Source organism: Rheinheimera tilapiae (assembly GCF_042432165.1).
GTDB lineage: Bacteria > Pseudomonadota > Gammaproteobacteria > Enterobacterales > Alteromonadaceae > Pararheinheimera > Pararheinheimera tilapiae.
Genome location: NZ_JBHLXP010000003.1, coordinates 733946 through 791616 on the forward strand (window position 1 = coordinate 733946; position 57671 = coordinate 791616).

Consider the following 57671-nt stretch of genomic DNA (forward strand, 5'->3'; position numbering starts at 1 on the left):
CTGGTCGACGTCTGTGCCTTTGATGATGGCGACGTAGTAGCTCAGCAGCTGCAGCGGGATGGTGTAGATGATTGGTGCGATCAGTGGGTGCACGTGTGGCACGTTGACGACACGCTGCGTGGCGTCTGACTTAAAGTGTGCGTCAGCATCGGCGAACACATACAAAATACCGCCACGGGCACGCACTTCTTCAACGTTGGACTGCAGTTTTTCCAACAGTTCGTTGTTCGGTGCGACCACGATGATTGGCATTTGTGCGTCAATCAGTGCCAGTGGGCCGTGCTTCAGTTCACCGGCAGCATAAGCTTCAGCGTGGATGTATGAAATCTCTTTGAGTTTCAGTGCACCTTCCATCGCGATTGGATATTGGTCGCCGCGGCCTAAGAACAACGAATTGTGCTTGTCAGCAAACTCTTCTGCCAGCTTTTCAATGCTGCCAGCCAGTTCCAGCGTTTGTTCTAACTTGACTGGTAATGAGCGCAGCGCTGCAACCATTTCTTGTTGCTGTGCAGCGGTTAAACCATTGTATTTACCAATCGCCAGCGTCAGCATCGCCAGGCCAACTAACTGAGTCGTAAAGGCTTTTGTAGACGCCACGCCAATTTCTGCACCGGCACGGGTCATAAAGGCTAAATCAGATTCGCGCACCAACGAAGAACCGGCCACGTTACAGATAGTTAAACTGCCAACATAACCTGCTTCTTTGGCCAGACGCAGCGCCGCTAAGGTGTCGGCTGTTTCGCCAGATTGAGAAATACTGACTAACAAGCTGTTTGGCTGCACAAAAGATTTGCGGTAACGGAATTCAGAAGCGATTTCGACGTTACAGGAAATGCCACCTAACGATTCCAGCCAATAACGCGCCACCATGCCAGAGTGGTAAGAAGTACCACAGGCAACGATTTGCACGTGTTTTACTTTCTTAAACAACTCAGCCGCGCCGTTACCAAAGGTTTCATCCAGCACCGATTCATTGCTTAAGCGGCCTTCCAGCGTGTTGTTGATGGCATGCGGCTGCTCGTAGATTTCTTTTAGCATAAAATGGCGGTATTGGCCTTTGTCACCGGCGTCATATGTTGCGCTCGATTCAGTGACAGCGCGTTCTACTTTTTCACCATTTTTGTCATAGACCGCGACGCTGAAACGGGTAATTTCCGCCACGTCGCCTTCTTCTAAAAACATAAACCGACGAGTAACAGGCAATAAAGCCAGCTGGTCAGAAGCGATAAAGTTCTCACCGATCCCTAAACCAATCACCAGCGGGCTGCCTGAGCGCGCGACCACTAAATGCGATGGGTCGGTTTTATCCATTAACACAGTGCCATAAGCACCGTTAAATTGTTTTACCGATTTTTGTACCGCCGCCAATAACGAACCAGCGGTTTTGAATTCTTCTTCCACTAAGTGCGCAATGACTTCAGTGTCAGTGTCAGAATTAAACACATAGCCTTTGCTTTTCAGCATTTCGCGCAGCGGGCCATGGTTTTCGATGATGCCGTTGTGCACCACAGAGATTTTGTCGGAAACGTGTGGGTGCGCGTTACGCTCAGAAGGTTCACCGTGGGTGGCCCAGCGCGTATGCGCGATACCGGTGCCGCCAACCGTCGGGTTTAACTTCACTGCGTCGGACAGCTCTTTCACTTTGCCTAAACGGCGGATGCGCTGCAGCTCACCGGTTGGGCTCACGACGGCAACGCCGGCTGAGTCATAACCCCGGTATTCCAGACGACGTAAACCTTCGACCAGAATGTCGACGACGTCACGTTGCGCTACTGCGCCTACTATTCCACACATATTTACTCCGATGTCGTTTGTTCAGTTGAAACAGGGGCACAGATCACCCGGACGCCCTGCTGTTCTATTTGCCTTTTTGCCGTGTCGGGTAACTTGTCGTCTGTTACCAGGATTTTTATCGACGTCCACGGTAGTTCGAGATTATGAATTTTGCGGCCGATCTTATCCGATTCCACCATCACGACCACTTCACGCGCCACTTCCGCCATCACCCGGCTTAAGCTGGTCAGTTCATTAAAGGTCGTGGTGCCGCGTTGTAAATCGATGCCATCGGCACCAATAAACAGCTGGTCAAAATCGTAGGCCCTCAGCACCTGTTCCGCCAGCTGGCCCTGAAAAGACTCAGACTGTGCGTCCCAGCTGCCGCCGGTCATTAATAACTTGGGTTCGTGTTCGAGTTCACGCAGGCTATTGGCGATGTACAGCGAATTAGTCATCACCACCAGGCCTTGTTTGGCCGACAGCTCCGGTAGCAAGGCGGCGGTGGTGCTGCCACTGTCGAGAATAATCCGGTAATGGTCTTTAATCAGCGCAGCTGCTGCTTTTGCCAGCGCCTGTTTGCGGGCAGAAATGGTTGAAGGGCCCGCTTCACTGATCAGCTCATGCGGCAACTGCACGGCACCGCCGTAGCGGCGTAACAACAAGCCATTGTCTTCGAGCGCAGTTAAATCTTTGCGGATAGTCACTTCTGATGTTTCAAACCGCAGTGCCAAATCATCGACACTGACTTCGCCCTGTTCGGCCAGCAAATCGAGGATACTGCGGCGTCTTTGTTGGGTATTGCGTTTATTCATCAGTGTGAGTGCGCTTAAATTTCGTTTTAAGTTTCGATTCGAAAGATATTCTATCCATTCGAAATATTATTGCAAGCTTTTCGCCTTGCAGGCGCTAATCTGGCCGGCGCAGCATTGGCAGCAAGATGCGGTAGCTCAGACCCTGACCGGCTTCACTGCGCGCCTGAATACTGCCGTGCAGTTCGACCGTCACCAGATTGTAAATAATGTGGCTACCCAGCCCACTGTAGCCCTGATGACGCTTGGTCGTAAAGAAGGGTTCAAACAATCTTGGTAACAGCTCTGCAGGCATGCCCTGACCGTTGTCCTGGTATTGAATCAAAATCTGGGATCCCTGCTGGCTGAGCTGTAACCGCACTTGCCGGTCAGACTGCTGTGGTAAAAACGCATGCTGCAGTGAATTCATCAGCAGATGTTCCAGTAACCGCGCCAGGATGCCGGCGTCTGCCACCAACACCAGTCCCGGTTGTGGCTGGTAATCGACGGTACATAAGGCTTTTTTCAACTCTGGTTCCAGCGCCATCAGCACTTCAGCAAAATAGCTGCTGAGTTCCAGCTCACGCACACTGATCGCCGCACGGTCGACCGCAACCTGTTTAAAACTCTGCACTAGTGCTGCAACGCGTTGCGTATTATTCACCAGCATCTGGCAGGTAGCGGTGGCCCCTTCCAGATAGTCGTTAAACGCCTGTACTGTCAGTCGCTTGTCCTGCTGCAGCTGGTTAATCTGCGTCAATTCATGTTGCAAATGGCTGGCTGCGGTGACGCAGATGCCAAGCGGTGTGTTGATTTCATGTGCCACACCAGCCACCAGACCGCCCAACGACGCCATTTTTTCCTGCATCACCAGTTGTTCGCGGGTTTGTTGCAGCCGGTGCACGACATTGGCATTGGCGACCGCAATGGCAATGGTGCTGCATAAGGTGCGCAGCAAATCGGTTTGCTCATTTAAAAACGCATATTGTTGCGGGCTTTGTACGGTCAGACAGCCTATTTGTTCGCCTTTGACACTGAGTGGGAAATACAACACCGACTGCATCGCTGCCCCGACCAGCGGCGTCGGCAGCTCAGGCAGATACAATAAAAAATCTTGCCGCGTACGCGTCTGGACCTCGCGTTGCTGGGCAAAACAGACGGCTGCCAGGTTGGACTGCCCCTGCAACATCAGCTCAAACGGCGGCATCAACTGACCATTCTCCACCCAATGGCCGAATTCCAGCACCTGTTGCTCATCTTTGTACACGCCGATCGCCAGCACATGCACATCCATCAGGTCATTCAGACTTCGGTGCACCAGCAACAATATTTCCTGCAAATCCAAAGACGCGGTAATTTGCCGCGCCACCGTTTGCAGTAATGATAAATCGCGATATGAGTTACTGAGCGCCTGATGCTGACTTTTCAGTTCGCTGGTGCGCTGGTCTACGACTTTCTCCAGCCACATCCGCGTTTTGCGCTCGTGCCGCAGCCGGTATTGCATCACAAACCAGATCAGACTCAATGTCAGTAGTACCATCAGACCTTTAAACCACCAGGTCAGCCACCAGGGCGGCAGAATGTCGATGTTGATCTGATTGGCAGATTGGTCGGCCCAGCTCTGGCCCGGCGAACGCGCCATCACTTCAAATTGGTAACGACCCGGCGCCAGCCGTGTATAGGTGGCCACCGGATTAACCGCATCGGTTTCGATCCAGTCCCGATCAAAACCAAGCAACCGGTAGCGGTATTGCATCGACAACGGATCGACAAAATTCAGTGCCGAAAAATGCAGACTGAACATGTCCTGCTCGTAACGTAGCTGAATTTGCTCGGCAAATCCCGGCGCCCTTTGTAGCATCGTATCAGGACTCCCAACCTGCACCTTACGGTTAAACAGGCTAAATCCGGTTAACCGTACCGGCAAAGCAGTATCTGGCTCCAGCAGTTTTTTGGTTGGGTAAATATCCAGTCCCTGACTACCACCGCGATATTGCCGCTGCTGCGGGTCAATAAACCAGGACCCAATCCAGGTTGTACTTTGAAAGCCATGCATCTCGCCGAATTGCACCAGACCACCCGGTAGCAGTTTATTGCGATACAACATTAAAAACTGCGGCGCTGCTTCCAGGTATTTGTCATGGTCGGCCGGACTCAGATACGCCTTAAAACCTTCAACGCGGTCGGCCTGCTGCGACTGATATAACACGCGGTGGTTAATATTGCCGGCGCGGATCCACAGGTGGCCACCTTCCGGATAAATCAGCTGAATGCCATCAAACCTCAGACCAGAACCGTCAGAAGCCTGCCAGCTCTGCAGCTGGCCGGTATTTTTGTGCAGCCGGACCAGCCCTTGATCCGCCAGGCCAATCCAGAGGAAATCCTGTGCATCGCTGGCCAGAATAGAAACCACGGCATTATTGAGCGCAACGCCGGGTCTGACTGTCTGCTGAAAATGCCGGACCTGCCCCTGCTCCAGCAAAAACAAGCCTTCACCCCGGCTGCCAATCCACAACCGATCAGCGCTGTCCAGATGCAGGTTACCGATATGCGGCTGCGGCCCGTCGCGTAACGACTGCAACTGCCACTGCCGGGTCGCTGGCTGAAAGCTGAACAAACCGGCATCGGTACCGATATAGACCAGACCGTTCTTAGCCTGCACCACTTGCCGCGCCAATGTCGGTTGTTTACTCAGTCCCGGCAACACCGGCAGTGGCCAGCGTTGCACCACATAACGTTGCAGATCAAGTTCAGCCAAACCGGCATCACGATTGGCCAGCCAGATTTGCTGATCAGAGAAATACCAGATGCCAAAGACATCGCCATGTGCCAGCAACTTGTTGTCACCCGGGCCAAGCGGAATGTTGCGCACCTGCTGCGCCTGCGCCGACAAACCAAACACACCCACCGGGGTTTTCAGCCACAGTGTGTGTTGTTGATCAAACAACATACCGGTCAGGTTGTTACTCGGTAACTGATAACTCACCAGCGGATTGGCTTTAAACAACTGCCAGCGGTCACTGCCGGCAGGTGCGTACCACAGCCCTTTGTCATAACTACTGACCCAGCGCCCGCCGGTCCGGTCAAAACCGATATCGGTCAATAAGCCATGTTGCAGCAAAGCTGGCTGATTGCGCTCGGGTCGTAAAATGCCGCTGGCGCTATCGAACTGATACAAACCGCCGCCGTAGCTGGTCAGCCAGATCTGGCCTTGTGCATCGGCGGCAATTGCTGTCACTGCGGCTGTAGTTAATGCGGAACTATGCACACTCAGCAGTTGTTTGTGGCCTTGCTGCGGATGCCAGCGGATCGCACCGCCTTGCAACACACTGCGGTTACGCAGTGGCGCATTGCCGGTGCCAATCCATAAATAGCCGCTGCTGTCGCGAAACAACGCATTGATATACAAGCTATCCAGTTCATTTAACGGCAACGGCAGCGCCACAGTTTCCAAACGGGCATTGTCTGGATCCCAGCGTAATAAACCACCGCCATAGGTACCGACCCATAACTCGCCGGTAGGGTCCTGATACACCACTGAAGTTTCAACTTGTTGTTGCTCGCCGGGTAATGTCGGTAACGGCACCCGGTTGAATTGTTCCGTCGCCGGATTAAAACGATTCAGCCCGCCATAACGAGTGCCAATCCACAGGATCCCCTGCCGGTCGACCAATAGACTGGATACCCAATCTGCTGACATCGTGTTGGTTTTGGCCGGATCGGCCTGATAAGCTTTGATTTGCTGGCCGTCAAACCGATACAACCCATGTTGTGTACCGACCCACAAAAAGCCTTGTTGGTCCTGCGCCAGCGCTGTCGCTTGGGCAAGTTTTGGTGAAACCCGGGTTAGATTCAGAAAACGGCTATACACCTCTGAATGCTCAATGCTGATACTGCCAGTGGTCGGTGCCGCGGCCAATCGCAGTGAAACGCTGCATAACAATATGATCAGGCAGTAAATCCGCCAGTTCAGCATCAGTATCTATCCGGATTAAAAGCAACTTTGACCAGTATTGTTGCTTTTTCCTGCGTGTGCAATCAAAGATGCACCTGACGATGCCTGCGCGCCCCATCCTCACGTGTTGAGCTAGCGCGCAGTCACATTCGGATCGTCGCTACAAACAGCAGCATCAACAGGATCCAACCTGTTACCAACACCAGACTGCGCAGATCCAACCGGCGAAACAACCACCAGTCTAGCCCGCCCAGTAACAACGCAGGCCAAATCACCCATAAACTTAATCCCAGCATTTTGCCCGCTCCTGTGGCTAAATCCTGCGATCAAAATAATTTAAATGAGAATTATTTGCAATTAGAAAAAAGACCAGTTAAGGTATGCAACGTCAGGATGACACACCGATTCTTGCCCGGTGCATGGAGGGATCCACTCCACGGTAGTCCCAGTCTCTGATTGGGTGTTTGCTGTTCTGCAGTGACTTTGCGGGGGACGTTTGCGCCGTCCCCCGTTTTTTTATTCGCTGGTTTTGGTTTCACTTTGCTGCAATAACAACGTCAACAATTGCGCTGTCAGTTCAAATTCTGTTTGCTGACGCTCATCCAGACTTTTGCCGGCGGCGTCGGCATATAACAAGCCAAATAAGCGTTTATCCACGCGCACAGACGCGACAAAACAATCGCCGTCATAAGGCAGAAACTGTTGCAAGGCTCCCAGCGCCGGCGCGCATTGTTGCTTTTTATGCCAACACATCTGGTCTTGCCGCAGCAAGTCGTACAACACTTCGCCTTTGTGCAATTGTTCCAGCGAAATAGCGGCCTGATTGCGCCATAGCTGAGTGTCCCGGCCGGCAACATAACTAGGCGCAAAACTTTTACTCTGATAATCCATCAGTAGCAGCGCTACACGCGGCAAGCCGACGCCTTCCTGCAGACAAATCACGGTGGCATGCAGCAGCCGCGACAAGCTGTCGTTGACCCTTTGTAATTTCAGTAGAGTATTTAGCTGGGTACTGAATTCATAACCGGTACGTGCCGGCTCTTCACTTTGCGCCAGAATTTGCGCCCGGTTTGGTAATAAAGGTACCAGGCTTTCGGCGTTGTATTGATTAGCTGTCAGCGCAGCTTCTTCGGCCATCAGCAACACTTGCTGCTGACTTTCTTCCAGCGTCAGCTGGCAGATCTGCGCCACCTGCGCGCAATTTTCCAGCATTTTGGCACTTTGCAGGCCAGCACTGAGATGTACGCTGATACTGTCGGCCAGATTAACCAATGCCCCCACAGAACCGGTAGGCACACTTTGTTGCACTGCCTCGAGGATGAAGTCACCGAGTTTCCATTCTTTCACCAGTTCCCGGCTCAGATGGTCGATACCAACTCCCAAAAACTTCATTGCAATGGCATGTTCATCGTCAGGATATTCCCGGCATTCGCGAACAAAATTCTCTGCCACCGGTTCGCGTGTGGCCAGCAAGGCCAATTTACCGATATGCCGCAGCAATGCGGCAATAAAGACTAATTCACGCTTCGACGCATCGGCCCGCGGTACCAGCGCACGAGCCTGCACAGCGGCATGAAATGACTGACTGAGTTGTTGCAGTAACAATTGGCGCGGCTTGCCTTGTAAAAAGCTGTCGATCAGGCTGCTGGCCAAAGTGATGTTTTTGATTTCGAGAAAACCGACCTGGATAATGGCGCGGGATACGGTCTGGATCGGCTTGCCCGATCTGTTGTAATGCACGGCATTGGCGACCCGTAACACTTTGGTAGTCAGGCCGGCATCACGCAGCACAATCTTCGCCAGGTCGTCGGCATTGCCTTCGTTGCGTTCGTCCAGCTGACAAATTTGCTGCACCACCAAATCCAATGCCGGCATTTGCTGGTTCAGGATCAATTTCAGCCAGGCTTGCAGCCCTCTGGTTTCACTCATCGCGAACGCCTCTTCTTACGCCGATACTGCAAATATTTCAGTGTAGTTGGTCATAGCGTCCACTAGGTATCGCACCAGACGGATACAACGAAGACAGCAGTTAGTGAATATGTTTGTCTTGCACCAGCACCCAGGGCGATACCACCACGGCCCATAATTCGGCGCTATGCTGATGCCAGTGACTGGCACGGGCATCTTCGACGCGCTGGACCTGACCTGCTTGTAACCAGCCCCCCACCAGCGCTTTGTCATCAATGGCAAAAGCATACGCGACTTCGACTAAATCAAGGCCGGCGACCACTTCAATCACCGCGCCCGCAGCATAAAACTTCTGCAATTCATGCCAATGGATCCGTGCCGTTTCGCCGGTAATTTTGGCCTTGAGGACGGCGGGTTCAGTTTCAAAATTGTCGTGCATCTTTCTGTCTCACCATGTGATTAGTTATCGCTGCGTTATTCAGGATCGTCGCCTTGCTCAGAGACCTGCGCAGCACTTAACTCATGTTTTTTCAGTAACTTGTGGAAATCAGTCCGGTTGCGGCCGGCCAATTCTGCCGCACGGGTGACATTGCCTTCAGCCATCTTTAACACCCGCACCAGATATTGCCGTTCAAACTGATCCCGCGCTTCGCTCAGCGTTGGCCAGAAACTGCGGTTTTGTTCCAGCGCCTGGCTGACCAGCGCCAGACTGACCACCGGATTGCTGGTTAGCGCTACGCATTGTTCCACCACGTTCACCAGCTGACGCACGTTGCCCGGCCACTGTGCAGTGACCAGCGCCTGCATCGCATCTTCGGAAAAACGGTTGACCTGCACGCCATGACGCTCTGCGCTTTGCTGTAATACGTGGCGTGCCAGCAAAGGAATATCTTCGGCCCGCTCACGCAAAGTCGGCAATTGCAGATTCACCACATTGAGCCGGTAATACAAATCTTCGCGGAAGCTTTGCTCCTGCATCGCCTGCTTTAAATCGCGGTGCGTGGCAGAAATCACCCGCACATCAATCGGAATAGACTTGGCACTGCCGACCGGCCGGATCTGGCGCTCTTGCAAAGCTCGCAGTAATTTCACCTGCAGCGGCAATGGCATATCGCCAATTTCGTCAAGGAACAGTGTGCCGCCGTCGGCTTCACGAAATAAGCCGGCATGTTCGGTCACGGCACCGGTAAAGGCGCCTTTGGCGTGACCAAATAATTCAGATTCCAACAAATGTTCTGGCAATGCGCCGCAGTTAATCGCAACAAAATTGCGCCGCGCCCGTGGACTAGCCTGATGGATCGCGTTCGCCAGCAACTCTTTACCAGTACCGCTAGCGCCGGTGATCAGTACGCTGACATCCCGTTGCGCTACCCGATAGGCCTGATCCAGCACCTGTTCCATCGTTTTGCTGCGTGTGACAATGGCCTGGCGCCAACTGTCTTTGCTTGGCACATGAGATTGATTCACCGCTTTTTGCAGAATATCGCGCAGCTCGACGTTATTCAGTGGCTTGGTCAGAAAACCAAACACACCACGCTGTGTTGCGGCGACCGCTTCCGGAATGGAACCGTGCGCCGTCATCAACACCACAGGTAAACCCGGACTGCGTTTGGCAATTTCATCAAACAGAGCCATGCCGTCGAGGCCCGGCATGCGCAGATCGCTGAGCACCACATCAACCGGATGTTTTGCCAGTAACGTCAGTGCGGTTTCGGCGCAGTCGGCGGAAGTGACCTGATAACCTTCACCTTCAAGGCGCAAGGTCATCAATCGCAATAGACTCGGGTCATCATCGACCAGTAATAAACGGGCATTGTTTCCTGTGTTGGTGCCTGTCACGTTAACCTCCGCCTGACTGGTTCAGCTTGGCTTCGATTTGGGTCAAGGCCTCAATTTTCTTCAGTAAATCCGCGTTTTGTTTTTGCAGCTTATCCAGATTGTCTTGCTGTTGACCATTCAACCGGCCGAGTGCCTTGACCGCAGATTCTGACTCCAGCAGTTTCTGGTTAAAAACATAATCCCAGCGCAGTAATGCTGCGAGTCCAGCCGGCAACCGGCTCAGCTGTTCACTGAGCTGAGTTTGCGCCCGAAACCGCACTGCATAAGGGGTGTCGGGATGAATGCGTAACAGCAGGCTCTGTAACTCGCCTACCGGCGTTTTTTCCAGGGTTTTCGCTACCGCGTCGCGCTGCGCACTGTTCATTTGCAACACATCGCCGCGATAACTTTGCCAGGCACTCAGTGTCGCTGAGTCATCTAACAACGCCAGCTGCGGCTTTACCGGTGCTGGTTGTTCTTTTGGCAGTTCCACTACTTTTTCCGGCGCCGGTTTTGGTTTTAAGATCACCGGCAATGGCGCCGGCACACCCTGACAACCAGCCAGTAGCAGACTCACCCCAAACAGGGTCCACTTCTTCATACTTATTCCTCAACCATAGGCAGGCGGACACGAATACAGACGTCGGCATAATTCACATCGACAATCTCAGCCATGCCCCCCAATAATCGCGCGCAATCGGACACAATCGACAACCCCAAACCAGACCCCTGCACCGCGTCAAAACGTGGTGCTTTACCGCGCTGAAATGGTTCAAATAGCTTGGCTCTGAGCTCTGCCGGGATTGGCGTTCCGTTATTCGCCACATCCAATAACATAAATTTTTCGTGCGGCCGCAAGATCACCCACACCGGGCTCCCCTCGCCACCATAGGCCTGCGCGTTATTAATCAGATTATCCAGAATACGCCGAAATAACATCGCGTCGGTATAAATCCGCGGCAGCTGACAGTCCAGCTGGATAAACTGCTGTCGTTGTTGCAGCGACAGAGCATGATCGGCGAAACAACTGTCTAATAATTGCGTACTGTCATGCCAGCTAAATTCAGGTTTTGCTTGCTGTAACAAACGGTTGTAATCAAGCAATTGTTCCGTCAGCTGACTCAACCGGTCCGCACTGCCATTGAGCAGTGTCACCACTTCCATCTGCTGTGCGTTTAGCGGACCAACCAGCTGTTCACTCAGTAAAGCACAGCCTTCTCTGATACTGGATAACGGTGTTTTCAGTTCATGTGAGGCATGACGCAGCAAAATAAGCCGCAACGCTTCCAGCTGCTGTAACCGCGAAGCCAGCCAGCGCAGCTGCTCGCCAAGCTCGGTCAGCTCGCGTGGCCCGACGACTTGTTCATGCGGAAAATGATGACTGGCCTGACCGATAGAGCGGATCATCGTATCCAGTTGTTTGATTGGTGAGGCGATCCGCGCTTGCGCCCACAGCACTAACAACAGGGTCAGCACCACCAGCGTAACGGACTGCCAGGCCAACTGATTTTGCGCATCCACGACAAAGTTTTGCTGCGTTTGCAGCCGTTGCTCCAGCCGCTGCCAGATCTGCTCTGTCAGCTGCTGCTGTTGTTGCCTGAGCGTCAGCAAGGTCGGTGATAATTCTTCATTACTGGCATGCAGAAAATTCTGCAATAACGTAGTGACTTGCGCGGCCTGGGCCTGACACAGCAATGGCGCGTCCAGATCCAGACAAACCTGCTGCAGCATTTGCTGATAATTCATTAAATGTGTGGTTGCCAGCCGGCTTAAAGAATCGGTGCGTAAAATACCGAACTGGCGCACCGCCCGTTCGATATCAATCACCAGGTTCTGCATATTCTCGGCACGTTTCACGCTGTCGACCGAAGACTCCGCCTCTGCCACAGCAAATCGACTGACATCCGACAAAGCGCTGTTACTCTGCCATAGCAATACGGCCAGCGGGATCAACGCCAGGAAAAAGCTTAATAAAATAAATTGCCGCAATGAGGCCGGCTGGATAGGACTTCGCATGCCGAAGGCTCCGCATCAATCAGGCGCAACAGGCGCCGGTTTGGGACTCTGGCGCCTATCATAGCGGATTTGTGTACGACAACTCACGGTCAATTCTGTAGTTTTGCCGGTACAACCTGCCAACGGCTTATTTTAACTGCAGTTCAGCGGCAAATTGCTGTAATGACAGCTGTTGTTGCGGGCTGTTTGCCCTGACTGGCTGGCCTGGAGTTTCCGCCCATTGCAGCTGCAACAAACTGGCATCCGGTTGGGCCGGCAGCACCAGCATAAAATCACCCTCGTCCCGCACGACAAACTGGTGACCTTGTGCCGAACCAGGCAGCATTGGCACCCGAATGATGCGTGGATCATCCATCGACACTTGCTGCAGCACTTTGCCATCGGCATTTTTCAGGCTGACGGTCACGGCGCCGGCTTGGCTGAGTTGTGTGGTCCGGCGCTGCCCATCTGGGATCTGCACCCGCTGAATTTGCTGAATTTCGCTGCCATTGGCATCAAAAGCGACTTTGACGACCCAGAACTCGGCTGCGCTTAAAGGTGCAGCAACGCAGAGACAGAGGCCCAGCACACTGACGAACTTATTGGATTTGAACATTCCATTGAACCTCTTTGCTGACCAGCGCTGGCGCTTTGATTAAACCGCTGATATCGGTGATCACGGCGGTTATCTGATAGTTCTGTTGTTGGTCCTGACAGCAGCTGATGTCGGTTTTGTTCTCAAACTGCGGCATGGCCTGACCATTTAAATACCACTGCACTTTTTGCTGCGCGCTGCCAACCGACAGCGTAAACGAAAACTGCTGATTCTGCCCACGCGCCTGCTCGACTTGTTGCTGTTGCGGTTGACGGCTGTGATACATACCGATGTTCTGGTAAAGCTGATTGACCCAGGCTTCACCGTTCACTTCGCCAATCGGCTGACCCAGCGCCAACATAAAACTGTTGTCTTTGGGCCGGTAAAACCCTTTGCTGCTGTAATAACCGCCTTCAAACAAACCAACACCGGTCTGGCCGGGTTGGGTTGGCACTTTAGCCGGATCGCTGAACCAGTGACGCCATTTCACCTGAGTTAAATCAGTTAGTTGCGTGATATTGGCATAGCAGTTTTCGCAATAGCCCGGTAAATACAAATGCGCAGTGGCGTCGTCGACGTACTCATCGGCGAGACGGGCAAAGGTATGCCCCAGTTCATGGATAGCAACGTCCACAGCGCTGTCATGCAGTGTATAAGTTGAAAGCCGGCCGCCAGCGCCACCATATTTTGTGCTGTTGCCAACCACCAGTACAAAATCAAACTGCGGATAGTGCTGCAAAACGTAGCTGAAAACTTTGCTGTCATTGACACAATACAGCCGGTCTATACCAGCACAGCCAAAGTTGCCGTCAAATAGCGTATCAACACTGGTATTTGTCGACGGATCGTCAGCACCGCTTTGCACAGAGACCGCATCAAGTACATGCAGACTCCAGCCTTCGCGATGCGTGCCGATTTCTTTGCTGGTGAAAAAAATCTGGCTGAATTTAACGGCGGCTTCTCGCAGTTTTTGTTGCTCAGCGGCGGTGAACCCGTCCCCAACAATGACCAGATTCAACCTGTTACTTTGCACCGGCCCGACTAAGGTACGCCCCATGTTATTGCCATTTGGGATCGCGACCAGAACCTTTTGTTTGAATTGCGTCGTGGCACCTTGTGAGTCCGTTGCCTGCAGGAGTAACTCGGTGTCAAGTGCCGTGGTGCGCGCAAGCACCTGTAATGCTGCGCCTGTCGCAGTAGTATTCAGCCGGAATAACTCTGGTTGCGTATTACTCAGTACTACAGCATCTCCATCGACATCTTCGATGCTGTACTGCAGTGGGTAACTACGTCCTGCATCCAAAGGTGTAGGAAGTGCTGTCACCGTTAATGTTGGGGCATCATTGACCGGCGCCAGCGTGATCTCCGCCTGAAATGGCACTGCAGCACCTTTGGCATCAGAGACCTGTATTTGTAGCGCGATTTTGCCGTGGAAATTTGCTGTCGGTTTCAGACTGATGGCACCGGCGGGACTGACAGTGACACCAGAATTGGCTGGCGTTGCAGTTTGTAAAGTGAATATCAGCGGATCTTGGTCCGCATCAGTCGCCTTGAGCTGAAAATTTGCAGCCACATCTTCCTGGCCGGAAAACTGCTGCAGCAGAGCCACTGGCAGATCATTGACGTTTTGGATACTAAGCCGGGCAGTGGCGGCAACCGGCGTATTTTTACCGTCGCTGACGCTGAATGAAAAACTGGCTTCACCGGCAAAATCAGCGGTCGGCTGGTACGAGAAACGGCCATCAGTTTGCAGCGTCACCAGACCTTGCGCCTGACTCTGGCTGGTGAGCTGATAGCTCAACGCGTCATTGTCAGCATCGCTGGCACTGAGCTGCGCCTGCAGACTGCTGTCTTCATTCAGTTGGAAGGTATTTGTCCCCGGTACAGGCGCAACGTTTTGTGGTGTGGGTTGTGGAGTTGGTGCGCTGTCAGCTCCGCCACCGCCACAAGCTGCCAGAATGTTCAGACTTAACAGGCAAAATCCAAATTGCCAGCACGAACGGAACGAAGATCGTTGCATGCAAAACCCTCCTTGGCTGTTTCCAAATTGTTATCAGAACAGCCTATCACAGTTTATTGTCGTCCGAAGACAGGTCTGAGTAGTTCGTGCTCTGTGTTGCTAAGTTTATGTCAGACCTGGCGGGAGCAAACTGCGGACGAAAAAAAACCGGTCAGTTGACCGGTTTTTTCTAAAAGCGTTGGCGCTTATGCGTTTGCTGCCACACCAGCTGTACGTGCTTTACGCACTTTCGCTGCCTGACGGTTGTATGCGTCTGTGAATTGCGCCTTTTCCAGTTTACGTACGGCTTCACCGTTAACGTCGATTTTGCGCAGATAAGTTACAAACACAAAGGCATTAACCACGAAGAAAGCTGCTGCTGCGATTAAAAATGTGTCCATCTTACACCTCATTACATCACCGGATTCTGACCGGTTTTAAGACTGTGATTACCGTTGGTTTCAGGTAAAAAACGGAAGTGGAACTCGCTGTATCACTTGCGTTATTTACCTGCTTGATAATCTATATGCAGACGGCGTGCCAACTTAAAATTAATTATGCATCCAATTGTTTTTAAACGATTTTATTAAAATCAATCACGTAGGATCGCAATAGTAGCTCAGTGGGGATCTGAGGATCTGTTGCTAATTAGCGACAGCAAAAAGCAGCCAAATATTTTTACTATATAATTCAATAAGTTATAGTGTATCTTTTTTGCGACAGTTTTATCGATACAAGCAAATTAATCGTTATTTTCTTTTACTTCAATAACTTAACACTTCACTACATTGCTCGGAAAATACACATTCTGGCATGAACTACTGGTTTCGACTGAACTCGACTGCTGTGGTGCAGCTAGCGAGAAAGCACAAAAGCGCCGGATGGCGCTTTTGTGCTGTGTGAAAAAGCAGGTTTAATTGATAAAACCGTATTTGCGTGACACCACATCAAAGTAATTCAGACACTGCTTGGCATATTCGCGTTTTTCCACATAGCTGCCCGGGAAAAAGCTCTTTTTAAAGCCATATGCCACCATGTCTTTGAGGCGTTTCAACGGGATATCAAAATTATCGACGGCCAACTGATACTCGCGGCTAACCGTGGTATTCGACACCAGCCGGTTGTCGGTGCAAATCACTGTGGCAATGCGGTTTTCCAGCATATCTTTGAACTTATGTTGTTTGATATCGGTGATCGCTGGATTGGTTTGTAGGTTTGACGTCAGGCAGACTTCAATCGCAATGCGTTTATCGGCAATATATGACGCCAACTCTTTGATATATTTTTGTTTATCTAAGATCGCCGGATCTATGATCATTTCCGGAATAAACATGGAATATCCGTGACCTATCCGATCGGCATAACATTCAGTAATAGCTTCAAACACCGATTCTGCGCCATAAGCTTCACCGGCATGCAAAGTTTTCAGCAAGAAATGCTGGTGGGCATATTCATACACTTCTTTGAAATTGTGCGCCGGAAAACCAGACTCCTGTCCGGCCAAATCCAGTGCAACTATCGGAATACCCGCTTCGTCACGTAAACGCACACTGGCACGAACCAGTTCCATCGCCGCCAGTTTGATTACCTGCATCGGCTCAAAATCACGCATCAGCTGAAACAGGTTGGTGTAATAAGGCGAGAAACCTTTACCGCTGAACATCCGCATCGCGCAATTGATAATGCCGTAAGCAAAAGGCGGTCTGTGGCCGTGTTGCACTTGATCATGCGCGTTGTATTCATGCATAGCCCGTTTCAGCCCATTATTGACCGTATGCATGATGCGGTCGAAATCTATCCCGATGGCCGGATCCATCAATAACTGCGGCGCAAACCGGACTTCGATGTAATTAACGCCTTCGGCCTGGTTATCCAGTGCCAGTTCATAGGCCGCTTGCTCCAGATTTTCCAGATCCCGCAACACACCGCAGGTGTATTGGAATCCATGCAGGTATTCACCCAGATTGTTGTAACGATCTTTAAACACCAGCTCTTTCATCCCTTCTACCGTATTCGATGGCAGGATCAGTTTGCTGCGCTGCGCCATATCAATCAGCGACTCCAGACGTAAACTGCCATCCAGATGCAGATGTAAATCAGACTTTGGCATTTCTTTAATAAAATCAGCGGAATAAAAAGGCATGACTGTTCCCGGAGCTAAAAATACGACTGGTTCTCATTATAATAGTTTGAACTGAGGACTTCGCAGAAACAATGAAAAAAGTAGTAACACGGCATAGCCGCAGCTGATGCATCGACCTTTTCCGTTGGCCCTACGACAAGACCGCACTAGATCTGCTTTGCGTGAGTCTGTTTAGTCACCAGGCTTTTGCGCTCAGCGCGGGCCAGAATAATACTGAGGTTTAATATGAAGCTAAGTAACTAATATTTCTGATAAAGTTGGAACTAGTCGCGATCATGCAGGATTTTTTGACAAATGCAGACTTTCTAGCCCAATATTGACTGTTAAGTTCAAAATGACACTTTGAGCATGCTTGTGCGGCGTGTGAAAATTGCTGAGTCAAAAGGATTTTATGCGTCGTAAGGCTGCCTATACCATCAGCATTTTGATATCAGCGATAATGGCTACGGTCAAACCGCTCGCTGCTGATTTGACAGTGGTCTATCCGCAAGTCAAAGCGCCCTACAATGAAATTTTTGAGCAAATCATCCGCGGTATTGAACATCAACAACAAGATGGACTGCAACTCTATCCGCTTGATGGCAAATCACCTTTAGCAAACACTGCAAAAGAATTGTCGCGGGATCCGACCAATCTGGTCATTGCCTTGGGTAAAAGTGGCTACCAAGTCGCACAACAAATTCAACAAACGAATAGTGTTGTCGTCAGTGCTCTGCCGTTACAACCTGCCGGGATCGCTGGCATCAGCTTGTTGACCGATCCGAAAGTTTTGTTCACCTCGTTAAAAATGCTCGCTCCAGCCATTAAAAAAGTCCATGTGGTGTACTCCGATTCCAGTCGCTGGCTGATCCAAATCGCTGTGGCACAAGCCGCTGCTTTTGGCATTGAAGTTATCGCAGAAGAAGTGAAAGACCTGAAAGATGCGGTCAAAACCTATCAGGACCTATTACAAAATATCGATCCGGCCAGCAACGCAGTTTGGTTACCATTCGATGCAATCACCGCGAATGAGCAAGTTATTTTGCCCCAAGTGCTTGAATTAGCATGGGAACGCAACATCGTCTTGTTTTCTAGTAAACCAGAACACGCCAAGCGCGGTGCTCTTTTCTCAACTTTTCCCGATCATTTTGAGTTAGGCCGTGAACTGGTCATCTTGGTGCAACAACTGCAGCAAGGAACAGCTGCAGCAACAGTAGTTCCGCTGCAACAGGTGCAGCTGGCGGTAAATCTGCGCACCGCAGCGCATCTTGGCATGGAGTATAAACAGGAAGTTTTACGACAAATTCCGATTACATTCAGATGACCATTAAGTAGACCATGACACAAACTGTTAAACCCACCCTCAAGCGTCAATTACTGCGCCTGCTGCTGCCAAGCATGCTGGTGTTGGTTGGCACGCTTGGTGTGTTATTTGTGTTGCTGACTTCACGCTTTTCCAATCAGCAGATGCTGTCGAATACTGAACAACTGGCGCGTTCTTTTGCCGAGCAATCGGTATTGGCATTGTTAACCGGCAGTACAGTGAATGCCGAGCCAGTACTGCAACAAATGAAAACATTTCCTGACTTTGTTGGAGCGGGCCTTTGGAGCAAAGAAAACCAATTGCTGGTGTGGCATGGTGACACGCAGACGGCTGAGACTTTCAAGCGTCTACTGGCAGAGCCTGCCACTGATGAGATACGGATTTGGGAACTTGATCAGCACGTATTCCTGGCCGCCGCTGTTAAAGTGCAAGCAAATGACGAACATGCAGAGGCTGAGCTATCACTGGATGCCCCTTCGAGTTTACCATTGGGCTATGCCTTGCTGGTATTCAGCAAGGCGCGCTTGCAACAGCAAATCGGCAATAGCCTGTTGATTAGCCTCGGAGCGGTAGCTCTGGCTGCCATGATTATTTTATGGTTTATCAGCAATTGGGTGCAAAAAACTACTTTGCCACTCATACAGTTATCAGAACGGATGCAAAGTGATGATTTTTTACGCCAGGCCAGCTCTCCGGTCAGCGGCGGTAGCTCTGAGATCCAGCATATAAGCCAGGCCTATCAGCAGATGGCGGCAGCAATTATTGAACGTGATGATGCACTACGACTACATCAGCAAAAACTTGAGACGCTGGTCGATATCCGGACCCGTGAGCTCACCACTGCGCGGGATGCTGCATTGACCGCCAGTCGGCACAAATCTGAATTCCTGGCCAATATTACCCATGAACTGCGCACGCCACTGCAATCGGTTATTGGCTATATTGATTTAGTCAACGAACAGCTTGAATTCACCGACTACGCAGACCTGACTGACGACCTGAATAGGGCGCAACGTAATGCAGAAAACTTATTAAAGATGATCAATGGCTTGCTGGATTTTTCCAAAATTGAAGCAGGTAAAATGGAACTACACCTTAGGCGGGTGCGTGTGTCGCAAGTGATCCAGCAGTGCGTCGATCTGATCAAACCTTTGCTTCAGAGCAATCAGTTGCAGCTGGACATCAGCAACAAAGAGTTGGAATTGTGGACTGATGGGGAAAAACTCCTGCAAGTATTAGTAAACTTGATGAGTAACGCCTGCAAATACACCCAATCGGGGATTATTACTTTACGCGTGCACGAAGAGGGCAATCACTGCGAGTTCAGTATTGCCGACACCGGCTGCGGTATAGATCCGCAGCAGCTTGAACAAATTTTTATGCCCTTTTATCAAGTTGATGGCAGCCAGAGCCGGCGCAGCGGTGGCACAGGTCTGGGATTAGCCATCACCAGGCAATTTGTTGAATTGATGGGCGGCTCAGTCACTGCATTGAGTCAATTGCAGCAGGGTTCCGTTTTCATCGTACGAGTTCCGATATCAAAAACAGAACTCTATATAAATCAATAGATTCTGGACAAATAAATCGATTCACGTCGATACTCAGTTCTGCAGCGCAAGTGGGTTCGGCTTAAAGGAAGCATTTCATGAAGCTTAATTTGTTCGTTCGCGCAATGATTTGGATGGCGGGTAGTTCAGCTTTTGCGGCCACGGCAGTCAACCAGGATATGGCACAAAACGAGCTGGATGATTTTTATGGTGAGATCGACGTAGTCAGCATTGCCACGGGCACGAAGAAGCGTATCGACAAAGCCCCTGCCGTGACGACATTGATCACCGCCGATGATATTGCCCGAATGGGCGCCAGCCATCTCGATGAAGTGCTCGAAATGGTACCAGGTCTGCATATTTCGCCTTCGACCATCAGCCGGTTAGATTCCGTCTATTCGATTCGGGGCATTCAAACTGGTTTTAATCCGCAAGTTTTAGTGCTACTGAACGGCACTGAGTTTAAAAACAGTTTCTCTGGTGGTTTACCTTATACATTCCGCTTTCCTGCCAATGTGATTGAACGGGTTGAAGTGATCCGCGGCCCCGGCACCGCTGTTTATGGTGCTGATGCCTTCTCTGGCGTGATCAATATCGTTACCAAAAACCTAGCTGAAACTGCCACCAATGCTGGGATGCGGGTCGGCAGCTTTGACAGCCGTGATATCTGGCTGCAGACAGGTGGGGAATGGCAAGATATTGAATTAGGCTTTGCCCTCGAACATCAGCAGTCAGATGGCGATCCGGATCGCGTGGCAAAGTCGGATCAACAAACGGTATTTGACCGGATATTCCGTACCGCGGTGTCGAAAGCGCCCGGAACTTTGGCGACCCGCTACGATATTATTGATGCCCATACCAGTGCCAAATTGCATAATTGGAAATGGGAACAATGGTGGTGGCAGCAGCGTGATGGTGGTTTAGGCCCCGGCGGCGCGCAAGCCCTAGACTCCGCCGGTTATCAAAAATTCCGCGACTATCGTAGTAAACTCACGCATTCGCAGGATCTCAGCAGTCATTTAACCTGGACCAATGACCTGTCCTATATGGACGCCCGCAGCGAAACCTACTTTGTCCTGTTCCCTGCCGGTGCCAAATTACCTATTGGGGCTGATGGCAATATCAATTTCGCCAAACCCAATGGCCTCGTGACTTTCACCGATGGTTACATCGGTAGTCCGCACGGCAATCACAAAGACAGTCGCTTTAATAGCATCTTGAATTACAAAGCGGTGAAAGATCATGAAGTACGCTTTGAACTTGGCTGGTTTGAGCAAAAACTGACACCACGTGAATATAAGAATTTTGGGCCTGGTGTCATTGATGGCAAAACCCCAATTGTCGGCGGGACCTTAACAGATTTGACCGGTAGCGATTACATCTATGTGAAGCCAGTCAGTCGCACCAACCGCCACCTGAGTGTGCAGGACATCTGGCAGGTAGCCTCAGATTGGGAACTCACTTATGGTGTGCGTTATGATCATTTCTCTGACTTTGGCTCAACGGTAAACCCACGCGCCGCAGTGGTATGGAATACAGCACATAATTTAACAACCAAGCTTTTATATGGCAGTGCGTTCAGAGCGCCTTCTTTTAATGAATTGTTCCTGCAAAACAATCCAACTGCGCTGGGCAATCCGGCGCTGGATCCGGAAACCATTGATACGACGGAACTGGTGTTTGATTATCAACTGAACTTTGACAATCACTTAGTCCTCAACATGTATCGCTTCAAAGCCAAAGATTTAATTGATAAAGCGCCAGTCCCGGGCACTTCGTTTTTGCAAACCGCCAACGTGTTTGATTTAGATGGCAAAGGTGCAGAATTTGAATGGACCTATCGACCAGCGGCACTGTGGCGCGTCGACTTCAACTTTGCCGTTCAAAACACTGTCAATGCAGCGACAGATCAAAGAGTCGCCAATGCCCCCGGCAAATCGGCATCTTTGCGCCTTTATTATGATGTAAACAGCGACTGGCAAGTGTCAGGCTGGGCACACTGGATTGCTGACCGGCGCAGAGCCACAACCGACACGCGGGTGCCACTGGCTGACTATCAACTGTGGAACTTGTCCCTCAATTACCAACCGAGTGACAGTCCATGGCGGGTGAAAACCACAGTGCGGAATCTGTTCGATAAAATGATATACGAGCCAAGCGGCACCGCTATCAGCAACGATTTCCTGATGGAAGGCCGTAGTCTGCACCTTCAGGTTAGCTATAACTGGCAACTCTGAGATGACTAAAGACTTTGTTTACGCCAAGCAAGCGAGTACACAAATCACGGCGGAATTTGCCTCGGCAGAGAATCCCTATTTAGCCGTACAGCAACACATTTTCGGCTATGAGCTCGTCGAACTGATGCAAAAACGCAGTTTTACCGACGTGTTGTATCTATTGCTGACCGGTGAGCTGCCAACTAGAGCGCAAGCCCAATTGCTGACTGAGTTACAGATCGCCTTGTGTAATGCCGGCCCACGCCATCCGGCAACCCGCGCAGTGATGACTGCAGGTATCAGCAAAGCGCGGCCAGAGCATTTGCTACCTATTGGTTTACAGGTACTGGGGGGCGAACGTCAGGGTGCAGCCGCCGTTGCTGAAGCATGGCAAGCGCTGCAAGACTGCCTAACACAGCACGATTTCCAACCGGCGCAACAGCCATTACCGGCCGGTTTCGGTCAGGTGTATGCCGGTATTGACCCACTGCAGGCGCGCCTGCTGACTCAGCTCAGCAGTTTGCCAGCCGCAGGCCCGGCGCTGCGGCTATGCAATCAACTGCAATCGTATTGGCAGTCGCAGCAGCAAGGCATCTTAGACATTGGTTTATGTGCGGCCTGTTGTTTAGATTTGGGCATCGGTAAACGCGAAAGCATTGGGCTGTTTCAACTTTTGCGCGCTCCGGGTTTATTAGCCCATGGTATGGAACAAACCCACAGACCTATCACAGACTCGCCCTTATTGTCGGATGACGACTATGAATTCCAGCAAGACCAATAAATACGCTTTTTGGGACGCCCGCCGCGGCCGCATCGTCACCAAAATTGGGAAGTGGGTTGGCGGCGAAGATGTACAGATCCGGCAGTACTCGTTATTGCATGATTTGTTTATGCAAAAGAGTTACATGCAAGTCTTGGTGCTGAACGCGACCGGACGCCTGATCAGTGCAGAACTCGCTTGCTGGCTAGAGAATAACTTTATGGTGATGAGTTATCCTGATGCGCGGATTTGGTGTAATCAAGTCGGTGCTTTTGCCGGTCAAATGCAGGCAAGTCCAAGTGCGGCAACAGCGGCAGGTTGTCTGGCCGCCGACTCTCGCGCTTATGGCGGCAGCCTGACTTCCAGGTTGGCCATGCAGTTCATTCAGCGTGCCGTGCAACAAATTCAAGCCGGCATGACTTTAGAAGAGCTGGTGTCCAGTGTGCCACTTCGTCACGGCAAACCTGCCATCATTGGATTTGCCCGCCCTGTATCCCGCCATGATGAGCGGATAGAGCCCCACCGCAACATGACCGCCGCATTGAGATTTGCCGATGGCCCGCATCTGACTCTGGCGAATCAGCTGTCAGACTATTTACTGGCGACCTATGGCATGGGTATCAATATTGGCGGTTACACTGCCGCCTTTATGTCCGATCAGGGTTTTACCCCGGACGATGTTTATCGAATTAAAAATCTTTGCGTGGCGAGTGGCGTCACGGCCTGTTATATCGACCAATTGCAGCAGCCGCAGCATAGTTTCCTGGCACTGCAGTGTCAGGACGTCCGTTACGACGGGATAGCACCGCGCTCTGTGCCTGAGGTAGAACCTTAACCCTGCACTGTTTTACATCACACCATTTGCGCTCCACCGGCCCAACGGCCTGGTGGAGCAATGCGGTGGTGTTGCCCACTTGTTGGCGCTTTTACCCGCCAGGAGTCATCGACACATTTTGCAGACTTTGCACCCGTGACAACATCGGCGGGATCTCCTCCCGGTCAATCCGCACATCCAGCAAAGTTGGCCCATCACTAGTAAAAATACAATTTAGATCAATAACCTGAAGCTGATCGAACGATTCAATCACGAATGCATCTATACCCATAGCCTGGGCCATTTGCGCATAATTCACCTGCCCGAGTTCAAATCCAACTGCTTCGGCGTTGCCCAGCCGCTGACCATGCATCACCATGCCCATCACGCCATCATTGAGCACAATAAACAAAATGGGCAGGCGTTGTTGTTTTGCCACGGTGATTTCCTGCGCGCTCATCAGGTAAGCACCATCGCCGGTTACACAGATATGCGGTGAGCGGCTGGCATCGCCAAGGGCCGAACCGATGACAGCGCCAATAGCCCAAGCCATTGAGCCAAGCCCCATCGCGATGTGAAATTTGCCATTGCTCTCGGGACGTTGATAGTAGTGTATGGCCCATGCCCATGCATTGCCGGCATCTGCAAAAAAGCGGCTATCCACCGGTAGTGAACGGGCCAGCTGACAAAACAGCGTTTGTGGTTTGAATGGGACGGATGTATGTGTCATCGCATCCGCATCGCGCCAGACACTGCGGCCGCCCAGCGCATTCAGTTCGGCAACTCCGCCAAAATCCGGCCAGCATTTCCCCCATTTCTTCTGAGCTTGCTGCACTTCATCGACCAACTTCTTAAAAATGGCTGGCAAAGAGCCGCAGACATGCAACCGGGCCATTGGTGAACGGGTGAAATGTTCAACACTCGAATCAATGTGGATCAGCCGGTGATTGATCAATTCTTCCGACCAGCCACTGGTCCCCAGCTCTCCGAGCGCAGCCCCAATCGCCAATACCAGATCGAGTTTGCCATCGACATCAGACAACAGCTCAGCAGCACTGCTATGGCCGGCAAAACCGAACACGCCCCGGTACAGCGGGTGCGTTTCGTCGACCCAGCGTTTGCCCATCGGACCTGATACAAAGGGCGCGTTGAGTAATGTAGCCAGTTGCATGATGGAGGAAGACGCATCTTTGCAACCGTCGCCGATAAACAAGGCGATATGCTTGGCCTGGGACAATTCCTGGATGAGTTTTTCCAACCCGACCTTATCGGTCAGCTGGAATTGTTGTGTCAGGAGTTCTGGTTTTACTTTTGGTAAATAGCCAGCATCGGAACGCAAAATATCGGAAGGTATTGAGATGTGCACAGGCCCGGCCGGAATGCGGCTACTAGCCATTACCGCAGCGATCAGTTTGTTTTCCAGCTGCTCTTGGTGACTGACCAAAGAGTTATAGCGGGTACAGTGTCGGAAGATACCGACAATGTCGATTGCGGCGCAGGATGAATCCTGCAAAGCGCGCCGGCCAAATTTAGGCAATGGCGTTTGGGCGGTGATCACCAGCATCGGCACATTGTCTGCGTACGCACTGGCAACGCCGGTCAACAAATTGGTGGCGCCTGGACCGGTAGTCGCACAGCAGACGCCCAATTTGCCGGTTTCTCTGGCGTAACCGTCTGCCATAAATGCTGCGCCGGCTTCGTGTCGGGCAACCACTGCGCGCACGCCGCCACGTCGTTCGCTGCGGGCCAATGCATTAAACAGTGGCTCTATCGCGCCACCGGGCACGCCAAACACATATTCAACACCCAATATATTTAAATATTCGACCAATAGATCGGCATAAGTCACTAATTCCTTGTCTATCCGCTGTCCTTGCTCCACTGAAAGATCATGCATTGGATATACCTTATGAATCGTACCGAGGTGCTGTTACCTCAGTTATAGGGTATATCACAGAAGTGGTTAAAATTACAGCAGGCGCACTAAGTAAGGCTATGAATTAAAAAGTCTTTTCCAAAAGCTCGATCGGCATCGGTTTACTAATATGGTAACCCTGCGCATAGTCGACACCGAGTTGTTGTAGCAGAGTTAGAATTTGTTCATTTTCGACAAATTCAGCAACAGATTTGCGGCCCAATGCATGGGCAATTTCGGCCATGGCTTTGACCAGCACAAAATCCATTGTGTCCTGGTGCATGTTTTTGACAAAAGAACCGTCAATTTTGATGCTGCTGGCGGGTAGTTGTTTGATGTAACTGAAGGTACTAAATCCGGTACCAAAATCATCGATAGAAAATTCGCATCCCAACCGATTTAATTGATTAAACATCGCGCAAGTACCGGCAATGTTGTTCAGGCTGGCTGTTTCTGTCAGCTCAAAGACCACTCGGCTTGGTTCAACCTGATACTTCAGCAGCGTTTGTTCGATCCAGGGTACCAGACGTTCGTCACGAAACGCCTGAGCTGACAGGTTTATCGCGACTTTCTTCAACACCGCATGACGGCTCATCATCTCAATGGTTTTACCAATGACCTGATGATCCAACAGATTGATATCTTCGACCTGTTCCAATGCCTGAATAAACTCGCCGGGATAGACAATGTTGCCGTTTAAATTTAAGCGGACTAAAGCCTCGTAATAAGCTATCGCACCAGTACGCACGCACATAATGGGTTGAAAATGCATGACAATTTGATCGTTCACTATGGCTTCACGCAACTGCTGCGCCCACTGTAACGAGTTGCGTAACTTGTCGCTGGCCGCATCGCTCACGCTATAACAATGTGCTCGGTTGCGTCCTTTGGCCTTGGCAACGTACAGGGCTATATCTGCTTGTTGTAAGTACACTTGGGCATCGGGCTGGCTGCCATCAACAATGGTCACACCGATACTGCAACTCAGGGTATAGACCTTGTCCATTAACCGATAGGGCTGCGCATCCAGTGCGACACAAAGCCGCGTGGCTAATTCGTTGGCCTGCTCTAAGGTTTTGGCAGGCGATATCACGACAAATTCATCACCGCCAACCCGGCATAACAAGTCGTCAGCACTGAGCCCCATTGCCAACCGGTTTGCCACTTCACGTAAAATCGCATCGCCCTGCGAATGACCATGTGAGTCATTCACAACCTTGAAATGGTCTAAATCAATGTACATTAGGGCATGGGATTGTTTGTCACTCGCCAGCGCCGCGATACGCATCAGCTCTCGATCGCTGAAATGACGGTTGTAAAGGCCGGTTAGCGGATCGTGCATCGCCAGATGTTGCAATTCTTGCTCGGCTTTTTTCCGCTCATCAATATTTTCCAAGGTCACAGTGACGCCTGAGATTTTATCAGGCAGTGCCGCCATGTTCAGTGACATCCAGAAATTCGGCTGTGCCAATTGCAGTTCAGTGCGCCACTGGTCAAGATCGCCTGCACATATTGCTGCCAGCTGTGTCCGCACCAGCGCCTGATCTGCCGGCCGCAAAAAATGCAGAAAGGAATCGGGGTCGGCCACTGCGCTATGTGCTGTCAGGTCGTACCAGGCCCGGTTCGCAAACTTGATAGTGCCAGCGCTGGTGAGTTCCATTAATACGGTCGACACGTGGTCAAGTACGCGCTGATGCACTTCCGACAGGTCGCGGTAGCGCTCTTCGCTGCCGGCCAATTGCTGCACTTTTTGTTTAAATTGTTCGTTACTGATCAGAAAATCTTCGCGCATCGCTGCAACGTCAATCACACGGCGCAGTTGTTCGGCACGAAAAGGCTTATTCACAAAATCAGCGGCGCCTTGCAGCATCATTTGCTCGGCTAATTCAATGCCGCCATGCGCTGTCATCACAACGACCGATTGTTTCGGATTCAGCCGCATAATTTCAGCTAATACTTCCTGACCGTTCAGCTCAGGCAGCATCACATCCAGCAGCACTAAGGCATAACTGCTGCTACGCCGGTACATATCGACGGCTTGCGGCCCGGTGACGGCGATCTCCACGTCATAATTTGGCAGCACGATTCTTTTCGCCAATTCGGCAATATCAGCATCATCTTCGACAATCAAAATGGTCTGACGCTGTTGTAATCGTTGTTCAGTCTGTTGGAAACGCGCAACAATTTGCGGTATTTGCGCGACCTGCTCTTTTGGCAGTACCAAATCGATACCATAAGCCCGTGCGGTCGTTTCAGTGATCCGTTCGCAGTAGGTAGCACTGAGCAGGATAATTGGGGTTTTTTCTTCACATTTCAAAACGTTGGCTCTGACTAACCGCGCGAGGCGCCAGCCATCAATGCCACCGATCTCTATTTCAGTTAAGATCAGATTCACGTATTTTTGTTTGAGTATAGCGATAGCGTCGGCGCTGTTATTCACAACGATGAGTTGCAAAGCATCAGATTCAGGCAAGAACTGCTGGACAGTCTGTTGCATCTGCTCGCCAGCGACCAACAACATCACATACTTAACCTGCACTAGCCATTCACCTTAACTATGGTTTGGTTTTGCACAAACATTGTGAATAAAGGACGAGCATAGCTTCAAGCAACTCTGCGACGCAAGCAGATTCATTGTCTGGGCGTATGCTTTGCGCGGTGTGGCACGCCTGCGTTTCAATGCAGCCGACAAGGCATCCATCCACCGATATTGCGATAGTGCTTTTACCAGGCTACAGTGCGTCCAGGCCCGATACTAAATAGCCTGCAGCTCCTGACAATTAGCAGCCGTTGCAGATTGCAGCATTCACCAATCAGTCACTGTTTTGCCATGCCGCCCTTCGCCGCAATTCCACCGGCGCACGCGCACCATTTTAGCGAGCGCTGCTTAAAAATAGCGGGCCTTAACGGATATGCAAAAACTCGTCAGACCGGCACAGCACAGTCAGCCAATATCACTTCACCTGATGTTGCGAAATCAGGCTAAAAATCGCCTCCACCACCACGCCGGGCATTTGTTCCTGTACCCGATGATTCGCCACCAGCGTGCGGACCTCGGCCTGTGGATAAACTGCGCCCATCCGATGCTCTGCGGCTTCCGGGTCTAGTGCCCAGACGCCAAAATCTTCGGCATAGATCACGCCATTCCACAGATTTTTGACTAAGCCCGCTGATTTTGGCTGAGGTGTCGCCGTTTGCGTCACCAGCCGAATCACCGGTTTGCTGAAGGAAACAGGATCTTGCAGCAGATATTGACCCATGTTGTTGATGTTGGCGATTTCCTGGCGCGTGGCTTTTGGCGCCAATACCCAAAGACCTGCCCGGGTGTACCATGGAAAGTCCGCGACAGGCTTGACCAATCCAAGTGGCAGCGCGTCGACTAACAACAAGGCATCCACTTGTTGCGGAAAGTGTTTGGTAAATACCTGCGCATACTGCCCACCCAGCGAATGACCAATCAGCACATAAGGTGGTGCCAATTTTTGTTGTTGGAGCAGCTGCTGCAATCGCGCCGCAGAGCGCTCAGGACTGAACTGGTCTTGCTCTGATTCACTGCGCCCAACCCCGGGGCGATTGTAGAACAGCAAATTACAACAATTGTTTAAGCCCTGAGCCACGGCTTCCCAGGTTTTGAGGTCGAGCATCAGGCCATTTTCAAACACCAGTGTGGCGCGGGGCTTGGCGACACGAAGCGCTACATATTCAATTTTGTCGCCAGCAAGGTCGGCGATTTTTGCTTGTAACAGCGGCGCTGGCTGTGCCTGCGCGTTTTGTGGCGGGGCATCCAAAGCACTGGAACAAGAGATAGTGGTTAGCCACAAGGCCAACAGACAGACAAAACGTCTGCAACTCGCGATAAATCTATGCTGCTGAGCTGCATCATGGCCTGGCACACGGCTGAGGGTTTTAGTCGGGGTGAAGTACATAAAAAATTCCGGAGTAAGCAAAAGAAACAGCGGTCACTTTCTGGCATCGCAGCCGGGCAGAACACCCGACTGCGATGCCATTGCTGGTTATGGTTTTCTGGTTAAGGCTTTCTGGCTATGGTTTCTGCCGGGCAAAGAACTGCCAAATCAGTTCTGGGCCATTTGGCTGCATCGGCGATGGGCCTAACAACCGTGGTCGTTGCCAGTGGGGTTGTGGCATGCCGTGCCCGCCATCAAGGATAGTGATCAGTTCGACTTCAAAGTTGTCTTCATTCTGCCATTGCATTCTCTGCACGTTCTTCACGTCGGGCAGCGGTGCTTCACGTTTTGCCGCTAGTGGCAGCTTATTCTGTGCGGCAAAAAACTCTGCCGACGCGACCGAAGATAACACCTGGCCGTTTTGGAAAAACATGCCCCACAATTCAACTTCGCCACCGCTATACGGCACTATGGTGTCGGCGGTACCGTTCATCAGCAGCACCGATGCGCCTGGTGCGACCGGCTTACATTTGAAATTGTCGGGCGCTGGGACATTGGCAGACACTGCTGCCACGGCCCGAAAACGCTCCGGCGATTCCAGCGCTAAGCGCAATGACATAAAGCCGCCCGCAGATACACCGGTGGCGAACACCCGGCGTTGATCAAAACCATGTGCGGCAATCAGCGTGTCGACTAATGTATTCAGATAGTTCACGTCATCGAGTTCACGCCCATTCACCAGAAAGTCGCCGGTTTTGCTGCAGTCGTTCCAGTCAAAGGATTTACCACTTGGATAGACGACAGCGAATCCATGCTGATCGGCGAGACGTTCAAAGCCATAGCCGGTTTCGCTGCGGATTTGCGCGCCATTTTGTCCCGAGCCATGCAATACCATCACCAACGGTGCGTCTTTGGCCAAATCCTTCGGCAGATATAACCGGTAAGTATAAGTTTCGCCGTTCACCGCCAAGGTGGCTTTTGTGAGCGTACCGGTCAGTAGCGGCTCCTCGGGGTCTGGCGTATAAACGAAATAAACGAATAAACCTGCACACAGCGTGACCAAGAACGTGAGGCCAAGCAGGATAGAACGCAGCGCTTTTTTCATGATGCACTTCACTCAGGTTTGTTAACGAACAGGATGGCTGTAGAAACCAGCAGCCGTGTGTCCGGCGGCTGCTACAACACTGACTTTATTGATTACTTCGTCACTGCTGACTTCGGGCTCAACCATGGTGTGCCCGGCTGTTTCACATAATTCTGCCAGACATAAGACCAGGGCATCACCAGATAGACCAGCACCACCATGCCGATCGCAATCACATTCGGCATTAATTTGTCAGTGAAAGTGCCATTAAGGTACAAAGGCAACGGCACCGTCACTAACCAAATCGTTTTCCAAATCAGTTCCCACATCAGGATAGGCAACATCTGCAATGGATAGCGGATGCCTAAGGCGCACAGTAACCAGAACGCGCCCATCATCGAGGTCTGTACCGTTTGGGCACTGCCCCAGCTGGCGAATGGTTTTTCTGCAGTGAATACACTTGGCCACACGGTTAACGAAAGTCCGATGACCACCAATAAATACATGGCCCGCAGCGCATAAATTTGATATTTGGAAACTTCGTTCATGTTGTGACTCCAAGATGTCAGTAAAATCGTTGCAACCGCGGGTTATTTCGAGCCGAAACCAGGATTTTTTAATGCTTTTAACTGGTCTTCCACATCTTCACGGCTTTTTGCCGATAATGGCGGCATGAACGCCAATGCTTGTTCAAATGAAGCGACCGCTTTCTTGTTGTCGCCCAATACCTGCCAGGTTTGGCCCAACCGGTAATGGACAGCCGCTGTCGCATTAATCTGCAGAGACTTTTCTAACGATAACAGGGCATCTTGTGGTTTGCCTTGTTCCAGTAACGACCGACCAAGCCCGAGATAAGCGGGAGCAGAATCCGGGTGGCGCTGCACCACAGCTAACAAGACTCTCTCAGCGTCGGCAAACTGCTTTTCTCGGTTTAATGTCAAGCCGATTTCTACTAACAGGTCGCGCTGCAGCTTCACAAGCGTAGTGTTATTGTCAGTGTTGACAGCCAAAGCGCCTGCACTGGCTTTTACAAACTCTTCGTCATACAAATCGAATTTTGCCTGCAGTAATTTTGCGACTTCCGGGTTTGATTTTTCCGTGGTGCGGATCAGCTTTTTCGCGCTGGACGTGCTGCCGCCCATTAAACCCGGCACTTCCAGGTAAAACGACGTCAGCGACATGGCAGCGTTATAGTTGGCAGGGTCTAGTGCAATCGCTGTCTTAAAAGCATCACGAATGGTGCCAAGCGAACCCACAGCATCCATCATGTCGCCTTTTTCCGCTTTGGAGCCAAGCACATTGCCAAGCGCTTCATGACATTCAGAATTTTTCGGGTTGTGCGTTATGCATTGCTCCGCCATTTTGGCTGCGTCGTCAAAACGCTTCACGTTGTCCCCGACCAAAATTAAATCAATGTTGCCAACCAAAGCATCGGCATTATTTGGCTCAATCGCGAGTTTTGCGGCGACAGCCGTCTCAACTTCGGCATATTTTTTTGCATCGATAAGCGCGCTGTATTCATGCGCATGCACTGACTGTAGGCCCGACATAGCGGTCAGCAACAGAGCGCAGGCGACTGCTTGACCAACAACGGATTTACCAGAAATAAGATTGCGCATAGTGTGCTGTCCCCAAATGAATATATTTTGCATAACTTCAAAGAATCCAACAGGTTAGGTTGTCTCTTTGCCATGTATCCGATAGGTGCAGTGTCGCTGTTCAGCAAAGTGCCGGCAATCGACAAGGGACGACTGACGGTTTGGCTGTCATGGACGACGAAAAAACGCGGCTGGGCTGCAGGGCTGTGCTGTGCTTAAGGTTTTGAGATGCACTTACCTGAACATATGGCAGTGCATGCCGGCCATCATTTTGCCCGATGGGCCCGCAGTCGCTGGTGGTTCGGCGAGGTCGTCTTCGGCTCATTGGCTGAGGTTAATTGGCTCTGATTAACTGGCTTAAACTGGACGGCCTCAATGAGCCTGCTTCGATTGAAAAAAACTGCCAAGATCCAAGGGTAGTTGTTGTCGGAGAATACGAATTTTGCTTGCAGGAAGCTTGCTACTTCGGGGGATTTATCAGTGGATCAGCGCAGCTAGTTCGCGTTGAGAGTAAAACCGATTCTTTACCAAAAATACGAGTGGTGCTCATCGAATCGACTGGATCCTTCGCACCACCTTTTTTGCAGCCAAGCCTAAGGCATGGCCCATCACTTAATGACACTCAGCATTTTCAAGACATTGTTCAGCATTCTGAACGCTCTCATCAAAACGCTTCACGTTGGCTTCCTGCAAAATTGAATCAATTTTCGCGACGGCAGCATCAAAATTGCTCAGCTGGCTGGCCACTTTATTGGCCACCGCTGCTGCAACTTCTGCATATTTTATCGCTGCATTCAACGTCGGGTATTCATGCGCGCTGACCGACTGTGCAAAGAACATGGCGGTCAGCGCTAAAGCGAATGTGGTTGATTTACGAGCAGTGAAATGACGCATAGTTTGTATTTCCAGATAGTAGTAATGAATATAATTTCAAAGAATTCAAAATGTTAATTTGTTTCTTTGCCGTGTAACCGATAAGTGCAGTGTCGCTCTTTCGCGCAGTGCCGGCAATCAACAAGGGACGACTGACGGTTTGGCAGTCATAGATGACGAAAAAATGCGGCTGGGTTGCCTAAATGGTGGCCTCAATGAGGCTGAGCTCAAGCTGATATTTGCAACTGACATTTGCAGCAGACAATGCGTGACGCATTTTGGTAGTTGAATATTACCTCTGTACCCTTTGCAGATGTTTGAGGCGTGATGTACTTCGATAATAATCATATGACTCGTGATGCTCAGCGAGGTACCAGCCGCCACACGCCATCTAATGAACAAAAGTATTTTTCGATGGCTCTGAAAGGTGCAATTCGCTTCGCTTATTGCCCCCTACGATGGTGCATCCGGCTGGTAGGTTGGGTAGAGCGAAGCGAAACCCACCGCGTGTCGCACACCGGGTGTCGCACACCGCGTGTCGCATACCGGGTATCGCATACCGGGTGTCACCAAGGTCCGCAACTACCCCAAAAGTGACCCGGTGAATACATCCATGAAACGACTGAACTCCCGGCGGTGTTTGAGCACCACTCCCCTCACATCTGCTTAAAATGGTGCAGATAGCTGCGGCTGACCGGCAGGTTTTCGCTGCGGCCTTTTAAGTACACGGTGGCGGTTTCGTTGTCGCCGCGAATAACGTGGCTGACGCGGTCGAGATTGACCACGACTGAGCGGTGGATTTGCACAAAGTGGCTGGCATCCAGCTGTTCGACCAGCTCTTTCAGTGGTGTGCGGATCAGCGCGACGGCGGCTTTGCCTTCGTGGTCGCGCCAGCCGACCAGCGTGTATTTTTCATCGGAACGCAAGAAATCAATGTCGCTGACCGGGATCATCCGCACCGATTGGCCAATGGATGCTTTAATCCAGCGTAACGGTTCTGGCGCGGCTTTTTTCTGTAAGCGTGCCTCTAATTTATCTAATAACATATCGATATCAGGTGCTTCCTGCGCCGCGCCTAGGCGTTCGCGCAGTCGCAGCACAGTTTCCGCCAGCCGGTCCTGTACCACCGGTTTGACTAAATAATCTAATGCGCCTTGCGTAAAAGCTTCGACGGCATATTCGCTGTACGCCGTGACAAATACCAGATGCGCACCGCGGCCAATTTGGCGCGCGGCTTCAATGCCGGTCATGCCAGGCATGTGGATGTCGAGGAAACACACTGTGGGTTTATGCAGCTGATACTGTTCCAGCGCTTCCCGGCCATTACGCGCCTGCGCGACTATGGTTAATTCGGGCCAGGTCGCCGCCAGCATCCGCGCTAACGCACTGCGCAGCAAAGGTTCATCGTCGGCGATTAACGCTGTTGGTTGATTTGACAGCATATTATGCTCCTGCAGATGCGGCAGTTGGTGCAGTCACGGCAGGACTCCATTGCGCCGGTATATTGATATTGACACAAAAACCATGCGGCTCCAGCACCGTCAGGCTAAGTTGGGCCTGACCGGCAAACACCAACTGCAAACGTTCGCGCAGATTGGCGAGGCCAGTCCCTAAGCCCTGGCTGGCCTGCTTGTCACTTAACCCAACGCCGGTGTCTTTCACCTCAGTCAGACAACGACCGTCTTGTAACCGCACCGAAACGTCAATCCGACCGCCTTCTTCACTGGGATCGATGCCATGGCGGATAGCGTTCTCCACCAGCGTTAACAACGTCATCGGCGGGCATTGCACGGCCAGAGCCTCGGGTTCAGCGTGGATCGCAAACTGCAGCCGATCAGGCATCCGCATATGCATTAATTCAAGATAAGCCCGCACCAACTCTAATTCTTGCCCCAAAGTGGTGGCACTGTTATGCAAATTGGGTACGGCCGCGCGTAAATAGGTGATCAAACTTCCCAGCACTTCGGAGGCCTGTGAAGAGCCGGAATCGACCAGTTCACGCACGTTGGCTAAAGTGTTAAACAAAAAATGCGGCTCGACCTGCGCCTGCAATAAACGCAGCCGAGAATCCAGTGCATCTCTGGCTAACTTGCTACGTTCCAGCTCAAACGACAACGCCTGGCGCTGCGCCTGGCCGCTGATATGACGGTACAGCGCCGACATCGCAATCCACGGCGACACTACCAGACCGATGAAAAGCAAAATCGCAAAGCCAAACATTTTTTTCGGGTCCGTACTCCACACTTCCGGATGGGCAAGATTGGTCACGGAAATGATTAACACAGCCGCAAAAGGTGCCACGACCGCGACCGCTAACACCTGCAACACCCAGCGCGCCATCCAGCTCGGTAATTTTTTTGGCCAGCGCTCGAAGATGCCAAAAGCGAGCAATTGCACGCCGCCGAGCATCAGCAGACGGATTGGCGGTATTACCCAGCTGGACACAAAAATGGGGATCCACAGCGCGCTGAACAGCACACAGACCAAAAGCAATAAGCGCAGTCGCTGCCAACCAAATATCGGCGGTGGCGCTGGCGGGGTGGTCGGTAATGAAACAGCAGGTTCATCATGTTGCATAGTTATACGCGCTCTAAAGTGTCAGCAGAATTTTTCATTGGTAATCTCGCTGCGTTTAGCAATGAGGGAATACGTCTAGCTTACACTGCAAAGCACTGGCAGGGATGCCCTCAGATGATGGCTGACGCCTTGGTTGGCGTAAATGACGCTATCGGCAGATGAATGACGGGCGCATTCCGGTCCGTAACAATGAAGCCGCCACAATGTAAACACAACTATATAGCCGCAGCAAAGACCATCGTTTTCGTCATCTGTCAGCATAGAACGTCGTCAGGTCTGTCCGATCCGCAGTTCATCAATAGCAGCGCCGAAATACGTCCTGAAGTGGCTTATTCTGTCAGCATCAAATCTGCAACGACAAAAGGTTATTTATGACTTGGATCCATATTATTGCCGGCTTAGTGGCCATTTTAGCTGGTGCCATGGCGATGATTGCCGCCAAAGGTTCACCGCTGCACCGCAAAGCCGGCAATATGTTTACCATTTCGATGCTGATCATGACCGGCAGTGCCGCGATTGTTTCATTCTTCCTGCGCACCGACCATGTGACTGGCGTGGTTGCTTTGGTCACTGCCTATTTGGTGGGGACATCCTGGTTGGTCGTTAAGCGCAAAGTCGTGGATAGCTATCGGCTGTTGGCCGGCCTTGCTGTGGTCGCGGCGATAGTGGGTGTGTATTCACTGAGCCTATGGTTCAATTTTCTGGAAGATCCAAAAACCTTAATCACCAAAAATAGCCCGCCCCAGGTGTTGGTATTCTTTGGCGTCGTCAGTTTGTTGTGTGCCGCACTGGACCTGCGTTTATTGCGGGCCGGACAGATTGCCGGTGCCCAGCGTTTAGTGCGGCACTTGTGGCGGATGTGTTTTGCCATGTTGATTGCAACCGGGTCTTTTTTCGCCGGTCAAATGCAAGTGTTTCCCGAACTGGTGCGGAAGAGTTCGCTGTTAGGCGTGCCTGTCCTGATGATCCCGGTGCTGTTAGTGATCGTGACGACGTTGTATTGGTTGGTGCGCACTTTATGGAAACGTAAGCGCGCAATCAGCAGCTCTCAAGCGTAAGTGTTTGGTATGCAAGCTTTTCTGGATGAGCCAGTCAGGGATAAAAATACTAACAAAGGTGCTATATCCGCGCGCTTGGCAGAACGATTTAAAAAATGAGAAAACAAGAAGTGGTGCCCGGGGCCGGACTTGAACCGGCACGCCCTTTCGAGCGAGGGATTTTAAATCCCTTGTGTCTACCGATTTCACCACCCGGGCAGAGTTGTGTGTGCAGAGGCACTTAGCAGAACGGCGGCGATTTTACGCTGGCTTTTGCCTGAATGTCATGTGCTTTTTGCGCCTTACGCCAAATTTTTGCCTGGAATGCTGTTTTATCAGCCACTGCATCACCCACCCAATGCTGAAACCACTGCTCCGATCTCAAATTTAGCCATCCAGAAATCTATATAAAAACCAACAGCTTAATAATTCATCAGCCAAAAGTTCTATCCATTTAGCCATCTATACTGTTGCAATCAACATTTTGGCGTGATATTACTAGAAACGCTGCAGCTTTGTTCTGATGTGTATCTGCAGCACCATGCGCCGGCAATAATGGCCAAGCGCCCGAAAAAAGACAGAGCGATGAATCACTTAAATACTATGACCGCCATTCTTCTCAGCCTCCTCGTGCTCCTAATCGGACCTCGGGGTGTTGTGCATTGGTCGTAGTGTAAATACGGATCCAGCAAACAAACCCCGAGCCACAGGCCGGGGTTTTTTGTTACCTCAAGGTCTGATGGGTGAAAATTTCAGCAAGAGGAACAGGACATGAGCAGCGACAACAAGATCTGGATTTTTGATACCACATTACGCGATGGCGAGCAGGCGTTACGGGCCAGCTTAAGCCATAAACAGAAAATCCAGCTGGCCCATGCGATTGCGCGCTTAAATGTCGACGTGATGGAAGTGGGTTTCCCGGTGTCATCGCCGGGTGATTTCGCCTCGGTACAGGCGATCGCCCAAAGCGTCAAAGGCCCGGTGATTTGTGGTCTGTCGCGCGCAGTGTTCGCCGATATCGACGCTTGCGGTGAAGCTTTAAAAGACGCCGAACGCCGCCGTATTCATACCTTTATTGCCACTTCCCCGCTGCACCTGCAATACAAATTACGTAAAACCTTAGAGCAAGCTACGGAGCAGGCGGTTGCCTGTATCCAGCATGCCCGTCGTTATACCGACGATGTCGAATTCTCCTGTGAAGATGCCGGCCGCACGCCAATTGATGACCTGTGCCGGATCGTGGAAGCGGCCATCAAAGCCGGCGCCCGCACTATTAATATTCCGGATACCGTCGGCTATACCATTCCAAACGAATTTGGCCTGATCATCAGCCAGCTGATGCATAAAGTGCCGAATATCGATCAGGCGCGCATTTCAGTGCATTGCCACAACGATTTAGGTCTGGCTGTAGCGAACAGCATCAGCGCTATTCAGGCCGGTGCGCGGCAAATTGAATGTACCGTCAACGGTATCGGTGAACGGGCTGGTAACTGCTCGCTGGAAGAAGTGGCGATGATTATCAAGACTCGTGGTGATTTCCTGCCTTATTACACCGATATCAAAACCACCGAGATTTATCGCTCCAGCCACCTGGTCAGCCAGATTTGCCACATGCCAATTCAGCCGAACAAAGCCATTGTCGGCGAAAACGCATTTGCCCATAGCTCCGGCATTCACCAGGACGGCGTGTTAAAAGCGCAAAACACTTATGAAATCATGTCGCCGGAACAAGTCGGCATCCGCACTAATGAGCTGAACCTGACGTCGCGCTCTGGCCGTGCCGTGATCGCGCACCGCTTAACCGAAATGGGTTACAGCAAAGAAGATTACGATTTAGACCAGATTTATCAGGCGTTTTTAACGCTGGCCGACCAGAAAGGCCGGGTGTTTGATTACGACCTGGAAGCCTTAGTATTCTTCCAGAATCTGCAGGATGACGACGAGCATTATAAGCTGGCGTTTTTAAGTTCCAGCACCCATACCGGCCACGTCGCCAGTGCAACTGTTGGCCTGACTGCCGGTGAAGAAACCTTCACGGAAGCCGCCACCGGCAACGGCCCGGTCGAAGCCGCGTTCCAGGCTATTCATCGCATCGCCAAACTGGACCTGAAAATGGTCGACTACAACCTGCAAGCCAAAGGCGAAGGCGAAAACGCGCTGGGTCAGGTCGACATCATTATTGAATACCAGGGCCGGCGTTATCACGGCGCGGGTCTGGCCACCGACATCGTGCGTTCATCCGTGTTGGCCTATGTGCATGTGCTGAACCTGATTGAACGCAGCAAACGCATTGATGCGGTGAAGCTGGCGCGTAAAAACGCCGACAGCGCCATCGAAAAATAATTCGCTTTAACTTTTTTGAGACAGATGATGAAGACTTACAACATTGCAGTATTAGCCGGTGACGGCATAGGCCCGGAAGTGATGGCAGAAGCGTTAAAAGTGCTGGACGCCGTCAGTCAGAAATTTGCATTTGCGGTCAAAACGCAAAGCGCATTAGTCGGTGGTGCCGCCATTGACGCACACGGTGAAGCATTGCCTGCGGCGACGTTAGAGCTGTGCAAACAGAGCGACGCGATTTTATTCGGTTCGGTCGGTGGCCCAAAATGGACCAGCCTGCCGCCAGCACAACAGCCAGAACGTGCGTCGTTATTACCGCTGCGTAAAACCTTCGACCTGTTCTGTAACCTGCGTCCGGGCAAGATTTACCCGGCCTTTGCCGACTTATCGCCCATTCACCCGCGCACCAGCTCTCTAGGCATGGACATTCTGTGTGTACGCGAACTGACCGGCGGGATTTATTTTGGTGAAAAAGGCCGTACCGACACTGCCGCTTTTGATACGCAGACTTACAGCGTGGCGGAAATTGAACGCATCGCCCGCGTTGCTTTTGAAGCGGCCGGCAAACGCAGCAACAAAGTCACCTCGATTGATAAAGCCAACGTGCTGGCCACCAGCGTGTTATGGCGCGAAGTGGTCAGCCGTATCGCCAAAGATTATCCGGCTGTGGCGCTTGATCATATGTATATCGATAACGCCGCGATGCAGCTCATTCGTTCGCCGCAGCAGTTCGACGTGCTGCTGTGCGACAACCTGTTTGGCGACATTTTATCCGACGAGTTAGCTGCTATTGCCGGCTCTTTAGGCTTACTGCCATCGGCTAGCCTGAACGGTTCGAACTTTGGTTTATACGAGCCAGCCGGCGGCAGCGCACCGGATATCGCAGGCCAAGGCATTGCCAACCCGGTGGCGCAGATTTTAAGTGCGGCACTGTTGCTGCGCTTTAGCTGTGGCGAAGAAGCCGCCGCGCGCGCCATCGAAACTGCGGTCGAACAAAGCCTGGAGCAAGGCATTGTCACCCGCGACATTAATCCGGCCGCCGGTTACAACACCCGCGACATCGGTGACGCCATCGTGCGTTTTATTCAGGCAGCTTAAGGAGTCAGCGATGGGCCAGACCTTATATCAGAAGATTTATCAGAGCCACGTGGTTGGCGCGTTAAACGGCAGCACCGATTTATTGTTTGTCGACCGCCATCTCATTCATGAAGTGACCAGCCCGCAAGCCTTTGCCGGCCTGCGTCAGGCCGGACGTCCGGTACGCCGGCCGGATTTAACTTTTGCCACGATGGACCATAACACCTCGACCCAAGTGCGCAGCTACGATGCGGCTGGTGAGACGTCGCGTAAACAGCTGGAAGCGTTAGCGGCCAACTGCGCGGAAAACGGTATTGAACTGCTGGATTTGTATCACCCGGATCAAGGCATCGTGCACGTGATTGGCCCGGAACTGGGCTTAACCCAGCCCGGCATGATCATCGTTTGCGGTGATTCACACACCTCTACTCACGGTGCTTTTGGCGCTATCGCCTTTGGTATCGGCACCTCTGAAGTTGAGCACGTGCTGGCGACACAAACCTTGCCACAGCAAGTCGCGAAAACACTGAAAGTGGAAGTGACCGGCACGCTGTCGCCTTTTGTCACGCCAAAAGATGTGATTCTGGCGGTGATCGGTGCGCTTGGCACCGCCGGCGGCAACGGGTTTGTTGCAGAATTCTGTGGCGACGCGATCAAAGGCATGACGATGGAAGGCCGGATGACGCTGTGCAACATGAGCATCGAGATGGGCGCCAAAGCCGGTTTAATTGCGCCGGATGCCACCACTTTTGCTTATCTGCAGGGCCGCAGTCACGCGCCGAAAGCCGAACACTGGGATGCAGCTGTCAGTTATTGGCAAAGCCTCTACTCTGACGCCGACGCGCCGTTTGATAAAGTGGTCCAGATCGACGGCAGCCAAATCCGACCGCAAGTGACCTGGGGCACCAACCCAGAGCAAGTGATCGCGATTGATCAGCCGGTGCCGGCACCAGAGTCTTTCTCTGATCTGATTAAGGCCGACGCCGCCCGCCGCGCGTTAAGTTATATGGGCTTAGAGGCCGGTCAGAAACTAACTGATGTCGCCGTTGACGTGGTGTTTATCGGTTCCTGTACCAATAGCCGGATTGAAGATTTACGCGCAGCCGCCGCCGTTGTGGCTGGCAAAACTGTCGCCTCGGGCGTGCGCGCCTTAGTAGTGCCTGGGTCTGGCCAGGTCAAACGTCAGGCCGAAGCCGAAGGCTTAGCTGACACTTTTAAAGCCGCCGGTTTTGAATGGCGCGAGCCGGGCTGCTCAATGTGCCTGGGCATGAATGACGACCGCGTCGACGCCGGTCAGCGCTGTGCCTCGACGTCAAACCGCAACTTCGAAGGCCGTCAGGGCCGCGGCAGCCGCACGCATTTAGTCAGCCCAGCCATGGCGGCGGCGGCGGCTATCGCCGGCAAATTTGTCGATGTATCAACGATTTCTAACGGAGCATCCGCATGAGTGACATCTTCGCCAAGGGCCTGGTGTGCCCGCTGGATAAAAACAACGTCGATACCGACCAAATCATTCCGAAGCAATTTCTGACCTCGGTCAGCCGCGACGGCTTTGCCGAAGCACTGTTTTTTGACTGGCGTTATCTGGCCGACGGCAGCGCCAACCCGGAGTTCGTACTGAATGAACCGCAATACCAGGGTGCTTCTATTCTGCTGACGCGCGCCAATTTTGGTTGTGGTTCGAGCCGTGAACACGCGCCATGGGCGATCCAGCAATATGGCTTCAACGTGATCATCGCCGAAAGTTTTGCCGATATTTTCTTTAATAACAGCATCAACAACGGCATGTTGCTGATTAGCTTAAGTGCGGCCAATATCGATTTCCTGTTTAACCGCAGCAAACAAGGCCCGCAGCAATGGCAAATTGATTTGGCCAATCAGGAGATCCTGCTGGGTAATAACACAGCGATTGGTTTTGCCATAGATGCTGATGTAAAACAGCGTCTGCTGAGCGGTCTGGATTTTATCGGTGCCAGTGAAACGCTGTCCCCGCAAATCGACGCTTATGAAGCGCAACGTCGTAGTGCTATGCCCTGGTTAGGTTAAGCTGCAACGCCCTTTACGATGTGCTGCCAGTGGCAGCACATCGCTGTTTCCTCTCCAATTTTCAGCATCTCTCCTGCATTTTTTTTAAGCTTCATTTACAGTTCACACAACTGCTTTCCAACAACGGAAAATACCCGAATATTATTTGGTAAAACAAAGACTTCCTGACTATCCTCGAACGATGGTGCCCGAACCATCATCTGAGTTCAAATCAGGGTCTGTGAAGCTGTCGGAACCCGGGACCAAGCGCAGGATAACCCGACAGTGCAAACCGAAAATCTGACGATTTTGTTTGTTGATATCGCTGGCTTTACCGCCACCACCAATCGTCAGTCACGCCGGCAAAATGCCTCCTTGCTACAAAATTTTGAAAGCCTGCTGAAGCCACAAATCAAGAAATTTTCCGGCCAGTTAGTCAAATCAATTGGCGATGCGTTATTGCTGAGTTTCCGCTCCCCGACCGATGCCATGCTATGCGCCTGCCGCATGCAAGACCGGCTGGCACTGTATCGTCAGCAACACCCCGACGAGCATCCGATCGTGATCCGCATCGCCGCCCATCTCGGTGAAGTGCGGATCGCCCGGCACGATATTTTTGGCGAAGCGGTGAATCTGGCCGCCCGAATAGAAGCCGTCACACCGCCTGGTGAAATTTATCTGTCGGAAGCTGTTTATCTGGCAATGAATAAAACCGAGGTGATGGTACAGAGCGCTGGCCAGTATCAACTCGACGGCTTTGATCATCCACTGCACTTATACAAAGTCCAACAAGACCCATCTGTCGATTTACCCTTTGGCTCGCTGCAAGCGGAATTATTGCCGGCCTATGCCCAAAGGCGCTGGGCCGCGCTGGCATTGCTGCCGCTGCTGGGTTTGGGCGCTGTGGCAACTGTGTATCTGCGGGAGCAACCATTGGATCCGGCAACGTTGCCGGCCGCGACTATACGCAGTAGCCAGTATGTGACGCTCGACCTCAATGCGATTAGTGATAGCCAGCTCCCCGCTGAACACCGTTTTGGTCTGCAGCAAGCGCTAGAACAGGCGATCCAACGGATCCCGGGGTTGTATCTGGCCGCCGATGACGGAGCACGCCCGGCGGATTACAAGATACAAGTACAGCTGGACACGCGGGTGTTTCCGGCGCCAGCTGAATTGAAATTCATGCTGGAGCGGTCAGCGACACCGGCGAAGCTGCAGTGGGCTATTCAATGGTCCGGCCAGCAACAACAGCAGACCCTGCATCAGGTGCAACAACAACTGATCCAATTATTGAGTCAGGCCAGTGGTATGGCTGCACTCAGTCAACCGATGCCGGACTTTGACGTGCCGGACAGCTTTTATCAGCAATATCTGCAAGCCAGTCAATGGTTGCGACAAGGAGAACAAAGTCAAAACCCGCAGTTACTGGTGCAAAGCCGGGATCAGCTGCAACGCATCGTCACCGCATTGCCGGAATTTCGGGCGGGTCGGCAAGCGTTGTGCAACACGCTGCTGCATCTGTTTGAATGGCGGGAAGACCAGTCGCAACTGAGGGCTGCCGCGTCACATTGTCAGACACTGGTGCAAGGCCCGGCGGATAGCGATGACTGGCTGGCCTATGGCCGCTGGCTAGCGCTGCAACAGGATAAACAGGCTGCCAGCAAAGCCTTATTACAGGCATTGTCGACCAATCCAAAATCCGGTCAGGCCTATGCCCTGTTGTCGCGTTTGTATCTTCAGGATAACCAGCCACTGGAAGCGGAACTGGTGCTGAAGCGTGCAGTGTCGCTGCAGCCGGACTATTGGCCAGCGATCCAACTGATGGCGGTATTTCAGCTGGAACAGGGTCAGCTGCAGGCTGCGGTGGCCAATTTCAAAAAAGTGGTCCTGCTCGCCCCTGATAACGCCATAGCGTTGACCAATCTCGGCTCCGCCTATTTGTACAGCGGTCAGTTACAGGCGGCAGCCGATACCTATAAAGCGGCACTGCAAATTCAACCCGAACCTTTTATTCAGGCCAATCTGGCCACTGTTTATTATTACCTCGGCCGGCTGCAGGAAGCGATTACCCTGTATCAGCAAGCTTTAAAAACTAGTCCTGATGAATATGAATTTCACGGCAATATTGCCGATGCGTACCGGCAGAACCAACAAACCGATGAAGCCCAGCTGCATTACCAGCTGGCGCTACAGGCGCTGGCACAAAAGCCAACGCTGACAGCTCGTGAGCTGGCATTAAAAGCCCACTATTTAAGTGCGTCCGGCGACAGCATCAACAGCCAAAAGCAGATCAGCCTCGCACTGCAACAACAGCAAAACAATGCTGAAACCTGGCTGCTCGATGCGTTGATGAAAGCGCGTCAAGGTGATAACCCCGCAGCGTTGCTGTCAGCAAAACAGGCGGTTCAGCTCGGCTTTCCGGCGAAATTACTGGCGGTAGAGCCCGATCTACGCGCACTGGCAGATGATCCACAATTTCTGGCGTTGCTCAGTCAATGACCACCTATTAATCACAAGAAGGACGGGACCATGAAAAAAATATCGATGCAGTTATTACTCAGCAGTGTGCTGTTGTGCAGCTGGGGCGCTATTGCTAAGTGTGACAAAGATCGGGAAAGTCAGACCATTGAAATCAGCCGCAGCGGCGATACCATCGTGGTGGAGAACAAAGAGCTCAGTCAAAAATGTGTGGTAAAAAACAACAAACGGCATGACGAGAATACCGGCTCGCAGCTGGTGTGGTTGTTCCGGGATATCCCTTGCCCAAAAGGCCATTGCCGGGTGGAATTAGACGGCAATCCGGAGCTGAGTAAAGAAGTATTTAAATGCGACATTGGCAATGAGCAAAAAAGTCGTTGCCGGTTAAAAGTCAATAAACTGAAAAAACACTGCCGTACCATAGACCCGGGCGACAACAAAGAAAGCTGCGAATTTAACTACCGGATTTGGGTCGGTGATCAGGAAATCGATCCGACCATTATTATCCGGCCACGGCCGATGGCGGAATAACACACTACATCACTGACAGAACAGCCCGCCGCAACAACCCGCCACAGCGTCTGCTGCGACGGGCTGTTACGACAAAATCAATCCCGTATTTCTGTACGCAGCAGATTTTGTTGCAGGAATTCCTGCTGGCGTGGATCACGGATCGCCAGACCATCGCTTTGCAGTGGCGCGGCAGCCAACGTGGCTTGTTGGGCTGCTGCTTGCTGTGCCGCCGTCAGCACCGGACAGCTGTTATTGCCGGCATAAAACAGTGCCGTTTTCAGCATGCCTTCCTGTGCGTCGCCAAGCGGTTTGCTCAGATCATCAGCCACCGGACAGCCTTTGATATCCGCCGCAAAGCGCGGTGCCACAGCTGGCGTGAAGCCATCGGCATAGTCACCGAAACCTTTGGCATTGCTGCCACTGAACTGAATAGTGAAATATGTGGTACCGCAGTTGTCGGTTGGGTAAAAGCCATACGGCTTGCCACAGGTTTTACCGCCGATTTGGATCACTTCCACGTCGACGCCGCGCAGTGCATTGATAAAGGCTTCGCTGGCAGAGCAAGTGTTGTCAGTGGTTAATACAAAGATCCGGTTCAGGCTTAAATTGGGTAACGTCTGACCTTTCAATAATGCGCCAACATTGTAATCAATACGTTCCGGGTAAAATGGCGTTGGTTGGAGTGGTTGACCGGTCTCAGGATCTGTCGTCGGATATTTATCGTTAAATTGCAGCTTGTCAAAATAACGCGACTGGATCTGGTTTGGACCGCTGACCATATAACCAAATTGCGATGCCAGCGCCAGCAAACCACCCCCGTTGTAGCGCAGGTCCACCACCAGCTCGTTCACCGCGGCGGTGCGGAACTGTTCAACCGCACTGATTAACTGCGGCTGGGCGGCAGCGATGTGGGTATTAAACTGCAGATAACCGACTTTTTTATTGCCACTTTGCAACACTTTGACGTTATGCACCGGTACGGTGGATACATCAGCGGATACCAGCGTGTAGGACCGGCGCACACCATTGGCGTCGGCAAAAGTGAACTGGTGACTTTCACCAGCTTTGGCCGGGAATAACGCGGCATTCAGTTTATTGACACCATCTTGGGTGTTATCGTTAACAAAATCGACGCCATCCACTTCCAGTAATTTCGAACCACGGCCTAACGACGCCGTTGCCGCCGGACTGCCTGGCTCGGTGTACGCCACACTTAACTGCCGTGGTGGCCGGGTCGACGCAAAAATCCACTCGATGCCATAGCCGCTGCTAACCGCAGACTGCGTCTGCTTTTTATACTCGGCAGTGTCCTGATAAAAATGGAAATTGTCTTTCTGCGCACCGGAATCAGTTTTATTACCGCTTTTCAGCAGGTCAAAATAAGCCAGTGTACTGTAGTTGGCCGGATCCAAATCAGGCAGTTCTTTGTACCACAAATAGGTTCTATTGCTCCAGGAGCGCTGCCACAGCTTTTCATGCATCGCCGTGCCGGCTTTATCCGGATAGGCCGCACCACTGAATGGATCGGTGCCGGTGCGTGGCGCCGCGCAGAAGTTTTGCAACGTTGATTCAGCCGCATATTGACCGGCAACCCAATTGGGTGTTGTTGGTGTTGTGGTGCCGGTTCCCGGTGTAGTGCCTGTATTCGGTGTGCTGCCACCCGATGTCCCGCCGCCGCCGCAACCACTTAACAGGGTCAGACTCACTAACACAGCACTGCTGCATAACCACAGTTTCATAACTCACTCCTGATCTTTGAATTCCATAATTTCACTGGGCGAATGATAACAAAAAGTTACGAATAAAGTTAATCACTTGCTTTATATCAACGAGGCTTAATTTGACCCGGTCAAATAGTTGCAAAAATCGCCAAAGCTTCCGACACTGCATACTAGGGCGTGTTGACGTTTGGTGTTTGTTTTTGCAGCCGTTTGGCGGCGCTTTGGGCTTTGTGACCTGCATGGATGCAGGTCAGGGGCGAGAGCAGGACGCGGTAGCTTCACTCGTTGCTCACATAGAATCACTATGTCACGCGCCTCGTTTCGCGCCCAAAACGCCGCCACCTCGAACAAAACTTAATCACCAAACGCCAACACGCCCTAGTGATGTACAAGGAGCATAGTAATGACCAGTCTGGCACCGAGCCAAATCCTGCAATTGTTTCAGGGCGAAGGCAGCGTCAATCAGCGTTTAGCTGCGTTACATGACCGTGTACTGCAAACCATGCCAGCTATCAGCCGGATCGCCTGCGCCTTGTATGAACAACCCAATGACCTGCTGAAAACTTTTATCAACAGCACCCGCGAAGGTCAAGCCATCAGCGGATACGAAGCCCGCCTCAATGACTGTGGCGATCTGAAAGTTCTGGCAAAAAATGCCAGTTGCCGCGTAATAGACGATATCCCACTGCAGGTGCAGCCCGGTCATCAGCATTCTGACTGGTTGTTGTCACAGCCCTATCGCAGCTCCTTTACTGTGCCTATGTACGATAATGGTGGCTTTTTAGGTTTCATCTTTTTTGATTCGGCACAGCCCGGTTATTTCGATGCGCGGGTGCAACGAGATCTGCTGCTGTACTGCAATCTGATTAATATGGCGTTATCAGCCGAACTGTCTGCGGTGCGCGCTGTGCTGGTATCCGCGCAGGTCGCGCGGGAGTTTGTTGATTTGCGCGACTTTGAAACCGGCGCGCATTTAGAACGGATGGCGCAGTATGCGCGGCTGATCGCCAAAGCGGTCGCGGCTGAATATCAGCTAACGGATGAAACCATCGAGCATATCTATCTGTTTGCGCCGCTGCATGATATCGGCAAAATCGGCATTCCTGATCAGATCCTGCTCAAACAAGGTCCGTTGACTGCAGCTGAGCGCGCAGTGATGCAAACCCACGTCGAAAAAGGCGAGCAGTTGATGCACAAAGTGATTGGCGATTTTGGCCTGCATCACTTACCGGACTCACAAGTGATGCACAATATTGTGGCCTGCCATCATGAATTTCTTGATGGCTCAGGTTATCCGCGTGGCTTACGCGGCAACGAGGTTCCGATAGAAGCGCGCATCGTTACAGTTGCAGATATCTTTGATGCTTTGACCAGTCTGCGCCCATATAAAAAACCCTGGAGTGTCGAGGCCGCGCTACAGGAACTGCGGCGCATGGCCGGTGTGGGTCAGCTGGATGCAGTGTGTGTTGAAGCGCTCGCAGGGCAAGTCGCCGCAGCACAATGGATAGTGCAGCATTATGTCGATGTGATCACACCGGCAGAAGCAGCGGCTTCGACCTAACAGCGGCTCACCCGACCAACTGCCGCCAGTCCTGCCGGGCTTGCCACTGGGTGATCCATCCGGCCACCTGAGCTGCCGGCATCGGTTTGGCTACACCATAACCTTGTGCCAGCTCACACCCAAGCGCCAACAAGGCACTGGCATGCGCCATCGATTCGACCCCCTCAGCAATAACTTCCCGGTCAAATACCTGCGCCAACTGCACGACGCCAGAGACGATATTGTGGTCGTCCGGATCTTCCAGCATATCGCGGACAAAGCTTTGATCGATTTTCAAACAATGCACTGGTAACTGGCGCAGGTAGGTTAACGAGGAATAGCCGGTGCCAAAATCGTCCAAAGCAAAACGCACTCCGAGCGCCTGACACCGCAACAGGGCCTGTCTGGCGGCGGCTAAATCCTGGATCGCCGTGCTCTCGAGGATCTCGAGTTCAATCTGATCCGGGGTCAAAGCTGGCCATTGCTGCAGCAATCCCGTCAGTTGCCCGGCAAAGTCTTCCTGCAGCAAATGACTGGCGCTGATATTGATACCGACCTGAAGCCGGATCCCCTGTGACAACCAGTCCGCAGCCTGAGCAATTCCGGTTTGCAGCACAAATTGGCCAAAACGGTTTTCCAGTTCACTGCCTTCGATAAACGACAAAAACGCCGCTGGCGCCAATAACCCCCGCTGCGGATGTTGCCAGCGGATGAGCGCTTCCATGCCAACCACAGCGCCGCTGCGAAGATTCACTTTCGGCTGATAAAACAAGACAAACTGCTGTAATCGCAGCGCTTCTTCTAACTGCTCCAGCATCATCCGGTGTTCCTGCGCTTCGCGTTCGTGCGCCGGGTCAAACCATTGTATGCGGTTACGCCCGGCTTCCTTCGCCTGATACATGGCTTTATCGGCGTGTCGCAGCAGCGTATCGGGGTCGGCATTATCATCCGGGTATAAACTGACACCGATACTACAGGTCAGCGCAATCTCGATGTTATCCAGCAGCAGAGGCCGGTTCACGGCTTGCAACAACCTTTTGACGATATGATTGCCTTCGGGCAGTGCCGGCATGTCAGATAACAACACGACAAACTCATCGCCACCCGAACGGGCCAGCGTGTCATCGTGACGCAGCGCGCCCTGCAGCTGATGACTCAGCGCCAACAATACGCGATCACCAAAAGCGTTGCCAAACTGCTCATTGATTTGTTTAAAACCATCGATATCGATCAGACAGGCAGCGCAACGTTGCCCCATTTGTAAGGCGCGGATCAGTGTCTGATTAAAGCGGGTTAACAATAAGCGTCGATTTGGTAAGCCCGTTAAGGCATCAAAATTGGCGACTTTGTCCAGCTCGGCGGCATGAGCCTTCAAGTGACTGATATCGGAAAAAATTCCAATGTACTGGCGGATCTGACCTTGTGCACCACGCACCACTGAAATCGACAACATTTCGGTATAAACCACGCCATCTTTGCGTTTGTTGATGATTTCACCACGCCAGAAACCGTGTTGCTGCAATTGCAGCCACATTTGCTGGTAATAGGTTTTTTCATGCAGACCCGACGACAAAATCGCAGGTGATTTGCCCTGCACTTCGGCAGCACTGTAGCCGGTGATACGGCAAAAAGCAGGATTGACCCGCATGATCTGGTTATCCGCATCCACCAGCATGATGCCGTCATAACTACCGGCAAACATCATCTCCGCCAGTCGCAAGGCTTCTTCATTCTGCCGGCGCTGCTGAATATCAGTATGAGTTCCCGCCAGCAGCCGCGGCTTGCCATCCGGCGAAGTGGTGACGATTTTGCCGCGCGACAGGATCCAGCGCCAGCTGCCATCTTTGCAACGGGCGCGAAACTCGGCTTCATGCATCGGCTTCTCGCCAGCTAAGTGTTGCTGAATCGATTGCATCACTTGCGGATAATCGGCCGGGTGCAGCAGTTCAGGCCAATGCTCCGGTTGGATCTGCATTTCACCAGGGACAAACCCCAACATGGTTTCAAAACGTTCGCTGACCTGCATCCGCTGCAGCTGTATGTCCCACTCCCAGAACCCTTGTTCAGAACCTTCCAGCACCCGTTGTAGCAAACGTTTCTGCCCGACCATTTCGGTCACATCCCGGGCAATACCAAAAATACCACTGAGTTGCCGGCGATGATCAAACAGCGGCCCCTTACTGACCGAGTACAGCCGGCAGCTGCCATCGGCTTGCTGCAGTTGCTCCTGAAAATGCAGCACCCTGCCCTGTTGCATGACTTTGGCATCATTTTGCTGCCAACTGACAACCTGTGTCGGATCTGCCAGCTCCACATCGGTACGGCCAATAATCTGCGCAGCTTCCAGGCCAAATGCGCGACACGCCGCCTGATTCACCAGCTGATAACGCCCCACGTTGTCTTTGGTAAACACGACGTCATCAGTGCCTTCAATGACCGCGTCCAGTAAGCGCTGCTGATGCCCGGCATGCCGGGCGGAATTGCGCAGCAACTGACACAACCAGCTCACCGTGACGCCATTGATAATTAAAAACAGCCACTGCAATTGAATGTACAAGCTCTGTTCGGCACCAGTGAGCGCCCATCGGGCGATCCAGGCGACGGCCATTGTCGACAGCAAAGTGGCAAATAAACCCGGACCAAAACCACCTAACACAGCAGCCAGAATGATTGGCAACAGTTGCAAAATCATCATGGGTTTTTCGGCAATATCAACAGGCAACAGTAAGCGAAATGAAATCATCAGACTCACCAACACCCCTGCCACCAGATAATCCCGCAATTTGCTTTGGCGATGAGTCAGCGGCAAGACGTTAGATTCAGGATGAAAAGACTGCGGAACGTTTTTCAGCGCTAACGAGAGTCCTACTGCAGTCACCAGTACAAACAGCATGCCCTTGAGCATCGAGACCATCAGTAATTGTTCAGCGCTAATCACCAGTAGCAAGAGATGATCGGACAGGAAAATCCAGCTCAGGGCCAACAGCACATAAGCCAAAACGACGGCGACAATATATTTTTGGCGATGAGACAAAGTACAGACTCAAAACTGGGACAATGCGCAAGAATAATGGACAGCCCACCTTCCTACAAGTTTCGATAGCAGATACAGCAGCGGTCGGACCATTGCGATAAGCCGATATCCTGTTACAAAAAGCCTGCATCAAACTGTCGTCAACCAGCGAAAACTGCTTTAGCATCAATGCATCGCAGTCATAGAAATGGAGATATTCAGATGCAGCGTCTGCAACAACTGATCGCCGAATTCAGTCGGACCGATCAGGTCGATCCCAGCCAAAGTATTCTTAGTAAACATCAGAAAATGGCGTTAAACCCATTTCGCTTTTTACGCGGCAGTTCCGGTTTGTTTTATGCGGATATTCAATCAGGTCTGCTCAAGCTGCCGCCTGCATTAGTGCAGCAGGTGCCATTCACCACAGTCATGGGCGACTGTCACATCTCTAATTTCGGCTTTTTCACCGAAGATGGCAGTTATGGCCAGCGGGTGATTTTTGCGCCGAATGATTTTGATGACGCCTGTATTGGCCCGGCGGTGTGGGATTTAAGCCGCTATATCATCAGCCTGCTACTGGCCGCCGACTATTGTCAGGGCCTGACGTCAGGGCGCTATCAGAGCGAAGATGCGCCGGATTTGGCCGGCTTAACTGCCGCCAGCGCTGATGATGCCAAAGACGCTGCCCGTGATTTCTTAAAAAGTTACCTAGACTGCTGCGCCGCGGTGGCAAAAGATGCCGAATTCCGTTTCAGTACTCAGGATGATTTCCCGAAAAATCATGTGCTGAAACCATTCCTGAAAAAAGCGATTAAGCGCTCCGCCGCCGGCAGCGATTTTCTGAAGAAAAGTACCTTAGCAAAATCCGTCGATATCGCCGCCAGACCGCTGCAGTTTATCGCAGATGCCGGCAAGTTCAGCCGGATTGACGCTGAGCGTTATCAGCAGCTGAAACAGGCGTTTGCGCCTTATGTGCATGATGAGATCCTCGACATTGTCACCCGTCACGGCGCAGGCACCGGTTCGCTGAATATGCAGCGCTACTACTTGCTGGTGGGACCGCTGGAAATCGGTTCCGATGCAGATTTGGCGCTGTGTCAGGTGGTCGAAGTGAAACAACAGCGCCGCTCTGCACCGTTATTTTTCTTTCCGGATTTAAGCCCGGTGAACCGGCTCAATGACGCGCATTTGACTGTCGATTGTCAGCGCCTGATGCAGCGCCGGCCAGACTCAGTATTGGATGAAGTACAGTTTGAAGGCGCGCACTATCTGGTGCGCTCGCTGCATCATGCTAACGTTGATGTAGACCCGGAAGATGTCTGTTTACAGCCGCAGTCGCCCGGCAAAGCGCTAAGTCAGTTTGCCGCAGCCTGTGGGCATGCGCTGGCACTGGCGCATAACAGAGCGGACCGTCGCTCTGCCCGATTTGCTCAGCAAATGCTGGGGGTGATGGCAACCAGCCACGACGCTTTGATGCAGGCCTGTGCCGACTATGCCCGCCAGCAACAGGAAGACTGTCAGTTGTTGGCGACGCTGTTAAAACAAACGTCAGAGCGGGTCGAGCGTCAGCAATAATCGCGGAGCAATGCCTGGTGGCGAACGGTGCCAGACGGCTGCCGCAGCCGGCCAGGCTGACCCTTTTAACACAGCGCTGTCGCCAACATTTAAAGCGCCGGTGTCATCGTCATTGTCCGGACCTGCCCGCCACTCGGTGGCAGGACCGGCATAAGTCACCAGCATCCGCAGTGCTACGTGGTCAGTATGAAAACGCGGGCACATGGCACTGCGTAAAGCTTTGAGCCGCACGCCAATATGTTCGGTATCCATCAGGCAGGCCAGCATCTGTGCCTGTAACACAATGTCCCGGCACAGCGCGTCACTGCCTGGCATCTCTGGCACCGCATACTGCAACAGCACCGGTAATTCATCCACGTGGCTCTGGCGCTGCAGCGCAAAAGCCGGACGTGCCGCAAGCTGCGCTGCACACCACAACAATTCTGCGTCTAATTGCCGCTGCCACACCGCCAGATTCACCTCCGGCAACAAAATATCGCTCAGGACGTCCGCTGCGGCACTTTGCCGGATCTGTGCTTCGAGCGGCTGAAACTCAGTGAACATCATCTTGCTGAAATGGGTTGTCATACAGTCGCCAGGCTGCAGGACCTGAAGCGTACTCGTCGTCAGTTAACAGGCAGGCGGCTAACTGGCTGCGCATGCCGGCTTCATCCAACCCCTGACCGATAAAGACTAACTCCTGGCGGCAATCGCCATAGTCGCCGCTAAACTGGGCCTCAATTGCGGCCCTACTTTCCGCGTCATCCGGCCATTCCTGTGCCGGAACCGCAAACCAAAACAAACCTGCCATACCATAACGCGCAATACCGCCGGCCTGATGCCATTGCCAGGCATATTCAGGCTGCGCGGCCAGCCAGAAATAGCCTTTTGAGCGCAGTAAACGACCTTGTGGCCAATCCTGATGGAAAAACTGATGCAGACGCTCTGGATGAAACGGCAATCTGGCGACAAAACTAAAGCTACTGATGCCATATTCTTCAGTTTCCGGCTGCTGTTCGCCGCGCAACACCTGCAACCAGCCTGGCGCTTGCTGCGCTTTGGCAAAATCAAACAAACCGGTGCCCAGCACTTTGTCCAGCGGTACCCGGCCATGCTCAGCATATTCAATCCGGGCCGATGGATTGAGCTGGCGCAGTACTGCCGTCAACGCATCCAGCTCGGCTTGGGTGACCAGATCGGTTTTACTGACCACCAGCACATCACAGAACTCCACCTGATCAATCAACAGATCTGCGACGGTGCGCTCGTCGTCTTCACCCAGGTGTTCACCACTGTCCGCCAGTAAACGGGCTTGTTGATACTCGGCGATAAAATTCACTGCATCGACCACTGTCACCATAGTATCCAGCCGGGCGATATCAGCGAGTGTCTTGCCGTCTTCGTCGGTGAAAGTAAAAGTTTCAGCGATAGGTAAGGGTTCGGAAATGCCGGTGGATTCAATCACCAGATAATCAAAGCGCCCTTCCCGCGCCAATGCTTGCACTTCGACTAACAAATCTTCCCGCAAAGTACAGCAGATACAGCCGTTGCTCATCTCAACCAATTTTTCTTCTGTGCGATTGAGCTGAATTTCTTTTTGCACGGCGTTGGCGTCGATATTCAGCTCACTCATGTCGTTGACGATCACTGCGACCTTGAGGCCAGCACGATTTTGCAGAATATGATTTAACAATGTGGTTTTACCGGCGCCTAAAAAGCCCGATAACACGGTGACTGGTAACAATGGCGGTTGGTTATGCATCACAGCAGCCTGCTCGATTTTAAGATATGTTATACTATAACAATACCTGCATCGATGCCAGCCCACTACGGTTGCCCCCGTACAGACTAAACCCGGTTGGTCTGATAAAAAAAGCCCGCGCTGCGGGCTTTTTAGATGTTGCCAGAGATCGTTATTGATACGACCAGGTCTGCGTCACACCGCTGAAACTGCTGTAGGCGCGTAAGCCGACGTGCCAGACACCCGCTTGTGGATTATTAATCACACAACTCTCCGCATTACCGGTTTTATAAGGCCGGCACTGATAGGTGCTGGTCGTTGGCTGACTGCCGAACCGGACATAGAGATCAGCGTCACCAGTGCCACCGCTGATGGTGACCGTCAGTTTGGTTTTGCCAGCTGGTACTGTGATGGTGTTGCGGGTCCAGTTACCGGTTGTTGCTGCCAGATTTGACAGGGAACCGGAAGTGCCATCTGGTGGTGTCACAGTGCCACAGTCAGTAGTGGTGACGCCTACTGCGCTGAATGCGGCCTGCACATCGGCCGTGTTGTAGCCTTTATCTTTGGTCGCCCGGCAGACACCGTTGGCGCCGCTGACGAAAGTGGCATTGGCTGTCCAGTACACCTGATTGGCCACAGTGAATACTTCGAAGGCTTTGCGGGTATTCCAGCCAGATTTATTCGCTAGCAGGTAAAACGCTTTGTTAAACACGCCTGAGCTGTGATGAACATCCATGCCACTGGTGTAGTTGCTGGCATGACCAATGGATCGGCCATCTCTCGTCGGGTCGTCCATATAGCGCAAAGCGCCTGTACTTTTGAAGATGTCGGCGCCGACCTGCCAGTCATTGCTGCCTTTCATAAAATATTCAGCCGCTTCACCGGCCATATCGGAAAACGCTTCGTTAATACCACCGGATTGTGCGCTGTAGACCAGGCCAGAGTTGAACTCGGTAAAACCATGGCTGACTTCATGCGCCGAGACGTCGAGACTGACCAGCGGATAAAAACGACTGGCGCCGTCGCCGAAGGTCATCTGGGTACCGTCCCAAAACGCATTTTCATAACTACTACCGTAGTGCACCCGCATTTTCAGCTTAGTATTCAATGGGTTCACATTGAACCAACTCTTATACATGTTAAATACCACACCACCGAAATAGTGCGCATCATTTAATGGTGCATAGGCACCGTTAATGGCCTTAAACGTATTGTTCGGGCAGGTAAACTGGTGAATGGTGCCGCCCGACGTGGCGCCATTAAGGTTGATGGTATCAACATTGACGTTGCTCATCCGGCAATTCGCATCGACATCCAGATAACCGTAGGTCGTACCATATTGGTATTGACCGGTTTTGGTATTACCACCAGGACCGGTGGCATTGGCGTGAGCAATACCGTCCCAGCTCTGCAGCACTTTGCCGCTGTTGGCGTCAATGATGCTATATGGCCGGCTCGGGTGCTGGCCTTTTTGCGTCACATAATGCGTGACATAGACCAAACGGGCGGTGTCATTCTGGTCCAGATAGACCCAAAGTTTGGCGTTGGCGGATTGCGCTGACAGTTCGGCCTGCAACGCTGTTTGTTCTGCTGCATCAGCGGCCTGCAGACTGTCACCGCCGCGACTGGCCAAAATAGCTTGCTGCGGCGCCAGTGCTGGTTTGGCATTGGGCAAGTCATCTTCAATACCGGTGACTACAGTGCCGCTGATATCTGCATACTGACCATTCGCATTGATAGCCGCGACATTGTGGCCCCAAACCGGAATACCGCGAAATTGTTGTTGATAGCGGCTTTTGGTTTTGCCGTCAAAACGTTTGATTTGTTGCAAAGCTTTAAAGCTCATCGGCTCAGCGCTGCGATCATCCAGCGTGCCGTCAAGACTGCTCAGCGTCTGACCATTCAGAATGCTGGTCGCCGGCACAACCTGCGCAGCTTGCAGTGGTGCGCAGAACGCCAGCGTGATGGCCAATGCCAATGGGCTCAGATGTTGTGGTTTCATGAGGTTTCCTCTTGTATGTTTTTTATTTCAATGTTCCTGAATACTGCGAAGACTCGCCGCAGCCCAGCAACCATAGCCAAGAAAAAACCCGCGAAATTAACATCAGGTTAATATCAGTAATTTATAAATTCCTTATCAACTGCCTATGCAAAAGCCGTCATAACTATGCCGGCAGCTCAGCACTGCATAGTCCGTCATTCTGCGTTAAGATGGCAGTTTTTAGTCTGAGGGACCGCGGATGGAACAGCTTTTTCACTGGTTTGATTTGATGGGGATCGGTGTATTTGCCATCGCTGGCACGCTGGCAGCCTGGCGCAAACAGATGGATGGTTTTGGCGTCATTGTACTGGCCACTGTGACCGCCATTGGGGGTGGCACTATTCGTGATGTCATTCTCGATGTGCCGGTGATTTGGTTGACCGATAACAGCTATTTCTATGCCATTTTTGGTGCGACAGCGCTGACGATTCTGCTGGTCAGAAACCGTTTGACGATCCCCAACAATGCGCTGCAAATTGCCGATGCGATAGGTCTGGCATTTTTTGTCGTGATGGGCGCGCAAAAGGCGCTGGCGTATGGAACGTCAGATTTTGTCGCCATCATGATGGGCACTATGAGTGGTGTGTGTGGCGGCATGATCCGCGATGTATTGTGCCGGGAGATCCCGTTAGTGTTTCGGGGAGAATTGTACGCCGTGACCTGTATTTTTGGTGGTCTGGTGTATACCCAGCTGCTGGCCCTGCAAGTAGCACCATTACCCGCGATGTTGGCCGGCATGCTGGCCTGTCTGTTGTTGCGGCTCGCTGCCATTCGCTGGCACCTGACCATACCTGTGTTTGGCCGCAGCGGTCGGATCAGCAAATAATCAGCGCAGAATGACGGCGGTTCTACTTTGCCTATAAAACAAAAAGCCCGCATTGCGGGCTTTTTTAATCAACGTATAACTATCCGTTATGGCAGGTCTTTATGCAGCTGCACTGGTGTGGACTTTTTGCGCAGACGGATGTTAACCATCTCGACGCAACAGGAGAATGCCATCGCGAAGTAGATATAACCTTTTG

43 protein-coding genes and 1 tRNA gene (1 of these 44 cut by a window edge) are annotated in these 57671 nt (G+C 52.0%); 15 read left to right on the forward strand and 29 right to left on the reverse strand.

From position 1 onward, the window contains the following. The 13 genes from glmS to ACFFJP_RS14220 all read right to left on the reverse strand — a co-directional run. On the reverse strand, positions 1-1794 hold a 1794-nt coding region (gene glmS / locus ACFFJP_RS14160; RefSeq protein WP_377245258.1), incomplete at its 3' end, for a glutamine--fructose-6-phosphate transaminase (isomerizing). A 2-nt stretch (positions 1795-1796) separates the two neighbouring features. Further along, the gene (locus tag ACFFJP_RS14165) at positions 1797-2588 is read right to left on the reverse strand and encodes a DeoR/GlpR family DNA-binding transcription regulator (protein ID WP_377245261.1); all 792 of its coding nucleotides are present in this window, start codon (positions 2586-2588) and stop codon (positions 1797-1799) included. A 94-nt stretch (positions 2589-2682) separates the two neighbouring features. Beyond that, positions 2683-6540: a two-component regulator propeller domain-containing protein gene (locus ACFFJP_RS14170; RefSeq protein WP_377245264.1), complete on the reverse strand. Its 3858-nt coding sequence runs from the start codon at positions 6538-6540 to the stop codon at positions 2683-2685. Positions 6541-6662: 122 nt separating this feature from the next. Continuing rightward, on the reverse strand, positions 6663-6815 hold the full coding sequence (locus ACFFJP_RS14175; protein ID WP_377245267.1) for a hypothetical protein: 153 nt from the start codon (positions 6813-6815) through the stop codon (positions 6663-6665). A 220-nt stretch (positions 6816-7035) separates the two neighbouring features. After that, positions 7036-8448 carry an HDOD domain-containing protein gene (locus ACFFJP_RS14180; RefSeq protein WP_377245270.1) on the reverse strand — a complete coding sequence of 471 codons (1413 nt, stop codon included), beginning with the start codon at positions 8446-8448 and terminating at the stop codon, positions 7036-7038. 100 nt (positions 8449-8548) lie between these two features. Next, positions 8549-8866 (reverse strand): DUF2288 domain-containing protein, encoded by a 318-nt coding sequence (locus tag ACFFJP_RS14185; protein WP_377245273.1) that lies wholly within the window; start codon positions 8864-8866, stop codon positions 8549-8551. 35 nt (positions 8867-8901) lie between these two features. Further along, a complete protein-coding gene (locus ACFFJP_RS14190; protein WP_377245276.1) occupies positions 8902-10266 on the reverse strand; it encodes a sigma 54-interacting transcriptional regulator in 1365 nt (454 codons plus the stop codon). Between the two features lies 1 nt (position 10267). Beyond that, complete coding sequence (locus tag ACFFJP_RS14195; RefSeq protein WP_377245279.1) at positions 10268-10846, reverse strand: hypothetical protein; 579 nt, start codon at positions 10844-10846, stop codon at positions 10268-10270. Positions 10847-10848: 2 nt separating this feature from the next. Beyond that, positions 10849-12261: a sensor histidine kinase gene (locus ACFFJP_RS14200; protein ID WP_377245282.1), complete on the reverse strand. Its 1413-nt coding sequence runs from the start codon at positions 12259-12261 to the stop codon at positions 10849-10851. 127 nt (positions 12262-12388) lie between these two features. Beyond that, positions 12389-12856: a hypothetical protein gene (locus ACFFJP_RS14205; RefSeq protein WP_377245285.1), complete on the reverse strand. Its 468-nt coding sequence runs from the start codon at positions 12854-12856 to the stop codon at positions 12389-12391. Further along, positions 12840-14855, reverse strand: a complete 2016-nt coding sequence (locus ACFFJP_RS14210; protein ID WP_377245288.1) for a M64 family metallopeptidase — start codon at positions 14853-14855, stop codon at positions 12840-12842. Before ACFFJP_RS14210 ends, ACFFJP_RS14205 begins: the two co-directional genes overlap by 17 nt. A 185-nt stretch (positions 14856-15040) precedes the next feature. After that, positions 15041-15235, reverse strand: a complete 195-nt coding sequence (locus ACFFJP_RS14215; RefSeq protein ID WP_377245291.1) for a hypothetical protein — start codon at positions 15233-15235, stop codon at positions 15041-15043. A 512-nt stretch (positions 15236-15747) separates the two neighbouring features. Continuing rightward, positions 15748-16977, reverse strand: a complete 1230-nt coding sequence (locus tag ACFFJP_RS14220; RefSeq protein WP_377245294.1) for an adenosine deaminase family protein — start codon at positions 16975-16977, stop codon at positions 15748-15750. A gap of 391 nt (positions 16978-17368) precedes the next feature. On the opposite strand from ACFFJP_RS14220, the gene ACFFJP_RS14225 reads away from it, so the two are divergent. From ACFFJP_RS14225 to ACFFJP_RS14245, 5 genes are all read left to right on the forward strand, one after another. After that, the gene (locus ACFFJP_RS14225) at positions 17369-18280 is read left to right on the forward strand and encodes an ABC transporter substrate binding protein (RefSeq protein WP_377245297.1); all 912 of its coding nucleotides are present in this window, start codon (positions 17369-17371) and stop codon (positions 18278-18280) included. Positions 18281-18294: 14 nt separating this feature from the next. After that, positions 18295-19848, forward strand: coding sequence for a sensor histidine kinase (locus tag ACFFJP_RS14230; RefSeq protein ID WP_377245300.1), 1554 nt, complete (start codon positions 18295-18297; stop codon positions 19846-19848). A 77-nt stretch (positions 19849-19925) separates the two neighbouring features. After that, a complete protein-coding gene (locus ACFFJP_RS14235) occupies positions 19926-22064 on the forward strand; it encodes a TonB-dependent receptor plug domain-containing protein (protein WP_377245303.1) in 2139 nt (712 codons plus the stop codon). Between the two features lies 1 nt (position 22065). Beyond that, positions 22066-22824, forward strand: coding sequence for a citrate synthase family protein (locus tag ACFFJP_RS14240; protein ID WP_377245306.1), 759 nt, complete (start codon positions 22066-22068; stop codon positions 22822-22824). Continuing rightward, complete coding sequence (locus tag ACFFJP_RS14245; protein ID WP_377245309.1) at positions 22802-23638, forward strand: citrate synthase family protein; 837 nt, start codon at positions 22802-22804, stop codon at positions 23636-23638. The genes ACFFJP_RS14240 and ACFFJP_RS14245 overlap by 23 nt, the downstream gene beginning before the upstream one ends. Before the next feature lie 91 nt (positions 23639-23729). On the opposite strand, the gene ACFFJP_RS14250 is transcribed toward ACFFJP_RS14245, so the two are convergent. The 9 genes from ACFFJP_RS14250 to ACFFJP_RS14290 form a co-directional block, all read right to left on the reverse strand. Continuing rightward, positions 23730-25514: a thiamine pyrophosphate-binding protein gene (locus tag ACFFJP_RS14250; protein ID WP_377245312.1), complete on the reverse strand. Its 1785-nt coding sequence runs from the start codon at positions 25512-25514 to the stop codon at positions 23730-23732. Between the two features lie 103 nt (positions 25515-25617). Further along, complete coding sequence (locus ACFFJP_RS14255) at positions 25618-28071, reverse strand: two-component system response regulator (protein WP_377245315.1); 2454 nt, start codon at positions 28069-28071, stop codon at positions 25618-25620. A 415-nt stretch (positions 28072-28486) separates the two neighbouring features. Beyond that, complete coding sequence (locus ACFFJP_RS14260) at positions 28487-29458, reverse strand: alpha/beta fold hydrolase (protein ID WP_377245318.1); 972 nt, start codon at positions 29456-29458, stop codon at positions 28487-28489. Between the two features lie 115 nt (positions 29459-29573). Continuing rightward, on the reverse strand, positions 29574-30542 hold the full coding sequence (locus ACFFJP_RS14265) for a CE1 family esterase (RefSeq protein ID WP_377245321.1): 969 nt from the start codon (positions 30540-30542) through the stop codon (positions 29574-29576). 92 nt (positions 30543-30634) lie between these two features. Continuing rightward, positions 30635-31069, reverse strand: a complete 435-nt coding sequence (locus tag ACFFJP_RS14270; RefSeq protein WP_377245324.1) for a hypothetical protein — start codon at positions 31067-31069, stop codon at positions 30635-30637. Positions 31070-31111: 42 nt separating this feature from the next. After that, positions 31112-32140, reverse strand: coding sequence for a tetratricopeptide repeat protein (locus tag ACFFJP_RS14275; RefSeq protein WP_377245327.1), 1029 nt, complete (start codon positions 32138-32140; stop codon positions 31112-31114). Positions 32141-32731: 591 nt separating this feature from the next. After that, positions 32732-33013: a hypothetical protein gene (locus ACFFJP_RS14280; RefSeq protein WP_377245330.1), complete on the reverse strand. Its 282-nt coding sequence runs from the start codon at positions 33011-33013 to the stop codon at positions 32732-32734. A 635-nt stretch (positions 33014-33648) separates the two neighbouring features. Continuing rightward, entirely contained in the window at positions 33649-34434 is a 786-nt protein-coding gene (locus tag ACFFJP_RS14285; RefSeq protein ID WP_377245333.1) for a LytR/AlgR family response regulator transcription factor, read from the reverse strand. A gap of 1 nt (position 34435) precedes the next feature. Further along, positions 34436-35569 carry a sensor histidine kinase gene (locus tag ACFFJP_RS14290; RefSeq protein ID WP_377245336.1) on the reverse strand — a complete coding sequence of 378 codons (1134 nt, stop codon included), beginning with the start codon at positions 35567-35569 and terminating at the stop codon, positions 34436-34438. A 371-nt stretch (positions 35570-35940) separates the two neighbouring features. Between ACFFJP_RS14290 and ACFFJP_RS14295 the strand changes: the two genes are divergently transcribed. Further along, on the forward strand, positions 35941-36627 hold the full coding sequence (locus ACFFJP_RS14295) for a DUF2306 domain-containing protein (protein ID WP_377245339.1): 687 nt from the start codon (positions 35941-35943) through the stop codon (positions 36625-36627). Positions 36628-36738: 111 nt separating this feature from the next. Here the strand turns inward: ACFFJP_RS14295 and ACFFJP_RS14300 are convergent. Beyond that, positions 36739-36825 (reverse strand) — tRNA-Leu (locus ACFFJP_RS14300). 552 nt (positions 36826-37377) lie between these two features. Between ACFFJP_RS14300 and leuA the strand changes: the two genes are divergently transcribed. The 6 genes from leuA (at position 37378) to ACFFJP_RS14330 (ending at position 45057) form a co-directional block, all read left to right on the forward strand. Continuing rightward, positions 37378-38949: a 2-isopropylmalate synthase gene (leuA, locus tag ACFFJP_RS14305; RefSeq protein WP_377245342.1), complete on the forward strand. Its 1572-nt coding sequence runs from the start codon at positions 37378-37380 to the stop codon at positions 38947-38949. Positions 38950-38973: 24 nt separating this feature from the next. Beyond that, positions 38974-40044 carry a 3-isopropylmalate dehydrogenase gene (gene leuB, locus ACFFJP_RS14310; RefSeq protein ID WP_377245345.1) on the forward strand — a complete coding sequence of 357 codons (1071 nt, stop codon included), beginning with the start codon at positions 38974-38976 and terminating at the stop codon, positions 40042-40044. A 10-nt stretch (positions 40045-40054) separates the two neighbouring features. Further along, positions 40055-41470, forward strand: a complete 1416-nt coding sequence (gene leuC / locus ACFFJP_RS14315) for a 3-isopropylmalate dehydratase large subunit (RefSeq protein ID WP_377245348.1) — start codon at positions 40055-40057, stop codon at positions 41468-41470. Continuing rightward, on the forward strand, positions 41467-42069 hold the full coding sequence (gene leuD, locus ACFFJP_RS14320; protein ID WP_377245351.1) for a 3-isopropylmalate dehydratase small subunit: 603 nt from the start codon (positions 41467-41469) through the stop codon (positions 42067-42069). The genes leuC and leuD overlap by 4 nt, the downstream gene beginning before the upstream one ends. A gap of 264 nt (positions 42070-42333) precedes the next feature. Continuing rightward, positions 42334-44547, forward strand: coding sequence for a tetratricopeptide repeat protein (locus ACFFJP_RS14325; protein WP_377245354.1), 2214 nt, complete (start codon positions 42334-42336; stop codon positions 44545-44547). Between the two features lie 30 nt (positions 44548-44577). After that, the gene (locus ACFFJP_RS14330) at positions 44578-45057 is read left to right on the forward strand and encodes a hypothetical protein (protein ID WP_377245357.1); all 480 of its coding nucleotides are present in this window, start codon (positions 44578-44580) and stop codon (positions 45055-45057) included. 77 nt (positions 45058-45134) lie between these two features. Here the strand turns inward: ACFFJP_RS14330 and ACFFJP_RS14335 are convergent, their stop codons facing one another. After that, positions 45135-46778 carry a S41 family peptidase gene (locus ACFFJP_RS14335; RefSeq protein WP_377245360.1) on the reverse strand — a complete coding sequence of 548 codons (1644 nt, stop codon included), beginning with the start codon at positions 46776-46778 and terminating at the stop codon, positions 45135-45137. Positions 46779-47163: 385 nt separating this feature from the next. On the opposite strand from ACFFJP_RS14335, the gene ACFFJP_RS14340 reads away from it, so the two are divergent. Then, positions 47164-48321: an HD-GYP domain-containing protein gene (locus tag ACFFJP_RS14340; RefSeq protein WP_377245363.1), complete on the forward strand. Its 1158-nt coding sequence runs from the start codon at positions 47164-47166 to the stop codon at positions 48319-48321. Positions 48322-48328: 7 nt separating this feature from the next. Here ACFFJP_RS14340 and ACFFJP_RS14345 read toward each other — a convergent pair whose 3' ends face one another. After that, positions 48329-51334, reverse strand: coding sequence for an EAL domain-containing protein (locus ACFFJP_RS14345; RefSeq protein ID WP_377245366.1), 3006 nt, complete (start codon positions 51332-51334; stop codon positions 48329-48331). Positions 51335-51535: 201 nt separating this feature from the next. Here ACFFJP_RS14345 and ACFFJP_RS14350 point away from each other — a divergent pair, with 201 nt between their 5' ends. Then, a complete protein-coding gene (locus ACFFJP_RS14350; RefSeq protein ID WP_377245369.1) occupies positions 51536-52888 on the forward strand; it encodes a DUF2252 family protein in 1353 nt (450 codons plus the stop codon). Here the strand turns inward: ACFFJP_RS14350 and ACFFJP_RS14355 are convergent. The 3 genes from ACFFJP_RS14355 to ACFFJP_RS14365 all read right to left on the reverse strand — a co-directional run bounded on the left by ACFFJP_RS14355 (position 52862) and on the right by ACFFJP_RS14365 (position 56610). Then, a complete protein-coding gene (locus ACFFJP_RS14355; RefSeq protein WP_377245372.1) occupies positions 52862-53455 on the reverse strand; it encodes a DUF1826 domain-containing protein in 594 nt (197 codons plus the stop codon). The genes ACFFJP_RS14350 and ACFFJP_RS14355 overlap by 27 nt on opposite strands. Further along, complete coding sequence (gene zigA / locus ACFFJP_RS14360; RefSeq protein ID WP_377245375.1) at positions 53421-54629, reverse strand: zinc metallochaperone GTPase ZigA; 1209 nt, start codon at positions 54627-54629, stop codon at positions 53421-53423. The genes ACFFJP_RS14355 and zigA overlap by 35 nt, the downstream gene beginning before the upstream one ends. Before the next feature lie 151 nt (positions 54630-54780). After that, positions 54781-56610: a M4 family metallopeptidase gene (locus ACFFJP_RS14365; protein WP_377245378.1), complete on the reverse strand. Its 1830-nt coding sequence runs from the start codon at positions 56608-56610 to the stop codon at positions 54781-54783. Positions 56611-56848: 238 nt separating this feature from the next. Between ACFFJP_RS14365 and ACFFJP_RS14370 the strand changes: the two genes are divergently transcribed. Continuing rightward, positions 56849-57475, forward strand: coding sequence for a trimeric intracellular cation channel family protein (locus tag ACFFJP_RS14370; protein WP_377245381.1), 627 nt, complete (start codon positions 56849-56851; stop codon positions 57473-57475). A gap of 86 nt (positions 57476-57561) precedes the next feature. Here ACFFJP_RS14370 and ACFFJP_RS14375 read toward each other — a convergent pair whose 3' ends face one another. Further along, positions 57562-57671: the 3' end of a TerC family protein gene (locus tag ACFFJP_RS14375; RefSeq protein WP_377245384.1), read on the reverse strand. It continues 634 nt past the right edge of the window; only the last 110 of its 744 coding nucleotides appear in the window; the start codon falls outside the window, past its right edge; its stop codon occupies positions 57562-57564.

What these genes read in the sequence shown, in the direction of transcription:
- ACFFJP_RS14165 (WP_377245261.1), bottom strand. Translation starts at nt 2,588, where the DNA reads ATGAATAAACGCAATACCCAACAAAGACGCCGCAGTATCCTCGATTTG.
- ACFFJP_RS14170 (WP_377245264.1), bottom strand. Translation starts at nt 6,540, where the DNA reads ATGCTGAACTGGCGGATTTACTGCCTGATCATATTGTTATGCAGCGTT.
- ACFFJP_RS14175 (WP_377245267.1), bottom strand. Translation starts at nt 6,815, where the DNA reads ATGCTGGGATTAAGTTTATGGGTGATTTGGCCTGCGTTGTTACTGGGC.
- ACFFJP_RS14180 (WP_377245270.1), bottom strand. Translation starts at nt 8,448, where the DNA reads ATGAGTGAAACCAGAGGGCTGCAAGCCTGGCTGAAATTGATCCTGAAC.
- ACFFJP_RS14185 (WP_377245273.1), bottom strand. Translation starts at nt 8,866, where the DNA reads ATGCACGACAATTTTGAAACTGAACCCGCCGTCCTCAAGGCCAAAATT.
- ACFFJP_RS14195 (WP_377245279.1), bottom strand. Translation starts at nt 10,846, where the DNA reads ATGAAGAAGTGGACCCTGTTTGGGGTGAGTCTGCTACTGGCTGGTTGT.
- ACFFJP_RS14200 (WP_377245282.1), bottom strand. Translation starts at nt 12,261, where the DNA reads ATGCGAAGTCCTATCCAGCCGGCCTCATTGCGGCAATTTATTTTATTA.
- ACFFJP_RS14205 (WP_377245285.1), bottom strand. Translation starts at nt 12,856, where the DNA reads ATGTTCAAATCCAATAAGTTCGTCAGTGTGCTGGGCCTCTGTCTCTGC.
- ACFFJP_RS14210 (WP_377245288.1), bottom strand. Translation starts at nt 14,855, where the DNA reads ATGCAACGATCTTCGTTCCGTTCGTGCTGGCAATTTGGATTTTGCCTG.
- ACFFJP_RS14215 (WP_377245291.1), bottom strand. Translation starts at nt 15,235, where the DNA reads ATGGACACATTTTTAATCGCAGCAGCAGCTTTCTTCGTGGTTAATGCC.
- ACFFJP_RS14220 (WP_377245294.1), bottom strand. Translation starts at nt 16,977, where the DNA reads ATGCCTTTTTATTCCGCTGATTTTATTAAAGAAATGCCAAAGTCTGAT.
- ACFFJP_RS14225 (WP_377245297.1), top strand. Translation starts at nt 17,369, where the DNA reads ATGCGTCGTAAGGCTGCCTATACCATCAGCATTTTGATATCAGCGATA.
- ACFFJP_RS14230 (WP_377245300.1), top strand. Translation starts at nt 18,295, where the DNA reads ATGACACAAACTGTTAAACCCACCCTCAAGCGTCAATTACTGCGCCTG.
- ACFFJP_RS14235 (WP_377245303.1), top strand. Translation starts at nt 19,926, where the DNA reads ATGAAGCTTAATTTGTTCGTTCGCGCAATGATTTGGATGGCGGGTAGT.
- ACFFJP_RS14240 (WP_377245306.1), top strand. Translation starts at nt 22,066, where the DNA reads ATGACTAAAGACTTTGTTTACGCCAAGCAAGCGAGTACACAAATCACG.
- ACFFJP_RS14245 (WP_377245309.1), top strand. Translation starts at nt 22,802, where the DNA reads ATGAATTCCAGCAAGACCAATAAATACGCTTTTTGGGACGCCCGCCGC.
- ACFFJP_RS14250 (WP_377245312.1), bottom strand. Translation starts at nt 25,514, where the DNA reads ATGCATGATCTTTCAGTGGAGCAAGGACAGCGGATAGACAAGGAATTA.
- ACFFJP_RS14260 (WP_377245318.1), bottom strand. Translation starts at nt 29,458, where the DNA reads ATGTACTTCACCCCGACTAAAACCCTCAGCCGTGTGCCAGGCCATGAT.
- ACFFJP_RS14265 (WP_377245321.1), bottom strand. Translation starts at nt 30,542, where the DNA reads ATGAAAAAAGCGCTGCGTTCTATCCTGCTTGGCCTCACGTTCTTGGTC.
- ACFFJP_RS14270 (WP_377245324.1), bottom strand. Translation starts at nt 31,069, where the DNA reads ATGAACGAAGTTTCCAAATATCAAATTTATGCGCTGCGGGCCATGTAT.
- ACFFJP_RS14275 (WP_377245327.1), bottom strand. Translation starts at nt 32,140, where the DNA reads ATGCGCAATCTTATTTCTGGTAAATCCGTTGTTGGTCAAGCAGTCGCC.
- ACFFJP_RS14280 (WP_377245330.1), bottom strand. Translation starts at nt 33,013, where the DNA reads ATGCGTCATTTCACTGCTCGTAAATCAACCACATTCGCTTTAGCGCTG.
- ACFFJP_RS14285 (WP_377245333.1), bottom strand. Translation starts at nt 34,434, where the DNA reads ATGCTGTCAAATCAACCAACAGCGTTAATCGCCGACGATGAACCTTTG.
- ACFFJP_RS14290 (WP_377245336.1), bottom strand. Translation starts at nt 35,569, where the DNA reads ATGCAACATGATGAACCTGCTGTTTCATTACCGACCACCCCGCCAGCG.
- ACFFJP_RS14295 (WP_377245339.1), top strand. Translation starts at nt 35,941, where the DNA reads ATGACTTGGATCCATATTATTGCCGGCTTAGTGGCCATTTTAGCTGGT.
- leuA (WP_377245342.1), top strand. Translation starts at nt 37,378, where the DNA reads ATGAGCAGCGACAACAAGATCTGGATTTTTGATACCACATTACGCGAT.
- leuB (WP_377245345.1), top strand. Translation starts at nt 38,974, where the DNA reads ATGATGAAGACTTACAACATTGCAGTATTAGCCGGTGACGGCATAGGC.
- leuC (WP_377245348.1), top strand. Translation starts at nt 40,055, where the DNA reads ATGGGCCAGACCTTATATCAGAAGATTTATCAGAGCCACGTGGTTGGC.
- leuD (WP_377245351.1), top strand. Translation starts at nt 41,467, where the DNA reads ATGAGTGACATCTTCGCCAAGGGCCTGGTGTGCCCGCTGGATAAAAAC.
- ACFFJP_RS14330 (WP_377245357.1), top strand. Translation starts at nt 44,578, where the DNA reads ATGAAAAAAATATCGATGCAGTTATTACTCAGCAGTGTGCTGTTGTGC.
- ACFFJP_RS14335 (WP_377245360.1), bottom strand. Translation starts at nt 46,778, where the DNA reads ATGAAACTGTGGTTATGCAGCAGTGCTGTGTTAGTGAGTCTGACCCTG.
- ACFFJP_RS14340 (WP_377245363.1), top strand. Translation starts at nt 47,164, where the DNA reads ATGACCAGTCTGGCACCGAGCCAAATCCTGCAATTGTTTCAGGGCGAA.
- ACFFJP_RS14350 (WP_377245369.1), top strand. Translation starts at nt 51,536, where the DNA reads ATGCAGCGTCTGCAACAACTGATCGCCGAATTCAGTCGGACCGATCAG.
- ACFFJP_RS14355 (WP_377245372.1), bottom strand. Translation starts at nt 53,455, where the DNA reads ATGACAACCCATTTCAGCAAGATGATGTTCACTGAGTTTCAGCCGCTC.
- zigA (WP_377245375.1), bottom strand. Translation starts at nt 54,629, where the DNA reads ATGCATAACCAACCGCCATTGTTACCAGTCACCGTGTTATCGGGCTTT.
- ACFFJP_RS14365 (WP_377245378.1), bottom strand. Translation starts at nt 56,610, where the DNA reads ATGAAACCACAACATCTGAGCCCATTGGCATTGGCCATCACGCTGGCG.
- ACFFJP_RS14370 (WP_377245381.1), top strand. Translation starts at nt 56,849, where the DNA reads ATGGAACAGCTTTTTCACTGGTTTGATTTGATGGGGATCGGTGTATTT.